This is a genomic window from Bacteroidota bacterium, assembly GCA_016711505.1.
In the GTDB taxonomy this organism is placed as follows: domain Bacteria; phylum Bacteroidota; class Bacteroidia; order AKYH767-A; family 2013-40CM-41-45; genus JADKIH01.
On record JADJSV010000017.1, the window covers coordinates 346,029 to 403,699 of the forward strand.

Here is a 57,671-nt window from a genome sequence, read left to right on the forward strand (position 1 = left end):
ATTTTGAAAGGACTTTCAATGCATTCTTGCCGGAATTTTTGTGGTACACAGAAGCATTAATGAACCAAAGAGCTAAGGAAGAGGCTAACAGAACAAGTTTATAAATTCTCTTCTTTTATTTCAGGCTCATCTTTTGTAAACATTAATCCTATCATCATTGCCAATACAGAAAGTATTACTGTTTGAATAACCAATGACTTATTTGCAAGAGGAATTGATTGCTCGGGAACAATCGCAAGAAACAACAAGATCGTAATTAAACCTCTTGGTGCAACAAATAACAATGGCATGATCTGCAGACCGGAAATTTTTAATGTAATAAATCTGACCAGCAAAATACTTCCAACAATTGCTCCTGCCAGCGGAAAAGTAACCGGATTGAGGATTTCAGAGGGTTTCATCAGAAAGCCGAACAGCATAAAAAATGTTGCTCGCACTAAGAATGTAGCTTCAAATGTTACCTCTTTGAATTTATCAACTTCCAGTTGAAGTTTTTCCGGACGAAACTTTTTAATCCACTTAAACCGTTTCATTTCATCAATGTTGCCAAGAAACAATCCAAAAACGAGGATAAAAATTAAACCCGGAAGATGAAATTCTTTTGAAATGGCATAGATGAGAATTACAAAAAGTATTATCGGTGTAAAAGTAACATGATGTCTGATCCTACTTAATAAAAACGATAGTCCGAGTACAGAAATAAAAGATACGGCTATGATGATCAATATCTGAATTCCAAATAATCCGAACGACTGGCCATTTATATAAGGATTTAAAGCTATAAAATTGAAAAATAATACTCCGAAAATATCAGACAGACTACTTTCGTATACAACAAATTCCCGACTCTCTTTTGATAAACTCCGTACACTTGGAATTGCAATTGCGCTACTGATTACACAAAACGGAATTACATTTACGAGATTGATCTTAAAATCACCCTGATTTAAAAACTGAAACAAATAAGCTAGCCCAAACGCCAGAACAAACATCGGAATGAGAGCTACACCGACAGATTTTTTGATTAATGGAATCTTGGATTTGTTTAATTCCAGCTCCAATGATCCTTCGAGAACAATAAGGATAAGTCCAATTGTACCTAATATCGGCAATGCAGGATTCAAGTCAGGGATAAAAATGTTCAATGAATTTGCCGCAATTCTCAAAATCCCTCCAAGAATAAGCAGCAAAATTACGGAAGGGATTTTTGTGAACGTTGCGCTGACATCAAAAGCATAGGCCAGAAGGAGTAGTACGCAGGCGATTATAATTATTGCAGTAGACATAAATTAATCAATAGTATTATTAGATTTGTGAAGGTAATGTAATCAAACTACAAAGGCACCAAAAGTCAAAGCAACATTATACAATATTGTCAATGCAAAGGAATTATCTTCTCTACTCCCTTTCTATTCTAGCAATCTTTCTTGGTTCATTTTTTCTTTATTCATCATTGTTTTATGCTTTATTGAATTCCGACAATGCTGTTACGGTGTTAATGGTTCACTATTTCAAAATTCCTGCTGATCTTTATTTTTGGGGACAAGATCGGTTAGGAAGCCTGATTCCACTTATTGCACAGATTCCAAATAAAATTTTAGGCCTCTCGCCTCTTCTTTCAGAATCTCTCGTTCATTATGGAATTTTACTCGCAGGGTTTCTGGCCTTTTCGACTTTCATTCGTTCTCAATTTTACAAAGTCATCTTTGCATTAATATGGTTTTTCCCGCCCATGCGATTAATTGATGTAACTCAATTCGCTTTTGGTATTCATTATAGTTTGATCGCTATTATATGCTATCTGATCAACAAATTAACCAACGAAGAAAAAGCTCTTAACAATCTGCGCTATTACATCATTCTAACGATTGCAACATTGCTGATGATCATAACCATCTGGGTCTCTGATATGGCTATTGTTTCTGCAGGAATATTGATTGGAATTAATTTTTACTTCTTCTTTAAAAACAAGAGTTCGCAGGAAAAACGAAATAAAATATCTTTCGCGCTATTTACAATCATCGGAGGAATTACAGGATACATTGTTATACATTATGCTAAAAGCCTGACAGGAATTCAAAATACATATTCAACTTTTGGTGATCTTGAAATGATCAGGAAATCATCTGAAATATTCCTGAAAACTATAAAAGAATTTCTGACTTTTTCTTCCGACGAACCCCTTACAAATATTTACACATATCTGGTTTTGATTTTGATTGGTTCAATTGCATTTTCCTTAAAATATTTCAACTTAAATCGTCAAACTAAAAAATGGCTGGTTTACTTTTTACTGGAATCAATTTTGCTTTTTGGGATAATTATGATTTCGAAGTGGACGTTTTTAAATAGTGTGCCAAGAAGGTATTTCACATGTACCTATATCACATTATCATTTGCAATGATTCTCATACTCGACAATCTTGAATTAAATAAACGCAGATCTCTCTATTTTAAAATTCTTACGCTTATAACAGTTCTAGTTGGAGGGTCAAGTACAATTTATAACATAAAATATTTCGCGCCAAGCTCGCTGATCCCGATGTCAACAGTGTTAAGTGACTTTGAAAAGCTCGGTCGCATTGGTGTGATTTCTGAATACTGGAATTCATATGTTACATCCTGCATTAATCCTGAATTGATAAAAGCAACTCCGCATGATCAGACCTACGCTGTCCGCAATTATAAAATTGTAGAAGAAGTTTTTCAGCAACCAAACATTTACATCATTCGCGATATGTGGATGGATTCTTTTCCGGATACTATGCGGCAGTTTGATCGTACTTTGGTAAAGGCGGGAGACCAGGTAAAGCTAGGGGATTGTTTTGTCTGCAGGTATGAGATCGTTCCATAAGTTTTTTTTTAACACTAAGATCACTTAAATTTAGCACAAGGGCACAGGTATAATGAAGTGGAATGAAGTGGAATGAAGTGGAATGAAGCGGAATGAAGCGGAATGAAGCGGAATGAACTGAATTATTATTGTGTGTTCTTGTGATAATTTTTAGTGATCTTAGTATTGAATTTAAAACTATGACTAAAATTCCACTCTATAAGCAAGTATAGGAATCAACGGGGTCTGATATGAAATCTTTGTCGTTGAAGTTAAAGGATCAAAATATTCACCGGCTACATTTTTATTGCTTGTTGCATTCTGAACATCCAGACTCCAGGTTACAGTACTTTTCTTCCTGTTTCGTTTTACAGAAATTTTTACATCTGTACGGAAATAGTCTTTCGCTTTTAAACTGTATGATTCCGATTCAATATATTTGGTTTCACCGGAGGCAACAGATGCATTGTAATCAATCGGGGTGTTTCTCAATCCACCGGCAACAATAGTCTTAATATTTATACCAACAATTCTATTCCCAAATCCCGGACCGGTTTTAAAATCTTTTCCTCCGGTGAAGGTTGTTGCATATTGACCATTGAAGCGGGTATTAAACCATTTCCCGGAAAGGGTCTGATATTTTGAATCATAGAATGAAGAAGACAAGAGAAAATAAAAATCATTGTGCAGATATTGTTCAATTGTCAGTTCTATACCCTTGTTAACTCCTTTTCCTTTGTTAACTAATGGATCAGTAACAAAACCATATTCATTATTCAACATTGAAAATGTCTTACTCGCATCAGCATTGACCGGAACATTGAATATTGACTGATAATACCCCTCAATTTTTACATGCATATACTTTGTGATTGTTCTGTCATATCCCACAACAAAATGATGCGACTTAGATATTCCTAAGTCATGATTTGGCATTACAATAGTTCCGTCGGAATTGTTTAGCTGCGCAAAGTAAACTCCCAGCGGTTGAACTTGTCCGTGAAGCCCATAGCCAATACTTACTGATTGTTTATCATTCAAATTATATTTTGCTGACGCACGAGGTTCAATCGAGAAGGTATTATTTTCTGTAAAAGCTAAATAATGTAAACCTGTAACAATTGTAAGTCTTTCTAAAGGATGAAAATTCCATTGAGCAAATGATTGCAATGTTATAGCTTCACCATTTTGCTTTATCAATGTTTCAATTGAAGTACCGGATTCGTTTCTCCATGACTGTTCCAGATCGTAAAAATTCATGCTTGCAATTATTCCTGCTTTAATACTGTTCTTTGCATTGATCTTTCTTGTGTAAATTGTATTGAGTGCTACCTTATTCTGATCATAGCTTTCATTTCCTTCAGGAATTTCTGAATATTCAGAATCGAGTATTGATTGTTCGCCACCTCGATCGGTGCCGGAAGTAATCAGAGTAGACTTGAGATAACTTTTATCATCCAACATAATGAAATGGGAAAGTCCAACTGCACCCGTATTATATTTATAATTCCAGCTATAGCGGTCAAAATTTGTTTCCCATTCTGTTGAATCTTTTTTAGCATCAGAAACCTGATTACTCAATCCACCGAAGCCCCATATTGAAAAATTTCCTGATCTCTTAGTTGGCAGAAATACATTGAAAGAAAGATCCTGAAATGTTGTCACCGCATCACCTATCGAAACGCCTAATGCACTTATCATTGCTAATGTTGAATACCGATAGTTGATAAGATACGAGCCATTATAATCTTTTTTGAATGGTCCTTCGATCGCAAAATCAGTTCCTAGCAAACCTGCCTGCAGCGTATATTCAGTCTTCTGATCATTACCCTTACGCAATTTCAAATCGAAGACCCCTGACAATGCATTTCCATATTCTGCAGCAAATGCACCTGTGAGAAAATCCGAATTCGTAAGAACCTGAGAACTAAGAATAGAAATTCCGCCACCCGAAGTTCCTTCTAAACTAAAATGATTCGGATTAGGAATTTCAACTCCTTCCATCCGCCATTGTAAACTATTTGGAGCATTTCCGCGAATTGCAATATTGTTATTCCCATCATCAGTCGATATTACTCCTGCAAATGCAGTTGACATCCGGGCAGGATCATTTACTGCTGCTGCATACTTTTGGGTTTCTTCAACCGAAAATGTTCTTCCGCTTACCATTGTAAATTCATTTAATGGTTTGTCTTTTTGAATTTCAGCAGTGATAACTACTTCTTTTCCCATGACAATATTTTCCTCAAGCGAAACAGAAAGCACAACTTCTTTTCCAGAAGTCACATTTATGTTTGGAAGAATAAATTCTTTATAACCCATAAAAGAGATTTTCAAAGATTGCATTCCAACAGGAACATCTGTTAGTTTAAAATTTCCGTTGAGGTCTGTTGCTGTTCCATTGACCGGTGAAGAATTCATCAATACAACACTTGCTCCGGGAAGAGTTGCCTGGGAGATCTGGTCAGTGATTGTTCCTCTGATGGTTTGAGTAAGTGTTTGAGCTTTCAAAGTAGTTGAACAAAATGTTGCAACAAACTGGAGAAATAAAATGTGTGATATGATTTTCATTTTTAGTTTTTTTTCTATGACTTAGCTATGTTCTAAATGTTCTTTATGCCTGTTTTAAAACATATAGAACAAGGTGAACACAAAGAGTACATTAAATTTAGTTATGATGATTAACGTTTCCTGATCCGGAAATATGAGTCTGGACTGAAGGGTATCCGATATAATTAATATTTCCACTACCGGAAATTCTTGCAATGAGATTGTCAACTACATTTGTTTCAATTTCACCCGAGCCACTGATTGTTGCTTCATTATTCTGACAGATCATAGCATAGCCTTTTATATCGCCCGATCCGCTGATGCGCATTTTTGAATTATCTGAATTACCGCTGAGATATATTTTTCCTGAACCGGAAATAACAGCATCTAAATCTGATACGTTTCCTGAAAAGTTTATTTTACCTGAACCGGAAACATTCAACTTGACATATGAAGAATTAAATCCTGATGAAGTATGAATATCGCCCGAACCTCCAATGTTCAGGTATTCAAGCGAAGGAAGATGTATTTCAATTGTTACATTTTCGTCACTTAGAGATTTTCTTGAATCAACTACCAATGTTCCACCACGAACGTAAGTATTAATCAATGGATGGTAATTTGAATAAGTGGTTACGATAACCGAAAATGCAGAATCCTGAATTAAATTTACCCTTCCTGCTAACTGCAAGTCTACACCGTTAAAATTTGTTATGATCCGCTCCTGACTTCTGACAGGTCCTACACCTTCTACTCCACACCATTCCTTTGTGCAAGATGAAAATGAAAGTGCTAAAATTGAAAATAAAATGATCTTGTTTAATCTATTTTTCATTGTTGTTCTGTATTTATTGGGTTTATATACAGAAGACAATTTAAAAAAGGGTTACCCCTATTGATCATACCATTTTAACACAAGTTCACTAAATTTTTAGCACAAGAACACATTTCCAACTTTAAATCAAATGATCTCGCGCTGAGCTAAGCGATGCAGCATTAACTTTCAACTCTCACTCTAAAAGAATCGCAGAGCAATTTTTCCTCCAACCCACGTTGCGTTTTTGTAATTGCCGGAGGTTGAACTGCTGATCAGATTCGCAGGAACGATCTGTTCAAGTACACTATCAAATGTCGGATCTTGTAAATGATAATAAAAGATATTCAAAGATGGGCCGGCTGCAATAGAGAAATATTTTGTAAATCGTTTCTCAAAAGTTACATTTAATTTTGTCAGGGGATTAAAATAATTTAATTCATTTCCTTTTAAAGGTTGACTCATTGTCAAATCGAAATCTACCTGCCATTTCTTTCCCATATTGACCGCTGAACCTAAACCATAGCCAAAGTACCAGACAGCAAGACTATCATTGCTGAATTTCATTCCTGCTTCTAAAATATTGTAGAATTGACGGACTCCAGTTCGTAAAGCAAGATTTAAAGGGAATGATTCATTGGCCGAAATTTCAAGTTGATGATAACCTTTTCTTACAAAACTCAAAAACCCGACAGGCACTCCGGCTACACTATCAGAAAAATTAAAAACTCCAATCTGAGAACCATGTACTCTTGTTCCAAAATTCAGTAATCCTGAAATCTGCGCACCATAAATATCTCCACTACAAATATTCATTAATCCTGAAACCTGGGCTCCTGTTGATCTGTGTAAAGCTACATTCATCAACCCTGCAGCTTGTACGGCGTGAACATCTTTCAAATTTATATTCATTAATCCCGCACCTTGAAAACCGGAAGCCGGTTTAAGATTGATATTCATCAGACCCGCAAGTTCAAGTCCCTTAACAGTGTCGCCATTGATATTCATCAATCCGGCTAGCTCAGCTCCTTTCACTGTATTAAGGTTTGTGTTGAACAATCCGGCAGCCTGAACTCCTTCAACATGTCCGCCAACAACATTAAATAATCCTGCTAACTGCACATGTTTTACTGAATCGCGATCAATATTGAACAATCCTGCCGCTTCAAGTTTTCGGGTTCCCATTGAATATCCGCCTAATACATTCAGAGAATAATCGTTGACAGTATTTCCACTTAACCGCAAATTACTTCCGATAAAAGGTAAAAATGAGACCTGAAATTTTCTGTAAATAGTATCCTTGATATTTTTTGTATGAATCTCCTCTTCCTTGTTCAAAAACATATTTACAAAAGACATTTGATCAACACGCATCAGGCTATCCTGATCAAAATTGTTGTTTGAAGCAATGCTTTGTTCCGGTAAGTTCTCCGGATAAATTGTTACATTAATATGTGAGGTACCTGCTTGCTTTACGTAATAGATCGTGTCCTTATAATTTGCTTTATTGATATTCAATAAAAGCTCTTCACCAACATCTTTTTTATCAACTTTCAAAGTGAAGTAGCCATAATTATTTGTTATCGCTGAAACGCGGGTCTTCTTTTCAAACACACTTACCTCCTTGATCTGATCTCCGTTTTTTCCGTCAACTATATATCCTGTTATCAAAAAATAAATTGGCTCTTCCTGAGTTTTCTTAGTATTTGTCCTTACCAGAATTATGTGATTGCCTTTTTGTTTATATGCAACCTGGCCTTCAAAGATCTGATTCAAGACCTGGCGGACAGGTTTAGAAACAACATTAATAGAAACAGGTTTCATTCCAGAAACAACTAAAGGGGCATACGAAAAAGTGAACCCGCCTTGTTGCGAAATCATTTTCAGAACGGCCTCCACATTCTCAGTATTTGCATTGATCGTAACTTTCTTTTCCAGGAAAGGAATACTTTTTTGTGAAAAGACAAATGTGCTGTCACAGAAAATTAACAATGAAAAAATTAAAATCTTAAATCTACTTGCAGTCATTTCCTGATAAAATTATCTGTTCATTTGATTTTTTAATCTCAAGTCCTAATGTTTCTGCAATTACAGTTGCAATATCATCGATCGCTTCATTGTCAAATGTGACTGTGATCCTGCACGAATCCAGCTTATGATTCTCAATCGTTAGCTGTGAATCATACACATCATTCAAAACATCAACTACTGTTTTCAATTCTGCATTCTCAAAAACAAATACCCGATCAGCATATGCAGAAATATTTTCTTCAACACTTTCCTTTTTAGAAACTATTTTAGTTTTCACATTATATGTTGCTTCTTCGCCTGCCACGAGATTAAATACCTGTCCTGTGAGCGTAGTAATTTTAACCTCACCGGACACAACAGAAATTATTGCAATACCAGTATTCTCTTTTGCCTGCACATTGAAGCTTGTCCCTACATCTTCTATCTTCAGGTCAGCAGCCTCGATCAGAAAAGGGTTTTTCTCATCGTGTACTACATCAAAAAATGCTTCTCCCTTCAACTTCACAATTCTCTTTCTTGAAAAATGATCTGTAGAATAGGCTAAAGTTGTATTTTTATTCAGTGTAACTGTGCTCCCATCGGGTAATTTCTCTTTTCGGATCACATTATCAGATTTAATTTCAGCAAGTTTATCTTCTGCCGGAAGCGTCAGAAAGAAAGCCAGCATTCCCAATCCGGCAACAATCAGAATGCTTGCAGCAATTCTGATAAAATTAATTCGGGAAGTAGCAGGTTTGATTGAAATTATTTTTCCTTGTTCAGGTTGAATTGATATTGTATTCTTTAATTTCATCCAGGCAGCATCAGTATCTACAGGAATAACATTGCGCAAAGAAGATGAATTATTATAAAGTTTTTCCATCTGCGAAAATTCGATTTCATTTTCAGATGAAAGTTTCCGCCATTCGTTTAACAAAACGAGGTCAGCAGCATCTGCTTCGCCGGCGAGATACTTTGCAATTAAGACTTCTATATTTTCAAATCTGCTATCCACCTATCAACAAATATATAATGAAACGAATAATAACCATACGACCAGATAATCCTTCAATCGCTCACGCATAATTTTCAATGCCTTTCCCATGTGATTCTCGACTGTTTTGACAGAGATGCCTAATTGTTCAGCGATCTCAGAATATTTTAATTCTTCAAAACGACTTAGTTTAAAAACCAATCGACATTGTTCCGGTAAACTTTCAATTGCAACCTGAATCTGACTTTGCAATTCATTGTGAAAAGTAGTCTCTGTTGCAGGTTCTGATTGTTGGGCAAGGGCAGTAACTTCTTCAGCATGCATCTGCCGCACTTTTGAATGCTTGATCTTATTCAGACAAGTATTCCTTACAGATCGAAACAAATAAGACTGAACCGAAGAAGTTATTTCCATTTTTTCGCGTTTTTCCCAAAGCTGAACGAACATTTGCTGAACCACTTCTTCCGATTCATCAAGATCGTTCAAAATGGTATTGGCATAATTGCATAAGCGCTGATAATAGGTCCGGAAAAGCGTTTCCATCGCTTTTTCGTCGCCATTTTGCAAAGCCAGTACAATTTCTGTTTCGTTTGAAAACACCGCTACTCAATTTGGCGGCAATTTACAAATGCTTTGTGGATATAAGACAACTGAAAAAAGAGTTACCCCTATTCTACCTGTTAAAAAATAATTTATTCGCATTTTATCATATTTTTGTATTTCATACCAATAGAAATACTCAATGTCCCAGCCGCAGAAACAAACATTATACATAAAAAACATGGTTTGCCAGAGATGCGTCTCTTCTGTTACGGGTATTTTCAAAAAACTTAACATCCCATTTGAAAAAATATCACTTGGCGAAGTTGACATATTAGACAGACCCGAGGCATCTGTTGTTGAAAAACTAAAAACTGAATTAAATAATACCGGATTTGAACTGATTGAAATGCGGGTGAATAAGATTGTTGAGAATATAAAACAACTTGCAATGGATTACCTGAATATTTCTACTGAGAAATCAGGTAAAAAACTATCAGAATTTATTACAGATAAAATTGCCTACGAATACAGTTACCTGAGCGACCTTTTTTCATCCATTGAAGGCAAAACAATTGAGCAGTTTTTTATAAATCAAAGAATTGAAAAAGTAAAGGAATTGATTGTTTACGATCAACTTTCTCTGACTGAGATCGCTTATCAGACCGGCTTCAGTAGTGTGCATCACTTATCATCGCAATTCAAAAAAGTGACAGGATTGACGCCTTCTCATTTTAAGAAGATCGGAGCAGAGCGCAGGAAGTCTATTGATACCTTGTAGAAAAAAGCAGATTCCAAAAATTATATACATTTTCCCCTTTTTTACATAAAACCCGAAGTGGTCTGTTGCCATACATTTGTATCATTAATTAAACAATTAAAAAAACAAAAGTTATGGAAACATCAATTAAAACAAACGGATGCAGCAACGGTGCTTGCTCAAACGGATCTTGTACTTGTGGAAATGAATGTACATGTGTAGGATGTAATTGCGGCTGTTCAATGGGCGCATGATCAATTCGGAGAGGTTTGAAAAGATCTCTCCGTTATTTCTTTTAAACAAATCAAAAACACATATAAAATTACAACACAAATGACACCAAACACAAAAATCTTCTTCCTGACTGCAAGTGAATTTGAATGGAATCTTTCTGATGAAACAACCATTAGTGCAATGGGATTTAACCGACAATTACCAGGCCCTGAAATGCGTGTAAAAAAAGGCGATGAAGTGATCGTCAATTTTACAAATTATCTGAATGAACCAACAATGATTCACTGGCATGGAATCAGACTTCCGGCATCAATGGATGGAACAGGAGAAGTTCAAAAACCTGTTTTACCCGGTGAGTCCTTTGAATATAAATTCATTGTTCCGGATGCGGGAACTTTCTGGTATCATTCTCATGCAAATGAAACAGTACAGGTAGAAAGAGGAATGTACGGTTCGTTGATCGTTGAAGATGATAACGATCCTACAGTTGATAATGACAGAGTTTTCATGATCGACGACATGAAACTTGATGCGGAGCAGAATCATTTAATGCCTTCAAATTTTTTGAAAAGACTGGCTGAAAGACATGATGGCCGTGAAGGAAATGTGTTATTGTTGAATGGTAAAGAAAATAGCATTATCAATATTCATGGCGGGCAAATGGAAAGATGGCGTTTCATTAATTCATCAAATGCACGTTATTTCAAATTTTCACTTGAAGGAAAAGAATTTAAAGTCATCGGAAGTGATGGGGGGATGATCGAATCGCCTCAAATTATGAATGAAGTTTTGATTGCCCCAGGAGAACGTGTTGACATAGTTGCTGGACCTTTTGAAGCCGGAGATACATTTTCGATCAACGCATTAAAGTACGACAGAATGACTTTTCTGAAAGCGCGTACACATACTTATGCAACTGTAAATGTACTTGAGAACAAACCATCAGTCGCATTTATTCCTGAAAAATTGCGAGACATTCAACCACTTACCTCATCAGAAACTATGGTTAACAGAAAAGTAAAACTCTCTGTTGGATTAAGCGCCAAAAACGGGCTCGACTTTTTGGTAAATAATGATCTTCATGTTAATGACAATCCCGTTTATGTGAACGAACTTCAAGTCTGGGAAGTATCAAATACAAGCAGAATGGATCATCCTTTTCATCTTCACGGATTCTTCTTTCAGGTACTTGAGATCAATGGCAAAGAACCTGCTTTCAAGTCATGGAAGGATACCGTTAACCTGCCTCCTGTTTCAAAGATCAAAATCGCCTGGATGCCGGACAACCGGCCTGGAGTATGGATGTATCACTGCCATATCTTAGAACATCATGCAGCAGGAATGATGGCCAATTTTGAAGTGATAAACAAATCAATGCCGGTTACAAAATCAAAATTATCAGGTACACATCATTGCCACAATTAAAATAAGATATAAATTGCCCATGAAATAATAGTATTCTCTTCATGAGTAATAACCAGGAATTAAATTCTCTCGCAAAACTTTTTCTCAAGTTAGGCTTCACAGCTTTCGGCGGACCTGCTGCACACATTGCAATGATGCGTAGAGAAGTTGTGATTCAAAGAAAATGGATGACAGATCAACAATTTCTGGATCTGATGGGAGCGACTAATTTAATTCCCGGACCGAATAGCACTGAACTTGCAATTCATATAGGTAAAGAAAGAGCCGGATGGAAGGGATTTTTTATTGCCGGACTTTGTTTTATTTTGCCTGCAGTATTTATTACCGGCATATTTGCATGGTTATACAAAACATACGGACAACTTCCACAATTACAACCCTTCTTCTACGGAATAAAACCTGCTATCATTGCAATAATTCTTGCAGCGATTTTTCCATTAGCAAAAAATTCTTTGAAGTCTATGGAATTGGCCTGGATTGGAATTGTAGTCCTCATTTTTCGCTTCTGAAGTTCAATGAAATTTATCTTATGTTCGGAGCAGGTTTCTTTTCAATGGCATTGTTTTCCATAAAGAATAAAAAAGACACTAAGATTAATTCGCTAATTCCATTTACACTTCTGAAAATATCTACACCAACTTTTTTGATTGGAAACTGGAATCTCTTTCTCATCTTTTTAAAGATCGGTGCAATATTATATGGAAGTGGGTATGTACTATTTGCATTTCTCGATACCGAACTTGTTTCAACAGGGATTATTTCACGCCAGCAATTAATTGATGCAATTGCTGTTGGGCAATTCACTCCCGGACCAGTGTTTTCCTCTGTGACTTTTATCGGATATCAGATCAATGGAATTAGCGGTGCCGTTGTTTCTACAGTGGCAATATTTCTTCCGGCATTTATTTTTGTCGCTCTTCTAAATCCTATTGTAAAAAAAATGCGGAACTCAAAATTATTTTCAGTTTTTCTGGATGCTGTGAATATAGCATCAGTAGCCATTATACTTTCTGTATGTTATTTCATGGGTAAAGAAACAATCACTTCCTGGCAAACGATCTCAATTGCAATAATAAGTACTATTGCTACTTTCGGTTTCCCCCGGATAAACAGCGTTTTGATTATTATCGGAAGTTCAATTTCAGGATATATTCTTTCCTTGCTATAATTTTTACATGACAAAAGGCATAGATTATATTATTGCTATATGCTAATTTCGAACCCTGCGTAAATACGGAAGTTAATCCGATTCCTTCACTTTCATTAATCTATATTCATGAGAAATTTAATATCGTTTGCATTGCTACTTTTTGCAGCCGTTTATACGAATGCACAAACACCATTATTCATTCCTGATACTCTCGCCGGAACAAACATAAATTTAAATATTGCCGACAGTTCACATCAGTTTTTTCCGGGAATCAATACTACAACTATAGGGTACAACGGCAGTTATCTTGGCCCAACAATAATTCTTAGCAAAGGACAATCGCTGACAATGAATGTTCACAATGAACTCGCAGATACAACTACAACACACTGGCATGGTTTGCATGTAGCTCCAATGAATGACGGCGGGCCACATACTATGATCATGCCTTCTGATACCTGGAGTCCTGCATTTACAGTTATGGATAATGCTGCCACATACTGGTATCATCCGCACATGCACGGAAAGACGATGGATCAGGTGATGATGGGTGCAGCTGGCTTGATCATTGTTCGCGATTCACTTGAAGCTAGTTTAAGTTTACCGAGAAAATATGGTGTCGACGATTTTCCTCTGGTATTTCAATGGCAACATCTCGACAGCACAACAAAACAAATCATTCTTGACGATGAAGCAGATAATATAACAATGGTAAACGGGCAGATCACTGCACCATTTGTAAATGTTCCTGCACAGATCGTTCGATTAAGAATTCTGAATGCTTCAAGTCATCGCTTCTTTGAATTTGGTTTTGACGATAACAGAACTTTCAATCAGATTACTTCTGATGCAGGACTTTTGAATGCACCCGTTCCACTCACCAGATTAATGTTAGGATCAGGAGAAAGAGCAGAGATCCTGGTGGATTTTTCAGGTCAGCAAGGAAATACATTTTTTATAAAACAATATGGTTCTCAATTACCGGCAGGATATCCCGGTGGACCACCGGATGCTATGGGAATGATGGTACTGGGCCCGCTTGACAATACCGATTTTAATTTGCTTCAACTAAATGTTATTGCACCAACTTCTGATCCTGTATCAACAATACCTGCTACACTCTCATTAAATGTTCCGTATTCTGTTGTAGGTGCCGACAATTTTACCGTTGCATTTACAGGTGTACCAATGATGAGTATGACGAATTTCGCAATGAACGGTGTTCAGTTCGATGAAAACGTCATCAATATGACAACAACACAAAATACAATTATGAAGTGGACGCTATCAAATCAAAGTATGATGCCACATCCATTTCATATTCACGGAAATCATTTCTTTGTACTTGCAGTAAACGGTGCCACTCCGCCTCTGAATATGCAAGGGCGAAAAGATGTTGCAGTAGTTTCACCAATGGGTGGATCGTTAGTGCTCATTACCCAGTATAATGACTTCAATGATCCTATGATGCCATACATGTTCCATTGTCATATTTTAAGTCATGAAGACAATGGTATGATGGGTCAATTTATTGTAAATCCTCCGACCTCTTCAGTAGCTGAAAACGAGTTGAATAATGATAGCCGGATTTTTCCTAATCCTGTAGTTGAGAATTTAAATCTATTTCTTAGTAGTGAAAATTCTACTATTCATCAAATCACAATCCGCAATGAAATAGGTCAAACAATATTTCAAACAAAATCAAGTGAAAATAATTTAACTATACCCGCAGTTGATTTTGGTGCCGGATTATATTTCATCGAGGTAATTGATGAAAAAGGAAATGTCACTACTAAAAAATTCTTCAAGCTGTAACATAGTTCATGAGGATATTTCCATTTTTAAACTGACGTGTATCGCGCAATGAAAGTTTAGGAGAGTTTGTAACACCTTCAAACATCGACCGGCCTTTTCCGAGAACAATTGGATTTATTATGATCTGATATTCGTCGATCAATCCGGCTTCTGTTAACTGCGATACTATACTTCCACTTCCAAGAATGACCATATCGTCGCCAGGCATCGACTTAAGTTTTTTTACTTCATCTACAATGTTTCCATTTATCAGAAGGGTATTTTGCCACTCTGCTTTTTTCATTTTCTTTGAGAAAACAATTTTTTGAAGTTTATTCATTTGGCCGGCAACAATCGGATCGTTTTCCATTGCCAATTTCGATGGCCAATAACCTGCCATCATTTCATATGTTATTCTTCCAAAAACCAAAACGCCACCGCCGGAGGCATTTCCACTTACGAAATCATTCCACTCTTTATCATCTGAATGCTTATGCGCCCAACTTAAATCTCCGTTCTCTCCGCAGAAATAACCGTCGAGAGAAATCTGATTAAAAACCGATAATTTTCTTTTCATGCTTTTTATTAATCTGGATTAAATTCATTCGAACTACAAATCTAAACACTTCCTATTATTGAGTAAATGCCAATTGCGATATTTTAAAGGGTGAATTACGACAACTTTAAAATAACGGCTTTTACAATTTATAAATTTATTCTAGATTTATATACTAAGCCTGGAATTATTCTCAAAATCAAAATGACCTGAAATTATACGACGCCTTCAAAAAATAAATTAAAAACATGTCCGAATGGACATCAATTCTATAAAAGTTCTGATTGTCCGGTATGTCCGATCTGCGAGGATGCAAAAAAACCGGCTACCGGTTTTCTTTCACAAATCAGTGCACCTGCCCGTCGCGCACTGGAGAATAATGGAATTTCTACCCTAAAAAAACTTTCAACTTTCCGCAAATCTGAAATTATTAAACTTCATGGCATGGGCCCAAATGCAATCAGTAAACTTATTCTTGTTTTGAAAGAAAATGGCCTTGAATTTAAACCGGAAAACAGGGCATCCAAAGGGCAGGAATCTTAATGGTACTGTCATTTTTTTGCACTCTTCCAAAATTAGCAGGAATTGACAACAACAATTATTTAATGTAGGCTAGCTTTGTTTGCACCAATACCAATCACTCAGATGACTATGAAAATAATAAAATTCTTCCGCATAATTCTTCTGGCAATTTTCTTGTCAGTTTCTATCAAGTCCTCTTACTCTCAGAGTTTTTCTCCTGTTCTTGATTCACTTCTCGACCGCACATTGGATAGCATGCAAATTGTTTTAGGAAATAAATCATTAAGTGCAGCAATTGAAATGCCTAACAACTTTAATTGGGCACATGCAACCGGAATTTCCAGCGGAAATCCATTAGTCAATGTTCAACCTTCGGATGTTTACTTAATCGGAAGTGTAACTAAAACAATAATTGCCGCCTGTATTCTTCAATTAGTAGATTCGTCAGTATTGAGCCTCGACGACAGTTTATACCAATGGCTTGATACTATTCAGTATGTCAATCCACATATTACAATTCGGCAATTATTAAGACACCAAAGCGGCTTATATGACGTTTTGAATAATCCACAGTGTCAGCCGGCATTACTTGCAGATCAGGATTCTATATGGGCACCAGCAGATCTTATCTCTACTTTTATATTACCTCCAATAAATGTACCCGGATCGGTATGGAGTTATTGCAATACAAATTATTTTTTATTGGGAATGATAATCAAATCTGCTACAGGAAATGAATTCTATACAGTATTAAGAAATAAATTTTATACACCACTTCAATTGAACACATTCACAATTCCGGCATATGAAACTGTGACATCACCGGTAGCACATGTCTGGATCGATCTTAACGCAGATGGAATTGTCGATGATGCGCATAATTTTTATTTCAACTGGTTGTCACTAAATGCAGCTGGCGGAGCGGCTGGTGGGTACTATGCAACTGCCTCTGATCTTTCAAAATGGATGCGCACATACATGCGAGGCGATTTACATTCTACCCAAATGATGACCGAAGCAAAGACAACAATTACTGCACCCGGCATTCCGGGAACATATGGTCTGGGGTTAATGAAAAAAACATTTCTTGGATTGCAAGCCTACGGACATGGTGGCGATCTTTCGTATTCTGCAAGCTCATGGTATTTTCCTGACAGAGACATAAGCATCTCGGTACTGAATAATGACTCTAGAAATAATTCCTGGACACTGGTACCGGTGGTAACTGCATTGCTAAAAACTTACAATGACTGGTTGCCAACAAGTAATATAAATGAAAGTGCTTCTGAAAACATTCAAGTAAATGTTTTCCCAAATCCATTCACAGATCACATTACTTTGTCACTCAGTTCTAAACAAATTTACAAGCATTTAAAATGCGAAATTGTAAATCTTCTTGGCGAGAAAATTTCTGTCACAGAGTTGTCAAATGTCCTCTCTTCTGATCAAACCATACAATTTAAAAATCTGGCTGACCTTCCAACAGGCATCTACATTCTGAACTTTTTAAGTGAGGAGGGAGTATTGAAATCGATCAAACTTGTTAAATAATGTGAAATTTTTTTGAAACTAACTTTTATTCGTTAGTTTCAAAATAAAATACCTTAACCCTCACACCCTGGTGACCACAAATCATGTGTTCTCGTGGTTTAGACTAAATGTTAGAGTTATATTATTTCAATAAAACCTCCGCAGATTCACATGCATAATGTATTCATGGTTCAAAGCAGCAGTGACTGGCAACTTCCTGAAAAGAGTTGCCTGATCAATTTTTCACTGCTTAAAGAAATATATTGCGTCGCGCCATTCAGAAGTTTTTCTATTAAATATGTTTGCAATGGAAATGAAAAATATGTTGTCAATGGAAACAAATATGATGTCAATGGTGGACAATATTTAATTGCAAATCATTTTGCTGAAGGATTTGTTGAGATCGGAGAAGCAGTGAAAGGAATTTGTATCGATGTTGCTCCGGAACTTTTATCTGAAGTAGTTGGCAGTTACAGAAGACCTGATACAAGAATTGCAGATATTACCCTGGATAAATTCTTCAACACAAATGATTTTTTTGAAAATAAATATGATTCAAATCAAACAAATGTTGGGCTAATGTTACGTAAGCTTGAGTCAGATCTTGAAGCGGAGACTCATGAAAAGCCAGTCTTCAGCAGAGAATTTTACTTTGCATTAGCGGAGAGAATTGTTGCTGATCATATTCCTTTATACAAAGAACTCAATTCTACCAAATCTGTAAAACTAACGACGAAAAAAGATCTTTACAGAAGAATACTTTTGAGTAAAGAATATATCGATGCGCATTTTAGAAATGAGATTTCAGTTCTGACACTGGCAAATGTCAGCAAACTTTCTGAATATCATTTTTACAGAAACTTTAAACTAATTTATGGTATCAGTCCGCTTCAATATATTATCCGGAAAAGGTTATTGTTTGGTCTTGAACTAATAAAAATTCACAAAACTACAGTAACTGAGACGGCACTTTTATGTGGATTTTCAGATGTTTTTTCATTCAGTAAAGCTTTCAGAAAACACTTTGGGTATCCGCCTTCTCTGACGGATAAGGCTATCTGATTTTTTTTGAGAGCCTTCCCGGGTCCCGGTAACACAATTTTCATTTCTACATGATTGTAAATTTTATAGCTTTGTAATTAATAAAACACTCGGATTGGTGTTATTTGCTTCCAAAAAATGTCATTGCATTTCGAAACCGAATATCTTTATATTGAACCGCTGACTATTGAAGACAGTATGTTCATTCTTGAATTAGTAAACACTCCGGGTTGGTTGAAATTTATTGGTGACAGAAATGTCCGGAATCAGGAATATGCAATCGCATACATTAACAGGATTCTTTCAAATCCTGATGTTGCGTATTGGACTGTCCGATTAAAAACAAATCAGATTGCAATTGGTGTCATTACTTTGATCAAACGCGATTACCTTCCTAACCATGATATTGGTTTTGCTTTTCTTCCGCAATACTGCGGAAAAGGTTATGCCTTTGAAGCGACCAAGGCCGTCATTGATGAATTGTCAAAAATGTCTTTTCATAGTATTCTTCAGGCTATAACAATCAAAGACAATCATTCCTCGATCAAATTATTGGAAAGAACAGGCTTCATATTCGAACGTATGATTAAAATTGAAAACGATGAACTGGCAGTTTATGAATTCCATCTTCCTTTGAAGTAAAGGTTGGAATGATACAATTTTTATCGTTATTATATTTTCATTGTAATTCAGACACCCTTTTCATTATCTTGATCTCCATTTATGCAATCACCTCATCTTGACAGAAAGATCAATCTGGTTCAGGCAACTGCTCTGAATATGATTGACATGGTTGGCATCGGTCCATTTGTTGTTTTGCCATTGGTCATTCAGATGATTGGTGGGCCTCATTTCATTTTCGCATGGCTTGCAGGTGCTTTTCTTTCATTAGTAGATGGAATGATCTGGGCTGAGTTAGGGGCGGCATATCCAAAAGCAGGAGGAAGTTATAATTTTCTGAAAGAATCATACGGTAAAAAATATGGCCCGTTGATGTCTTTTCTTTACGTCTGGCAAACAATGCTGCAGGCTCCGCTTGTTGCAGCAAGTGGAGCAATTGGTTTTTCTGAAACAGCAACCTACTTATATAGCTTCTCCCCTTTGCAGCAAAAAATTATTTCCGGTTCACTTATCATCTTACTGACAATATTACTATACCGGAAAATTCAGACGATCGGGAAAATTGGTGTCATCATGTGGATCGCTGTTCTCTCTACACTGGCATGGATCATTTTCGGAGGAATCACTCATCATACAATTTCAAATGACTGGATTCCGCCGATGAAAGATTTTTCATTCAGTTTATTCTTTGTTGCTTTGGGACAGGCATCTGTAAAAACAATTTACAGTTATCTGGGCTATTATAATGTCTGCCATCTTGGTGGTGAAATAAAATCGCCTGAAAAAAATATTCCAAAAAGTATTTTCATTTCGATCATTGGAATAGCCGTATTATATCTGGCAATGAATGTAAGTGTTGTAAGTGTAATTCCGTGGCAGGAAGCACAACATTCCAAATTTATTGTAAGTACATTTATGGAAAGGATCTATGGCCATACAGCAGGATTGATTGCAACCGTTCTGGTTTTAATCGTAGCATTATCATCGCTCTTTGCTGTTTTGCTCGGCTATTCCCGCATACCTTATGCAGCTGCTGCAGATGGAAAGTTTTTTAAAGTCTTCGCACGCTTACATCCTACAAAACATTTCCCGCACATTTCACTTCTGACAATCTGTTCACTTGCATTTGTTTTTAGTTTACTCTTCCGTCTTTCCGAAGTGATCAGTGCAATTCTTGCTATGCGGATCATTGTTCAGTTTATCGGCCAGGCTATTGGATTGGTCATGCTGAGAAAAAGAAATGGCAGTAACAAACTTCCCTTCAAAATGCCACTCTATCCTTTACCGGTTATACTTGCAATTATAGTATGGGCAGGTGTATTTCTTTCAACCGGAAGAAACTTTGCCTTTTCGGGACTTGCAGTAATTTCACTTGGGATAATTGCTTATTTCCTTGCAAAAAAATACAAACTGTTTCAGCAATCGGAAATTTAGTCGTAAAAAAAACTAAGCTCACTAAATTTTGTCACAAGAACAGATGTGTACTTGTGCTAAAAATTAGTGAGCTTAGTTTTAAAATTTTAGTTGAATCAGAATTTGTATCCTAAACAAAGTCCGAATCCTCTTACCGCAGGAAAACCTGATTTGTATTCGATCTCAACTTTAGTTGATGTTACTGTTGATTTAAATGAGCCCGGAAAATCAGCATCAGTAGATGCTAATTCACCTTTGATGTCTTCAATGTCATTGCTATCAAAATTACCAACTGCTGAGAATGTTCCTTTTTGTCCACCGAAACCTGCACCGATGATCCACCAGTCAAGCGCGAAATGTTCGCCAAGTTCCCATTGTGCTCCAAACATAACTCCAACAACACTAGTTTTGAAATCGCCACCTGCTACAACTTTTTCATCTACGTTTGTATTTGAATTTGTATAGGTAATGTATACATCATCGAAAGAATATTTCGAATATCTGAAGTATGGTGCTACATAAAATCCTTTCGGAGCTTTTCCGGTAAAGTAGTAACGGTATTCAGGAGTAATTGCAAATCCGCTGAATGAAAGTTTTTTCAGATCTGCTTCCTGTGTTTGATCGTCTGATGTAATGGCAGCAGAAGGAAAACCTCTTGATGGTAAATAAGACAAACCTAATGCAACAGAAGAATGCTCATTTAGAGTTCTTTCATATTGAAGAGAAATATTTCCTAGAAACATTCCAAATGCATTCCATTTTACAATATTTGTCTGAGCGCCTGCAGCGAATGCTGAAAGCATAAAAATACTTAGTAAGATTTTTTTCATGATGGGGTTTTATGTTGGTTGTTTTGACAATTATACATCATTTTTTTAGAGTTTAAAAATTTAAAAGGTCACATTTTAGCTGAATTTCAACTATTTCCATCCTTTTTCAGGCTCGGGGATTGCGAATTAACAAATGTTGACTGAAGTATAAGATAAAGTACCTTTGATAACATTTTAAAAAATATGGAATATAGACGTTTAGGAAAATCAGGATTAAAGGTGAGCGCATTATCATTGGGCTCGTGGCTGACATTTGGAAAACAAATTGATAACAACATTGCCGATGAATTAATGTCCATTGCATACGATAATGGCATTAACTTTTTTGACAATGCTGAAATCTATTCGAAAGGACAATCTGAAATAGTTATGGGCGAAATCCTGAAGAAAAAAAACTGGGACCGGTCATCATATATTGTTTCAAGCAAAATTTTCTGGGGAACGGAAGGAGCAAAATCAAAACCAAACCAAAACGGACTTTCACGTAAACATGTAATTGAAGGTTGTCATGGTGCAATGAAACGGTTACAGGTAGATTATATCGATCTCTTCTTCTGTCATCGCCCAGATAAAGAAACGCCAATTGAAGAAACCGTTTGGGCAATGAATTCTCTCATTCAACAAGGAAAAATTTTGTACTGGGGAACTTCCGAGTGGAATGCAAGTGAAATCATGGAAGCGATTCTGGTTGCGGAAAAAAATCATCTCATCGGACCCACAATGGAGCAACCACAATACAACATGATCCATCGTGAGAAAATGGAAAAAGAATTTCTCCACTTATTCAAACATCATGGAATTGGTACTACGATCTGGTCACCACTTGCGTCAGGATTGTTGACCGGAAAATATTCCGGCGAGAAAAAGGACAACACTCGTCTTGATATTGAAGGTATGGACTGGTTGAAAAAGCAATTACTTGTTGAAGAAAACCTCAAACGAGTTGATGAAACAAAAGTCATCGCCGACAAATTAAACACTACGTTACCTCTACTTGGAATTGCATGGTGTCTGAAAAATCCAAATGTTAGTTCAGTGATTTTAGGTGCATCAAAAACATCGCAGCTTACTGAAAATCTAAAAGCTCTCGAGTTACTTCCATTGATGACACAGGAAATTATGAATGAAGTGGATTCGGTCTGGAAGACTAAGCCTGTGCAGGCGGAGTATTGATTTTTTTGCTAATGTCTACAAATATTAGACCCCGCTGGGGTCTGGGAAGCAGCCTGAATGTTTCTGTTTTTAATTTGCAGACCTGTGTAGTCAATATAATAAGAACAACTGAACATGAAGTGGTCAAATATTTTGTTGGAACTGTTAAAGGGAAAATTATAAGCCACCAGCATCGATCCAACGATCAACTTCACGTTCAAATATTGCAAGTGGCAAACAACCATTGATCAGTACCTCATCATGAAATGCTTTGATGTTGAATTTTGTTCCAAGTTTTTTTTCTGCTTTAGCACGGAGTTCAAGAATTTTCATCTGACCTATCTTGTACGACAAAGCTTGACCGGGAATCGCCATGTATCTTTCTACTTCTGCAGTAATATCGGCTTCACTTTCTGTTTCATTCTCCAAAGAGAAAGCAATTGCTTGTTCTCTGGTCATACCTTTCATGTGCATGCCAACATCTACAACTAAACGAATGGCTCTATGCATCTCTTCGCTTAATGCACCGAAGTACTGATATGGATCGGTATATAATCCTAATTCTTTCCCAAGTGATTCAGTATACAAAGCCCAACCTTCACCATATGCACCATACCAGCCAAAGCGACGGAAATCCGGAAGATCTTTGTTCTCTTGCTGAATGGATGTTTGATAATGATGCCCGGGAATCGCTTCATGCAAAAACAGATCTTCCATCGATACATTATTAAACTTCGTAGGATCAAGTACGGGAACATAAAAAATTCCGGGGCGAGAACCATCAGGAGCTGACTGCTGATACTCTGCACTTGCTGATGCTTCTCTGAATGCTTCCGTCTGGCGAACTTCAAACTTTGCTTTTGGCACCAGATTAAAAAGTTTTTTCAATTGCGGCTGCATTTTTGTTTCTATCGCTCTGTAAGCATTGATTACATCACTGTCCTGCTTGAAAGGCATAAATTGCTTATCAGTATGGATGAAGTGAAAAAACTCTTTTAGTGTCCCTTTGAATCCTGTCTCCGTTTTAACTCTTTCCATTTCACTTCTGATTCTTGCAACTTCACTTTCACCGATAGCATAGATCTCATCAGGAGTTAAATCAGTTGTTGTCCAGAATTTGGCCAGATATGCATACATCTCTTTCCCTCCGGGCACTTCAGAAATTCCTGTCGTTGCACGGCACACAGGCAAATAATCTTTTTTAATGAACGAATGTAGTTTCTCATAGGAAGAAACAACTTCATTCATGATAGCACTTTTATACAACTCTGTCAATCTCGTTTTCTCCTGTTCTGAAAAATCTGCAGGAAAGTTTTTAATCGGTCCTGCAAAAACACTTTGCATCGGATCTTTTACAATTATACCTTCTAATTGCGGTAAAACTTTTTCCATCAAAACTTTCGACTGCACAATACCCTGACTCATTCCGCGCTTCATGTTGCTGATCATCGTATCAACATAAGATGTAAAATCATGGATTCGTCCCAGAAAATCATCATAATCCTTAACTGTTTTGAAAGGTTGATTGCCGGAGCCGGATCCAAGCACAGGAAAAGTTAAATGCATGCTCCAGAATTGATTTACAGGCATCAGATTGTCATTGAATGAAAGGCCCTTCACTTGCATATCCATTTCATATTGCATGACATCATAACTCAGTATCGATTGTCCGGACAATTTTGCTCTGTCTATCTTACTGAATTTTTCACCATAAGTCGTAAAGAAATTTCTAAGTATAGAACGATATGAATCACTGATATCAACAGGCAATGTGTCATTATATCTGTTGTCAGCGATACCCGTCGCTTCCAGCGGAAATAATTTCAATCGCTCTTCATAATATTCATGCAACAAACTATCGAGTTCTGCATTTGAATTTTCCATTTTTGTTTCTTTTGGATTACTGCAAGATATAAATGCAGATATTGCTACTAAAGCAATGAGTATTGTTTTCATCGAAAGGTTGTGTAAAATGTACTACGAAGTAAAAAAAATTAAAGGAAATAAAAGTTAAAAGCTGTTAAAGAAAAAATATATTTTGCACGGCCCTTAAGGGCCGTGCAAAATATATTTTTTATTTATTAGACAGCATTGCGCCATCATACATTTTTTCGCGCATCTCTTTCACCCTCTCATCTTCCAGATATTCATCATAAGTCATCGACTTATCGATAATACCGTTCGGAGTTAATTCGATGATACGATTTGCAACCGTATGCATGAATTCATGATCATGTGATGTGAAAAGTGCTACATGCTTCCAGTCTTTCAGAGCATTGTTAAATGCTGTGATCGATTCAAGGTCGAGGTGATTGGTAGGTTCATCGAGAATCAGGCAATTTGCATTCGTAAGCATCATTCTTGAAACCATGCAACGAACTTTTTCTCCTCCTGACAACACATTAGATTTTTTAAGAGACTCTTCACCGCTGAAAAGCATTTTTCCTAAAAACCCGCGGATATATGTTTCGTCTTTATCTTTTGAATATTGACGTAACCAATCGATCAGATTCAGATCGCTATCAAAAAACTTCGAATTGTCATTTGGTAAATATGAACGGGTGATCGTTGTTCCCCAAGTATAATCGCCACTGTCTTGTTTGTCTTCGCCGTTTAGTATTTCGAAGAAAGTTGAAAGCGCAGTATGGTCTTTCGAAATTACAGCAACCTTATCGCCTTTTTTCAGAGTAAATGTTATATCGTTGAAAAGGATTTGTCCGTCATTTCCTGATTTTGAAAGATGCTCCACAGATAGAATCTGATCGCCGCAATCACGTTCAGCTTTAAATATAATTCCCGGATACTTTCTTGTTGAAGCCTGGATATCATCAATCACTAATTTTTCAAGTAACTTCTTCCTACTTGTTGCCTGACGAGATTTTGATGCATTCGCACTGAATCGTTCAACGAATTCCTGAAGTTCTTTTCGTTTATCTTCGACTTTCTTATTCTGATCTGAGCGTTGACGTAAAGCCAACTGACTTGATTCATACCAGAAAGTATAGTTACCTGTATATAATTTGATCTTATTAAAATCGATGTCTGCAATATGCGTACAAACCGCATCCAGAAAATGTCGATCGTGAGAAACAACTATTACTGTATTCTGAAAATCGGCAAGAAAGTTTTCCAGCCATGAAATTGTATCTACATCAAGATCATTCGTTGGCTCATCCAGTAACAGGATATCCGGATTTCCAAATAGTGCCTGAGCAAGAAGAACTCTGACTTTTTCTTTTCCGCTTAACTCTCCCAGTAACTGCCCATGAACTTCTTCTTTTACACCTAAGCTACTAAGCAAACTTGCAGCATTACTTTCTGCATCCCAACCGTTCATTTCAGCAAATAAATGTTCCAATTCTGCAGCGCGATTTCCATCAGCATCATTGAAATCTTCCTTTGCATAAAGTGCATCTTTTTCATGCATTACTTCCCACAGTTTTTTATTTCCGATCAGGACAGTATCGATCACTTTTTTATCGTCAAATTCAAAGTGATTCTGTTTTAAAACACTCATCCGTTCTCCGGGAGTGATGGAGATCTGTCCTGTAGCCGGGTCTATTTCGCCTGACAAAATCTTTAAAAATGTCGATTTTCCTGCGCCATTGGCGCCAATTACTCCATAGCAATTGCCGGGAGTGAATTTAATGTTGACGTCATCGAATAAAATTCGTTTTCCGTACCGTAATGAGATGTTTGATGCTGCAATCATTGATTTTTCTTCCTTTTAAAAGGGCTGCAAAGGTAGTGAAAATCAAGGGGAAGGACAAGAAAGGCGGTCCACAAATTTGAAAATTAACTTTAAATCGCCAAGAAACCCTGAATTTAAAAATTCACTGTTGCACCAAGTCCGATTCTATCGCTGAGTTCTATTCTTCCTGCCTCACGATACGTAATTCCACCTTCAACCGGATCTTCGCTAAACATCAATGGTGTATCGAAATCAAAATACCTGACTTTATTACTACACAATGAAAAATGCGCGGATGCAGTAAATCCTAATCGCGATTCAAGAAAGCCTCCAACCTGTACATCAATATTATTTGTTTCGCAAAGACGTAAGATCTTTAACGCTTTAAAAATTCCGCCTGACTTTCCGAGTTTAATATTGAAAAGATCGCATGCATTTATTTTTATAAGTCTGGCCGCATCTAAATGATCGCAACAAGATTCATCGGCCATGATGGGAATTTTACTTGCTGATTTTATTTCAGGCAGATCTAAAAAGTTATGTTTTAAAACCGGTTCTTCACAATGCTGAATGTTCATAGAACTTAATTCATTCAGAATAAAAATTGCATCCTCTTTACTCCAGCCTTGATTTGCATCGATTCGAATCGGAATAACGTCACCAACTGCAGCACGTATTGATTTCATTCTGAAAATATCGTCTTCAGGCGATCCGCCCAACTTGACTTTGATAACCGGAAAACCGGCATCAAGAATTTTTCTTGCATCAGCAGCCATTTTTTCTGCTGAATCAATACTTACGGTATAATCTGTGTGAATTTGCTTATCATTTTCCCTCCTAAAAATTTATACAGCGGGACTTTTGCATTTTGCGAAGCAATATCATATAAAGCAATGTCGAATGCACTTTTAATTGAAGAGTTTCCAAAAATTACTTTGTCCATTAAAGCAACTAGCTCTTCGATCTGTAACGCATTTTTTCCAATAAAAACTTCCGTTATGATCTTTCCGACAGCAATACAAGTCTCAGGAGTTTCACCATGAATTGTGCGGAATGGACTGCACTCTCCAAAACCGATGATCCCATTCGATGTGGTTATCTTTACAATAACATTATCGGCATAATCTAATCGTCCAAGAGAAATAATAAAAGGTTCACGCAATTTTACCTTCAGTGGTATAACTTCAATTGAACTTATTATTTCTTCGTGCATGATCAGTAAACAATAATTTTAGAATACTGAATAGTCTCTTTCGAAATTTGTTTAAGTATATATGTGCCTGCAGCAATTCCATTTAAATCAAATTCAATTGTTGTATTTGCAGAATTTGATCTCACATCTATTAATTTCCCTTCAAGACTGATCAACTGAAATTCTGAATTTGGTATTGATGAATGCACATACAACAGATCATGAACGGGATTCGGATACACTGTAAGTGATTCTTTCGAAACATCTGAAATATTACTAAAGATCAAATCATTCACAAAAACAGGAACAAAAACATTTTGTTGTCCGCTTCCTCCAACTTCTGCAAGATGGAATGACAAAAACGCACGAACGGAATCTGTGGTAGGTGACAAATAATGCATTCCGATATTATGTGCTTCTCCGGGTTGAATGGTACTGTTCGTACCACCTGTAGTAAACGATAATTCAGAAGGATGAGTCAACTGAATATTTGAAATATCAATTGGAGTATTTCCATTGTTTACCAGAACATAATTGAAATCTGCAGCTGTATTTGATGGAACAAATCCAAAGATCGCTGTGTCCTGAGTCAGATCATAAGAAAAATTTGTTTGTGCTACAGAAGTAAATACGATCGATCGGATTCGCTCAAGAAATTGAGGATAATCAACGAAAGGATTTCTGTTATGTTGCACTGCTTGAATATCATCCACTCTTGTCCTGTCTCTGTCGGTTACAGGAAATGAATTGTACCAGTTTCTTAAAACTGACTCTTGTGTTGCATCAAGGAAATTAGAATAATTCTGATAGCGTAAAACAAAATAGAACATAGCACGGGCAACAATGCCTTTTTGTTCATCTCTTGGTTCGAAGAATGTATTTGTTCCTGATGAACCGCCATTTGACCAGGTTGGATTTGTTACCTCAGCAAAAGGATTATCACCACGCGCACCATTAGCTGCATCATCAGTTGGAAAAAGATGATGAAGATCTGACTTCATTGGTTCCGCACTTGCAAAAAGCGATTGCGGCCATGTATGTTCAGTATTAAAATTATCATTTGTCTGGCAATCTGTCCGGTCTACATATCCAACAGCAAGTCTTCCCGTGTAAACACATTCCAATGTATTCTGACTTGCACCCTGACCATTCACTCTCTTATTGTCGATAGACATAAACATTTCATCCCGTGCATCATTATAGCCGAGAGAAACATATCCTATTCCCGTGATGTTATGCAGCTGCGTTTTCAAAAGTTCTTCCGAATTATTTTCCGTTGCGGCATAATAACTTTTGGAATACCTGCCCTGTCCGATCAAATCAACACTGACATAACCTCTCAATCCATCATTCTCAATTACCATTTCTGTATTGTGAAGGATATTATGACGAGGAGAAAATTTTATCCAGTTTGTCTGCGAACCTCCGCCGGGAATAGAAAAAGCTGATGTAAGCTGCGATGAAAATGCAGGTTGACCATAGGTTGTATAGAATTTTATTCCCGTTACAGTAATTGCATTCGCTGTAGGGTTTTGAATTGTCAACAACAAGCTATCAGGAGCGTTTTCATACGCTACACCGAAATTCAACTGTGTGAAATTTACTGTCAGACCTTGTCCTTTTAAAAGAGCCGGTAAACAAAATAAGGCTGCAACAAGCAGCCTTACTGATATTTTTTTTGAATGATTCATTGAATGATTTTAACAATACATGTTATTCTTCTGTCACTTCAATCTTATTGATCTCGTCGCCCTGACGAATTGCATCGATTACTTCAAGTCCTTCTACAACTTTTCCAAAGCATGTATGGTTTCTGTCAAGGTGCGCAGTATTTGTACGACTGTGACAAATAAAGAACTGGGATCCGCCCGTATCTCTTCCGGCATGGGCCATACTTAAAACGCCGCGATCATGATATTGATTTCCACCATCTAATTCGCATTTGATTTTATATCCGGGACCACCTGCTCCGGTACCGTCCGGACATCCACCTTGAACTACGAAATTTGGAATCACCCGATGAAATGTTAATCCATCATAATATCCTTTTTTCGCTAAGTCGATAAAATTCTTAACTGTTTTTGGGGCGTCTTTATCATAAAACTCCACCATCATATTGCCTTTGTCTGTGTAAATTGTTGCTTTTGTCATTTTTTTGATCAAATTGGATGCAAAGATAATGATTTGCTCTCTAAAGTCATGCAGACTGTCAGAAAAAAGCTGTTGTATTGCTATCTCTTGTTTCATGTTTAAGGTCGCTTTAAAAAAAAGCATGATCTCTTTCTGCTTTTTACATGTCATTAGGTCAATTTTACCAAAAAGTGAAAAGAAACCGATTCAAATTGACATAAAAATTATAGTTTTATAACCTGAATTCTCTCGTAAAGAAAACCCTCATGAAAAGAAACATACTACTGATTATTTTTTTGTTTTCAACTATATTTTCAAATGCACAGGTAGCTTCGATAAGTCCTTCAAGTGCTTTCAGAGGTCAAACTCTGAACACCACAATTACTCTGGCAAATGGTGTGATGCTGAACAGTTCTCCATCTCAAAGCCTGAATGATATTTATCTGCAGCAAGGAGCAACAATTATTTACACTGATGCCTTTAATATTGCTAACTGGACTACTCTTCCATTTCAACCATACTTCGGTGATGATTTCACAACAGATTTTACGATTCCTGCCGGAGCTCCATTCGGATGGTATGATGTTCACGTAACGACTTATGATAATTCAATGCCATGGCTGGGATCAATTCCTGTAGACAATGTTTTGGTAAATGGCTTTTTAGTTCCGCAGGTAAATTCATGTCCTGTACCTTCAGGTATTTCTGTTTCATCAATTACAAACACGACAGCTGTAGTAAATTGGGTGAGTCCAACGGTTGCTGATACTTTCCGGATCAGATATAAGGCTGCCGGAGCAAATTATTTATACAAAGACGTAGCCGGAGCGGGTGGTTTAACCAGCACTACACTTGCAGCACTGGCACCGGGAACTTCATACGATGTAGATATAAGTACAATTTGTAATGGAGCTATCAGCAGTACATATAGTGTACCTGTTGTTACATTCATTACAGGAACAACAGTTGTTCCTTGCGTCAGACCCAATGCAATTTCAGCGAGTGCTGTAACAAATACTTCAGCGACCATTCAATGGACGAATTATGTTTCTGCCGACACTTTCCGAATTCGTTATGCTGAGTTCAACACTATCAATTATCATTATATTAATTCTACTTCACCAATACCGCATACTGTTTCATTAACGAATTTGAATCCTGCTACCACTTATACTGTTCAGATAAGTTCGATCTGTAGTGGAGTGAGCAGTGGATACAGTGCTCCATATAATTTTACTACAACGTCAACTGCTATTACTTGCGGTCGTCCTTATGGTGTTGCAGCAGGAGCAATAACAAATGTATCTGCAAATATCAGCTGGTCGAATTTTGTTGTAGCAGATACATTCCGCATTCGTTACACTGAATTAGGTTCAGGAAATAATATGTTTGTGAATGTCAACGGAGGGTTACCACATAATTTTACTCTTACAAATCTTGCTCCGGCTACGACATACAACGTTCAGATCAGTTCCATCTGCAATGGAATAAGTTCCGGTTATTGTCCGATATATTCTTTTGTTACATTATCAACACCGATAGCATGTGTAAGACCGTGGGGATTGAATTCATCTAATACTACAAATACAAGCATTACTCTTAGCTGGTCACCATATGTTACTGCTGATACCTTCCGCATTCGTTATGCTGAATTCGGTACAATTAATTATCATTATCTGAATGTTAATGGTTCGGGAGGAAGCAGTGTTGTGATCAACAATCTTGATGCAAATAATCTTTATGCGTTCCAGGTAAGTTCAATATGCAGTGGGATAAGTTCAGGATATAGTGCATCAGGATTATTTGCAACTTTAAATATTCCGGTTTCATGTGCACGACCGCATCATCCATCAGTTTCAAATATTACAAATGTTTCAGCACTGATCAGTTGGACCAATCTTGTTAGTGCCGATACATTCCGGATCCGATATGCTGTTCAGGGAACAATAAATTACCAATATTTTAATCAGCCGGGTACATCAGGGAATTCTGCAACTATTTCCGGATTATACCCAAATACAACCTATACCTACTCTATTAGTTCTATCTGTACAGGTGCATCATCGGGTTATTGCAGTGCCAATACTTTTACAACTTCATCTGTACCTATTGCTTGTGCAATTCCATCCGGATTGGCAACATCAAATATCACTAACAACTCTGCAGATGTAAGCTGGACACAGTATGTTTCAGCAGATACATTCCTGATCCGGTATTCTGTGAATGGAACTACAAATTATCTCTGGAAAAAAATTCCGGGCACAGGTGGAAATGGAACAACATTAACCGGACTTGCAGCAAATACCACTTATCAGTGGCAAGTGAGATCCGTTTGTATAGCAAGTCCTTTATCCAGCTATTCTGCACCTGAAGTTTTCGGTACACCTTTGCGTATGCGTAAACCGGATGTTTCAGAAAACCTGATCAGTGTGTATCCTAATCCGGCAATTGATAAAGTTTCTGTAAGTATTGAAAGAGCAATTCAGGAAGAACAAAAGTCATTAGTTATGATCTATGATCTATCAGGACGAAAAATGCTTGAGAAAGAAATCAATATCGTTACTGGAAAAAATCTTTATGAGATCGATATTGAATTTTTGACTGCGGGGATTTATGTGATGAAAATTGGGGAAGAGAAAGTTCTTTTGAATAAACAATGATGCATTGTGATAGAAAGAATTTTAACACTAAGATCACTAAGTGTTTATCACAAGAGCACATTTGTGTGATGTGCTCTTGTGACAAATTTTAGTGATCTTAGTGTTAAAATTTTTATTCAATTTAGTTATTCGTTATTAATTACTTTTCTGAATTTATCTTCCCCCGGAATTCGTTCCATCTCTGTTCCAAATGGCATTTTCAGATAGTAAATGATCGCCTTGTCATAATTGGCAATTGTATTGACATCATAAATACCTGAATTCTCAGGATTGTCGACATAATCTTGTTCTTCTGTTCCTGACAAAAACCTCCAGCCACTGTCGTCCTCTTCTTCCGGTTCTTCGCGATACATGTAGCCTACAGGCAATCCATCGACAGTGATCTTATCAGATGCAAGACAATAACCCATCTTTGCAACAAGATCTTCATTTGCGCCTGCGCTTAGTTTATATTTTTTTTCAGCCATTTGATTCTATTAAAAATTATTTCACACGTTTCACTTCAACCAGCCAATCAAAAGGATATGGTTCGCCTAACCATGATGGTGGGTTATCAAATTCTGTTGACCAGTCGTATTCCACACGATCAATTTTTTCAACAGCGAACTTATCTGTATTGAAAAACGAAAACAACTCGGTGAATGAATAATGTTTTGTCAGAATGTCGTTGATCTTAAAAACACCTTGCATGATGTGCTTGCCATCACTATTGTCTAAATGCGTCAACTCATCTTTTGGAATCTCTCTTGGTTTTGTGTTTTCTTTCTGATACCATTCAATCATTCGTTGTGATGACAATGAAGAAGATTCCAACGATGGCAAAACAAATACTGCAACGCCATTTAGCTTTAATGAATTCAGGACATTCTGAAGTATCCGATAATTTCTTGTATTATTTCCGGAAATAGCAACGTTACAACAAAAGGCAAAGTCAGCTTTAACAGGATCAATTTTCTTGCTTGCCAGATCTGCTTGTTTGAACACAACATTTTCATGAGAAACAAGTTTCATTGCTTTGTTCAGACACTCTTGTGAAACGTCCATTGCAATCACTTTTTTAAAATAAGGTGTGATCAACGGCAAAGCATAACCAATTCCGCAACCGAAATCAATTGCAACATTATTCTTGTTTGCATTTTTTTTAAGGTAGTATTCGATCTTTTTGCCTTTATCATTTCTGAATACACTGAAGATCTCGTCTTCATATTTGTCAGCAACCGTATTCCATTGAAGTTTGTCGTTCATGATCATTATTTTTTTGAAACTTGAGAGTGTGGTGTTCTATATCAAAGAAAAACAAATTTATCAGGATGGAAACGGGGAGGGTGATTAAATTATAAACAGTTCAAAGGGAAAAGGTGATTTCAGGGAGTTATGAAAAAATAAAACACTAAGTCCACTAAGTTTTTGTCACAAGAACACATAATGATTATTATCGTAACCTGTGCTCTTGTGCTAAAAACTTAGTGGACTTAGTGTTTTATTTTTAAGCATTGCAAATTAATTCACCTTGCAAACAGGATTATGACGAACCGGGAAATTACATGAGTTAGCTATAAAACAAAATTCATTTGCTTTCTCATGAAGTGCATTTGCTTTTTCAATCATACTTGAATCACTTACTACCACAACGGGATTTAAAGTTACTTCTGTAAATTTTCCTTTCCCTCCTTCTCCAAGAGTCAATACACCATGTGCATTGTCAGTATAGTCAGTAACGATCACACCAGCATCAGCACAGAGGTGCAAAAACCAAAGCATGTGACAAGATGAAAGAGAGGCCAGAAGAAAATCTTCCGGATTATGCTTACTGCCGTCTCCGCGGAATGGCGTATCAGAAGAACATTGCAGATCGGGTTTCCCTTTGATTGCAAGAATATGGCTACGTTCATAAGCTGTGTAGCCAGTTGTGCCTGAGCCATTGTTACCGGTCCAGGTGATTGTTAAATTGTAATTGTGAGTTGCCATTTGTATGCAGTAATTATCAAATCACTGTTTCAATCCAGCAGTATACTCCTGCCAGTTTTTTGTCTTGTAAATGTCGTCTCCATAGAAATGTGCGATCTGATTCAGGAAACCTGCATTGATATACAGTGGAATATTGTCAATGACTTCATTTGCTTCATTCATTACAACCAAAGTTGGCATTGTGAGTGAACCACGGCATAACGTCATTGCGAGAGTATGATAAGGCATTTCATTCGTTGCCGGATTGGTCATTGCAAGTCCTTTGTAGTAGAGAGAATCTTTTAATGTAGGATCGAAATCAATCAGGTCAAATTTTGATTTCAGATAATCAACATTTATGGAATCAATAAAAGATGAGCGCTTCATGACCTTACATGTGTTGCACCATTCAGTATTTACGAATACCAGTTTTTTCTTTCCTGCATCAGGATTTTGAACAAATGTTTCTTTAGCTGATTTCCATTTTATCTGCTCGAGTTTTTTTTCAGTTGTGCTATCGAAAAAAGATTTTTCATACGAAATTCTGAAATCGTCATAATTGGAATTACGAAAAGCATTCTCCAGAGTAAAAATTAATATCGGTTGGATCTTTGCTGTTTCAAGATATCCGCTTGCAACCATACTCAACAAGAATTCATTTTTTTCTTTATCGAATCCGTTAAGAAACAAAGTAGTTGGGTACATCAGTTTTCCCTGCAACAGTTTCACTGCAAGCGGATGACTTGTGCGTGGCTTGTCTGATGTAGGAAGATATTTTTGTCCGAGATATTCAACCGTATCTTTTCCTTCTGCATCAAATTTTACAGGATAGAAATAGGCATTAATATAAGAAGCAAGATTTGGATCAGCATAGGTAGTCTTCATCATGTGCTTACACCAGCCACACCAATCGGTATAAAAGTCCATGATGATTGGCTTCGGTTGAACTTTGTTCTTTTCCATTGCTTCAGCAATAGTCAACCATTTTACCAGGCTTCCTTCTTTATCAGGTTGTTGGGCGCTTAAGGAAAATGTGACAAAAAACAGTAAAAGGAGGGCTTTTTGCTTCATTGGATAAAGATAAAACATAATGCACGAATTTACCGGCACAGAAAAGGTTTTGTCGATGATTTATCTGAAATTTAAGGGAATTTCAGCTGCTTTTTTAGCGTATTTTTGGCCTTTTCTATTTTCAGATTACACTTTTATGCGTTTTTCGGCTAAATTCGACCTTAATTTCCAGACAATTAAACAAGATTTCAAATTAAATGAAGGTTATCCGGAAATTGAAAAATCTTGATTTTTTGTGAAAAAACACATGTCATTTACCTTGACTTAATAGTCAATTGACCATTGGTTCTGTTCACTTTACCAATTTAAAATGACTTCCCGTCGTGTTTGGGCTAATTTGCTTACACGATGAAACAATTATTATCAATTACAGCTCTTGCAATGTTACTGGTTACCGGAACATTTGCTCAAAGTACCTTCGAACGTACTTATAACTACGGAATGGGAACTTCTGTCTGTTCGCTTCCGAATGGCGAATTCATAACATCAACAAATTATCCGATGTATGGAATAGCAAAAATGGATGCGAATGGAAATATACTTTCATTCACCGGCATTCAGAATTCCACAATCAATTCAATGCGTATCACAAATGATGGCAACCTGATCTATACAGGAATGCAGATCGGCGATGGTTTTGCAATTGTTGCAAAAACTGATATGAGTGGAAATAATATCTGGACAAAATCTTTTGCTGCGGATGGATTTTCAGCATACACTGCAGGGGTTATTGCTCAGGCAGACAATACATATCTTATTAATATGGCAAGTAACGGTGGAACTACAAGTTCGCCGTATGAAATTTTCAAACTGGATGATTCAGGAACTGAATTATGGAGAAATTTTCCCGGCGATGGATATGCTGCCACTCATTCACTCATGAATACTAACAATCTGGTTCTTGATGCTTATACAACAAGTGTTGCTGATGAGTTTGGAATCATAACTCTTGCAGGTATTGATAATGCTACCGGCATCACACAATGGACAAGAACTTTCTATGATCCATCATTGCTGATTGATAATACATATCCCGGTTATTCACTTGCAGCAAACGGTGCTTGCCTTTCAAGTATGAATGATATCTACATGGTTGGATCAAAATCTTTGATGACTGAACCACTAGTTGGAACTCCATTTCAATTTATCATGAAAACAGATGATCTTGGAAATGTGATCTGGTCGAAAACTTTTTCTGAAGGGTCATTCAATCAGATAATTGAAACTTCTGATGGATGTTTTGTTGTAACCGGTAAATCTGCTACAAGCACAGGAATATTGATGATGAAATTCGACTCAAACGGAAATAGTCTGTGGTCGCAAACATTTAACCAATTCACTACATCAACAGGAATGGATTTTCACGAAACGGGTGATCAGGGATTTATCATAAGCGGTTTCGCTTACGAAGATGCAAGTCATCAATACTACACCTATGTTATCAAAACGGATGCTTTAGGAAATGTTGGTAATGTATCCACTATAATTTCGAAAACGAATTCAGCATTTAAGAATGCAACATTTGCACCAACGGTTTTACATGAAAGATCAACGATCACCATTCCTGCAGAATCAATTTCTTCAGGAAACAAAGCAATGATTGTTGATGTAACAGGAAGGATCCTTCGTCAGTTCAGAATCGATTCCGAAACTACTACAATCGAAAGAGGAACACTTGCATCAGGTGCTTATTCATTACTGATCACAAATCAGGATGGTTCAAGTGCAAACTTCAAATTTATTGTAGAATAATTATCTTGAAAAAATAACTGCTAATCAAAAGCAGATTTTAAAAATAGTATTTTGAATAGTTAATCATCGTCGCAAGGGCAGGATCGAAAGGTTCTGCTTTTTGCGTTAAAATAAAACACTAAGACCACTAAATTTTTAGCACAAGAACACAATGCTACATTTTTCATTAGTGCTCTTGTGACAAATTTTAGTGAACTTAGTGTTGAATTTTTTACAAATCCGCATCAAAAGTATTCCCATGATCCAGATCTCCAAAGTTGTAGCCATTATAAAACCATGTTCTTCTTTGTTCTGATGTACCATGAGTGAAAGCATCGGGAACAATAGTACCACGGGTTTGTTTTTGAATATTATCATCACCAACAGCGCTCGCAGCATTCAATGCTTCTTCAATGTCGCCGGGCTCTACAATTCCGGCTTCCTTATCGGCATAATGCGCCCAAACACCTGCATAATAATCTGCCTGAAGTTCAAGCTTAACAGAATACTTATTGTATTCACTTTCCGAAAGTCGTTCGCGCAAACGTTGCATTTTTTCCGATGTTCCCAAAAGATATTGAACATGGTGTCCAACTTCATGTGCGATTACATATGCCATAGCAAAATCACCGGAAGCATTGAAACGATTTTTTAATTCCTCATAAAAACTCAAGTCAATGTATAACTTCTGATCAGCCGGACAATAGAAAGGACCCGATTCAGCACCTGCATTTCCACATCCCGACTGTACCTGACCTCTGAATAAAACCAATGAAGGCTTTTCGTATTGCATACCTTTATCAGCAAAAACTTTTTCCCACACCACTTCTGTCTCAGCAAGTACTACGGAAACAAATTGCGCCATTGTATCTTCAGCAGCACTCTGCTCAGCAGTTAACTCCTGATTGGATTGCATTGAATTCAAGTTTGGCAATTGCGAGGGATCGCCTCCTAAAAAAGAATACAACAAATAAACCACAAGACCGACTAATCCGCCTCCGGTTGCAATTCCACCTGCTGACATCCCGCGTCTATCGTCGACATTTGAACTTCCACTTCTACCTCTCCAAAGCATAGTATTTATTTTTCTTTAAAGATATTTAAAAAAATTATTAGCGCGAAATTCTATTTATAAAAGAAAAGTGGCCTGATGAAAAATTCAGCGGCAGCAATGTGGCTTTTTCATACGCATATTTAAACCCCGGGGGCGCGCGATCAAAACGGCCCTTGATAAATGATTACAATAAAATAGAATTTACAGAATGAATTACAGTTGCTTACGCCCGGCAAGGGTAATCCCCCAATTTTCCCCGCTTGCCAGGCTATCCACCACTGGCGGACAGCTTTTTTAAATAAACAAATGACAAAATTTCAATTCAAATTCGTAACCGCGTAAATGATGGGACTTTTATGCAACAAACTCAATGGTATTGAAAATTTATTCGTAGCTAACAAAACCTTATCTTTGGGAATGAAGTGGAATGAAGTGGAATGAAATGGAATGAAGTGGAATGAAGTGAAGTGGAATGAAGTGAAGTGAAGTGAAAAATAATTTTTATACATTATTAGTTAATTAAAAAAACGTGTCAACATTCAGTAAAATAATTTCCATTCGTTGGGCAGATCTGGATCCGAATTTTCATCTTCGACATAGTGTGTATTATGATCTGGGATCACAATTCCGGGTTGAACTTTTAGACGAAGCCGGCCTTTCGATGCAAACAATGAAGGAACAAGGTTTCGGTCCGATTCTCTTTCGCGAAGAATGTATTTTTAAACGTGAGATTCTGATGGCTGATGAAATCACACTGACGGCGAAAATTCTAAAAATGCGTCAAGACGGTTCGAGGTGGACAATCCTACATGAATTTCTTAAGTCTGACAATACGCTTTGTGCTCAACTCACTCTAGATGGAGCATGGATGGATACTGTCAATCGCAGAATTGCAAACCCTACTCCGCAAATTGCTTTTGATGTTTTAAACCAATTTCCAAAAGCTCCGGGTTTTGAGCTGTTATAGTTTTTGGAAAATAAGTTTTACTCAATCAATAATTTCCCTGTAAACGATTCTCTTGTTATTGAATCAGTAATTTTTATAAAGTACAGCCCACTTGAAAAATTATTCATAACTATCGTGAAAGGTTTATTCTGTTCTGATATTTTATAAAGACATTTTCCTGTCACTGTTAAAATTTCAACTTCCAATTTAAAATTATCTTGTGAATTTATTTGTAATTGCCCTGAAGAATTTATCGGATTAGGATAAACACTGATTGCTTTTGCGAAATCGAAGTCATTTGTCGATGGACAAATTTCAAAGTCAACAACAACATCATCTGATGTACTACAACCATTTGAATCAATTGTAGTAACCGAATATTGAATAGTTGTAACTGTGGACGATGAAACCAGATAAGTTTGCGTCGGCGTTCCATCCTGCCATTCGTAATTTATAAATCCGGGGCCTGCGTCTAATTGCAAAATCTGATTTGTACAAATAACAGTGTCTTCAAACAGGTCAACTTGTACGGGAGAAAATATATTTACATTTATATAATCTGTATCTGAACAAACTCCATTTGAAAATGCAAGCGAATAAATTCCTGATGATGTTACTGAAAGTGTTGTATCGATGGATCCATTACTCCAGATCCACTGTAATATCCCCGGCGAATTCAGAACTACCGGATTAGTATTACACTGATAAATATCAGGACCAAGATCAAAAAATGGCAGCGAAATAAATGAAACTTGAATCGTATCAAACATACTGCACGAATTAGAATCAATTGCTTCGACAAAATAATTGCCACTTATACCGACGGTATCAGAATTTTCAAATGATCCGGTACTCCATCTGTACGCTGAATAATTTGTTCCGGCATTAAGGATAAATTCCGTTCCTGCACATAGAAGTGTGTCGGTACCAAGATCAGGCTTTACTGTTGCAATAACATTTAAAGAAATCGTATCGGAAAAATATTGATTCCCACCTTGAGTCAATTCTGCCCAATAGGAATTTGAAACTGTTGCGTAAATAGTTTGCGAAGTATCACCGGTATTCCACAAATAAGAATAGCCAACCGGCAAGGTAAGCGCTGTAGAATCTCCTGAGCAAATCGTGTTTGTTGAAGATGAAATGAGGGGCATTGACTGTGAATTTCCAAGACTGTCAGTTTTGATAACAAATGCTTTTGGACCTGCGCCATAGCTGTGTGTCGTTCCGGAAATTAAAAATCCGCCATCATCCGTCAATAACATATTAGAAAAAAATTCATCACCACTTTCGCCGAAATATCTTGTCCAGACCAAATTCCCCGACCAATCGTATTTTCTGATCATGATCTGCTGACCAAAATTTGTCTGTAATCGATCACCGGCTAAAATAAATGAACTGTCTGCCAATTGCCTTAATGCAATTTGTGACGACATTCCCGATGGCATCGACAGAGTCCATGATACACCTGCTATCGTATCATAATGCGTAATTTCATTTGCACTCGCCAGAATAAATCCACCACCAATTGCAGTGTCCATCGTTTGATACAATTCATTGAAATTATAATTTGAATAATTTCCTGATGCATCAAAAATCCGAAGATCAGAAGAATAATATTGTATAGTATCATAACAACCTATAAGGTGCGGACCAACTGCAGAAATTTCATTCGCTGAAAGAAACTGAAATGATTGTTTGGAAGGGTTTGATATATTTGATGATATGTCGCGCGACCATTGATAATTATTCAGGCTATCGATCTTGAAATAATATTCCGGATCATAACACATCTCACTGTTATTCCAAAAGCTATACAACATTCCATTATCAGGAGTATGATAAACTCCATGCGCCTGTGATCCACCAACAGCACCATATTCTCCTGTATGAAAAACTATGTTTCCAATTGAATCAGTCTGCTCTCTATACCCTGTAAAAATAGCCGAGTCTCTTCCGACAAAAAAATATTTGAACTGGTTGTCAACAGCAAGACAAATAGGTTTCAACCTGTATTTCTGAATTGAAAACCGATTGAACTCATTTCCATTTTCATCAATTCGGATTATTACAGGTAAATAATTATTGGCACAAAGGAAAGCGTAGTTTCCATCAGGTGTTTTTACGATATGCTGTCCTGATAAATTTTTCGTAGCATCAACATCAGAAAAAATTCTGAAAAAAGTTGACTGGGCAAAAATATTCAGGGAGCAAGTCAGGGCTGCCAGAATAAAAAATAAACTCTTCATTGTACATGTGGAATACAATGCAATGTATATAAATTTTAATTTTGACAAAACCTCTTTTGAAAAAGTTTAAATCTGTCGATGTACACAAAAACATTGTCAAAATAATCAGAAACATTTTTTTAATTTGGCAAAACCTTTCACTGACTAACTTGTCCAATGAAGATGAAGAAAATTCTCCTTATATCACTATTCATTGTTTTCAGCCAAATTTCAAAGGCTCAATTGTACTTTCCCCCTACAACCGGAAATTCATGGGACACACTTTCGCCCTCTTCATTAGGTTGGTGCCAGGACAAAATCGATACGCTTTTAAACTTTCTGGACTCAAAAAATACGAAAGCGTTCATCGTTTTAAAAGATGGCAAGATCGTCATTGAACATTACTTTGACACTTTTACGGTAGACAGTTTATGGTACTGGGCTTCTGCAGGAAAATCTCTGACATCTTTCTTAGTAGGCATGGCTAAACAAGACGGCTTCCTTAATTTAAGTGACAGCACATCGCAATATCTCGGGAGTGGCTGGACAATTTGTCCTCCGGCTAAAGAAGGAATGATCACCGTTCTTGATCAGCTTCGAATGACTTCCGGTTTGAATGATCTGGTGCCCGATAATTATTGCACTGATGATACATGCCTCGAATATCTTGCAGATGCCGGAACACGTTGGGCTTATCACAATGCGCCTTACACTTTACTGGATGGAGTAATTGAAAACAGTACCGGGCAGGCATTGAATCTTTACTTATTGAATAAAGTGAAAACTCCAACAGGAATAACGGGGAATTATTATCCTTCCGGCTACAACAGTCTGTTCATAAGCGTTCCAAGAAGTATGGCTCGTTTTGGATTGCTGATGTTGAATCACGGCAACTGGGATGGGAATCAGATCATGACTGATACAACTTATTACAATGAAATGATCAACACATCACAGAACCTGAATCCCTCATACGGGTATTTGTGGTGGCTGAATGGAAAACCGTCTTATCTCGTACCCGGACTTCAGATTCCTTTTCCAGGACCGCTGATGCCGCATGCACCATTAGACATGTATTCGGCATTAGGTAAGAATGGTCAGTTTATTAATATCGTACCGAGTCAGAATTTAGTTCTGGTAAGAATGGGAGATGCCCCCGGTGTTGGTGAAGTTCCGTTTTTGTTCAATGATTCTATTTGGGAGCGAATGCAGGATGTGATGTGTGGGACAACTGATATAAATTCAAATGCAGATAGAATTAGTATGAGTGAAATTTATCCGAATCCGACTTCAGGAAATTTATTTATTCAGTCTGATTTAAATTCTAATTACAGAATTTTGAATTTGTTAGGTGTTGAAGTTTTGAATGGAGAATTTTCAAAGGGTGAAAATAAATTGGATTTGACACGGTTGAACAATGGGATTTATTTTATTCAATCAGGAAGAGAATCTCAGAAAATATTATTATTGAAATAAACTTTACATCTATGAATTGCTTTTAAGCGCACAACTATATAAATTATTTCCCGCAGAATGCGCAGAACACGCAGAAAATCCGCAGAAATTCCTTTGGAATAATAAGTAATATGTAATCGTTTAATTTAGAAATGAAGTTTATTTTTGGTCTTGCGCCAAATCACATTTCAATTTCGATCTCGCAGAGATATCTGCGGATTTTCTGCGTGTTCTGCGCATTCTGCGGGAAATATTTTTCTGTAAATAATTACAATAGATCACTTCTCCGCTGTCATAAATTTACAATCCCTAAACACCCCATTCGAATTTTTTATTTCCAACTGATATGCATAACTCGATCTGGCAATACCTGATGCTGCCAGATCAAGTTTGATTTCATGATCACCTGCATTCAGGTTTTTTATTTCTATTGATTTGATAATTTTTCCCTGCAGATCGTACAGGTCAAATTTCACATCTGAGGTATTGATCAATTTAAATGGAACTGTTGTAAAATTGTCGAATGGATTTGGAAAATTCTGTCCGAGTGAAAATTGTTTGGCGGTTTCACGTTCAATATTCCCGACATGTGTTGCAACTCCACTTCCCTGAATTGTGACTTCAAGAAATGAATCATAGCCTCCGCTACCATTTGGAGTAAGTGTGGCCAGCTGATATGCATATCCATTTGCAAATACACCGTCATTGATGATTGGAACCGGATCAACACCATTTGTATAAATTGCCGGATTGGCAGAATAGATCGCCTGTTTTGCAGCTTCATCAAATGTTAACTGAGAAATTGCAGCATAAGACGAACTCACATAAACCTGAAAATGGATATGACATACACGACCCGGATACCAACCCGGAAGAATGGTGATGAAATTAACTTCGCCATTCGCATCTGTGATCTGATACCCTCTGAAATCCGTGAGTCCTGTTTGTGCACCATAACCTGAATAAACTCCATCCTTATCGCATTGCCAGATATTTACCCGCAGGTTTTCCATAGGTAAACAATTGTTTTCTCCGATGATCCTGAGTTTTAAATTCATTGTTACACCGGGTTTGCCTTCGGTGATATCCTGACGGAAGTAAAAATTATTTGCTGTAAGATCAAGAGGAAATGGTCCTGCAGTTTCTGACGGAATCAATACACATCCTCCCGAATTCACCGTTTCCGATGGGGAAGAAAAAACCTTTCCAAAAGGTATTAAGGCCGCAGCACCAGCTAAACCCGTAATTTTTAGAAATTCGCGTCTGTCGTTTTTCATGAAAAATCAGATTTTGTTACCAACATAAATCAATTAGGTATACTAAAGGTAAGTGTTCCTCCTATATGTTTTTCAAATAAAAAAAACCGGCAGAAGATTCTGAGATCTCCCTACCGGTTTCATGTGGTGGCTTTTCAATAAAACGCTAATTTTCCCTAATTGTCTTCGTCTTACTGATTCAAAAATAGTCATTGACTATTCACTGACACAATTTTAAGACAGGAATAATATTAAAAAAAGTTTTTTTTGATTTTGAAATGTGAAATGTTTTTTTTAAATGTGGATGAACCGGCCGGCTAATCTTCAAAAACACAAAAGCCCCCGGTACTTCGGAGGCCTTTGTGCATGAAAAAAACTTCTATTCTATTCTATTACTAACCTTATCGTTTTAACTTCTACTCCATCTGACTTAACAGAAAGGAAGTACATGCCTTTTGCAAATGTACTCAGATCCAGTTCATGCAAATTATTTCCTGTCTCCAGGTTCACATTTTCAATCAGCATGATCTTACCAACAAGATCTTCAATTTCAATCATGCAATCTGTATTAGATTCTGAATCGAAACTTAAGGTTAATTTTCCTGTCGTTGGATTTGGATATGCGCTGAAATCCGCTAAAGATTGAATCTCAGAATTTCCCTGACGACAGAATAAACTTACACTGACATTGTACAGAGCATGACTACTTGCACCGCAAGCATTGATCGCATTTGCACGAACGACAGCCGAAGAAGATATTGCTGTATTAAAATTGACTGTTGCGCTCAATCCTGATGGTGCAGGAATGATCGTAGCTCCACCTGTTACTAACCATGCATACGATGTAGCACCTGCAACAGGTAGTATAGTATAAACTACCGATGAGTTAGTTTTACATACAGCAGATGGTCCTGAAATAACCGGAGCCGGAGGCCGCGATGTTACAGTATAACAACGGGCAGGTCCGCTTCCGCAAGAGTTGAGAGCTGAAACACAAATGTTCGCTGAGGCCGATGTAAACGTCGGACCAAAGATCACATTTACTGATAATCCTGTGCTGCTTCCTACTATTGTAACTCCTGCTGGAACTGTCCACTGATATGATGTTGCGCCTGCAACTGCAACAATAGAATAAGTTGCCGTTGTATTGCACAAATTATTTCCCGGACCACTGATACTACCAGGCTGAACCGGAGTTGATCTTACAACAAACGATTTCACATAAGAACCACAAGCGTTCACCGCTGCTACAGTAACTGTTCCTGTTGTCCATGACGGACCGAAGTTGATCACTTGTGTCGTTGTCGTCGGACTTAGTGTATTTGTTCCAAGTGTTGCATCACCACTCACTGTCCATACATACGATGTTGCTCCTGTAACAACAGGCATTGAATACGTGCCTGAAGAATTTGCACATACATATGATGGTCCCGTCACAGCATAACCATGAGTCGGAATACCGGTGATCAGAATACCTTTCACAGCACTGTTGCCGAAACAATTGAATGCATATACCTGAACAGAGCCCTGAGTGAATCCTGCCGGAATACTTACTGTAATTGTATTCGTTCCCTGACCACTGATAATTGTTGCACCACCTGTGAGTGTCCAGTTATATCCAAGGGCATTCAATGCGCTTGTTGTATAAGTAACAATCGTTGGTCCGCAAACAATAACAGGTCCTGAAATACTTATCGGTACACCTGCATAAGTTGTGATCACCGGAATATTCATGCAACTAGGTGCACTGATTCCGCAAGGAGTAACTGCAGAGACACAAATGAATCCGCCTGCATATGTTGGTCCGAACGAAACAGAAATTGATGTTGTCGTTGAACTGCCTGTCGCTCCAGTCGGTAATGTCCAGATGTATGATGTTGCTCCCGGTACCGGTGTAATTGAATAAACAATTCCGGTTGTATTTCTACATGCACCCTTCGGACCCGTGATCGGTCCCGGAGTTGGTGGTGTTGTTCCTTGTGTATTTACAATTCCCGAAGCAGTTCCTGTACATCCATGTGAATCTGTAATGATACATGTATACGTGCCTGCTGCAAGATTCGTAATTGTCTGAGTAGTTTGTCCACCCGGACTCCATACATAAGTATAAGGAGGGAATCCGCCAGTTGGATTTACAGTAGCAGTTCCTGTTGCACCAAGACAATTTGTTGGTGTTGTTGTAACTGTTCCTTCCACTTTCGGAGGCTGAGTGATTGTAATTACAATCGTCTGAACACATCCGTTTGCATCTACTACTGTGATCTGATGAGTACCGGCTGTAAGAATTACAAAACCTGTTCCCTGATATGGACCTGTTCCACCGGTAGCAGAAATAAATACTTCAGATGTTCCACCATAACAATTGATCGGTGTTGCATTGTAATTAATCACAATTGGTGATGGCTGAGTAACTGTTACAGTTACCGAACCTGAACAACCGTTAGCATCTGTTACAGTGTAAGTATACGTACCTGCACCAACATTAAATGTTCCGGTTCCAACGTATGGTGGTGTTCCACCTGTTGCTGAAACTGTTACACTTCCATTTGTTCCGCCGAAGCAAGGGACATTGATTGTTGTCGCAGTTACATTGATTGTATTTACAACATTCGGAATGATGACCTGACAACAGATCACATCACCGCATGCATTGGTAATACAAACATTGTAGATTCCAGGAGGTGCCGTAATACAAGGACCACCATTTTCTACACCTTGAGGAAGGTTAGTCCAGTTGTATGACACAACAGGACAACGGAAACATTCTACCTGAAGGCATGCACTACCTAATCCGGTTGCACAATTTACCGGAGTAATTGTTGGCAGGACAGCAGGAACACGGAAACCATAATGTGTCAACTGACCATTGCATGAAACGACTGTAAATGTTATCGAATCACATGCTGTGAGGTTTTCTCTTATAAATGATGGCGAATGATTATCCCAGTACCACGTGAAGTTTCCACAATTGTTTTCTTCAAATACCGGTGTTACTGCTAATCCGCAATTAGTGAAATTGAAATGTACTAACGGTGGAGTTACAACGGCATCAGTAAGTGTATAACAGCAAGTGACCTGTTGTCCTGCACCATTTGTGATTGTTACACAATACGTACCAGCAGCTAAATTGGAGATACATTGTGTTGTAGCTTCATTCGACCACTGATAAGTAAATGGTCCTTCACCGAAACATACATTCACACACAAACTACCGTTTGCCTGACAACAAGTCGGCTGAACGACATTTGTAAATGATATTCCCGGAGCAGTAAGGTATACTGTAACTGAACATCCTCTGCTATCAGTAATTGTGACATAAAGAGATGTACATGGATTACTCAGTGTAATACACTCAGTAGTTCCGCCGCCTAACCATTCATATGTATATGGTCCGCATCCGCCTTGTGCTATAACACACACTCCTGTACCACAATTTGAATATGTGACTAAACCTGTCAGAGGTGGAACTGTTGATGGCACAACTACAGTTTGCTGAACCAGATTTCCACATCCATCCTGGATGAACATAATATATGTTCCTGCCTGAAGATTACAGAAGATCGTTGAATCCTGTGTTTGTGCTACACTGTATGATAACATCGGATTACAAGGATGAATGAATGTGTAACTGTACCACAGACAACAACCGTTAAACGTTGCATTGATACAACCCATACCTCCGCATCCTGCAGGTTCAATACTCACTACTGTTATAGTTGGCAAAGGTGTAGCTGGATCGTCACAATTACAATCATTGTCAACAACAACTGTATCGTGAACGATAGTAATACAACCAACTGAATCTGTAATTTCTAAAATATAATTTCCGGCAACAAGGTTTGAAATGTCTTGCGTTGTTGCTCCTGTATTCCAGCTGTATGTAAATGGCGGATAACCTCCTGCAACTTCTACATCTATTCCTCCATGCAGATTATCGCATGTGATGTCATACACTGTATCTGTTACGTGAATGATCTGCGCTGAATCTCCCGGTGGAAGATAAATATTACAACACACTCTGTTTCCACATGAATCTGTTATACAAAGTGTATAAATTCCTGAAGGAACATTGTTATAACAAGGCAGATTGTTTGGAACACCTGCAATAATTGGCGCCCACTCGTATGATACAACCGGACAAGCAAAACATTCCGTTGCTACACAAATAGAACCAACTCCTGTATGACAATCAACAGGAATTAAAGCAGGTAATATTCCCGGAACTCTAAAGCCGTGATAGTATTCTGTTCCATCACACATCACAATAGTGAGTGTAAGTGAATCACATGAATGTGCCTGTTCGAAGAATGGCTCTGTACTTCCATTTTGCCAATGATATGTAAACGGACAACCATTACTTTCCATGTATGCATTTACAACAGATCCACAATTCAATACATCGAAATGTACTGTTGGAGGAATAACCGGTGCAGCATTCAAAGTATAACAACATGTCACTTGTTGACCAAGTGCATTTGTAATTGTTACACAATATGTACCCGGCGCTAATCCCTGGATACATTCTGTTGTTGCTTCATTCGACCACTGATAAGAAAGCGGACCTTGTCCGAAGCAAGCTGTTACACAAATGCTTCCATTATTCTGACAACAAGTTGGCTGAACGGCATTAAATGAAATACCAGGTGCTGTTAAATAAACAGTGATAGAACATCCTCTGCTATCTGTAATTGTAACATACAATGATGTACAAGGATTGTTGAGTGGAATACACTCAGATGTAGCTCCACCTAACCATTCATAAGTATATGGACCACAACCGCCTTGTGCTATCACACAAACTCCTGTTCCGCAATTTGTATAATTAATGAGTGCAGTCAATGGTGGTGCTGATGACGGAACAACAACCGTTTGCTGAACCATATTTCCACAACCATCCATTACAAAGAGTGTATACGTTCCTGCATTCAGATTACAGAAGATCGTTGAATCTTTTGTTTGCGGTACGCTATAAGAAAGTGCAGGATTACAAGGATGAATGTATGTGTAACTAAACCACAGACAACAGCCTGTAAATGTTGCATGAATACAACCATCGCCACGACAATTATCAGGTTCAACACTCACAACAGTTATTGTTGGTAAAGGTGTTGCAGGATCGTCACAGTTACAATCATTGTCAACAACAACTGTATCGTGAACGATAGTTATACAACCAACTGAATCTGTAATTTCCAGAACATAATTTCCGGCAACAAGATTAGTGATGTCCTGAGTAGTTGCTCCTGTATTCCAGCTGTATGTAAATGGCGGATAACCTCCCGCAACTTCTACATCAATTCCGCCGGTCAGATTATCACAACCAATATCATAAACGGTATCCGTTACATGAACGATCTGTGCGGAGTCTCCCGGTGGAAGATAAATCGTACAACATACTCTGTTACCACAAGAATCAGTTACGCATAACGTATAAATTCCTGATGGAACATTGTTGTAGCATGGTAAATTATTTGGTGTACCCGCAATGATCGGTGCCCATTCGTAAGATACAACAGGACATTTGAAACATTCTGTCGCAACACATATAGAACCGACTCCTGTATGACAATCAACAGGAATCAATGCAGGTAATATTCCCGGAACTTTAAATCCATGGTAATACTCTGTTCCGTCACACATCACAATTGTGAGCGTAAGTGAATCACAAGAGTGCGCTCCTTCGAAGAATGGTTCCGTACTACCATTTTGCCAATGATAAGTAAACGGACAACCATTGCTTTCCATGTAAGCATTTACTACGGATCCGCAATTCAGCACATCGAAATGTACATCAGGTGGAATAACCGGCGCTGCATTCAATGTGTAACAACAAGTGACTTGTTGCCCAAGTGCATTTGTGATCGTCACACAATATGTTCCCGGAGCAAGTCCCTGGATACATTCTGTCGTTGCTTCATTCGACCACTGATAAGAAAGTGGTCCTTGTCCGAAGCAAGCTGTTACACAAATGCTTCCATTGTTCTGACAACAAGTTGGCTGAACGGCATTAAATGAAATGCCAGGTGCAGTTAAATAAACAGTGATTGAACATCCTCTGCTATCTGTAATTGTAACATAAAGACTTGTACAAGGATTGTTCAGAGTAATACACTCAGTCGTTGCGCCACCTAACCAATCATAAGTATATGGACCACATCCGCCTTGTGCTATCACACAAACTCCTGATCCGCAATTTGAATAGTTGACCAGTGCTGTAAGTGGTGGTGCTGATGACGGAACAACAACGGTTTGCTGAACCATATTTCCACAGCCATCACTTACAAAGATTGTATATGTTCCTGCAGCGAGATTACAGAAGATTGTTGTATCTCTTGTCTGAGGTATACTATAAGAAAGTGCAGGATTACAAGGATGGATATAAGTATAACTATACCACAGACAACAGCCTGTAAAGGTTGCATGAATACAACCATCGCCGCGACAATTATCAGGATCAACACTAACGATATTGATCGTTGGAAGAATTGGTTCCGGAAGTGAATCACAATTACAATCGTTATCGACAACTACTGTATCATGAACGTATGTTATACATCCGATCGAATCCGTGATTGCAAGAGTATAGTTTCCGGCAACAAGATTGCGGATGTCCTGAGTTGTTGCGCCCGTATTCCAACTGTATGTAAACGGCGGATAACCTCCTGCTACTTCTACATCAATTCCTCCAAACAAACTATCACAGGTAATGTCATAGACCGTATCTGTAATATGGATTACCTGAGCCGAATCTCCCGGCGGCAAATAGATCGTACAACACATCCTGTTTCCACATGAATCTTCTATACAAACTGTATAAATTCCCGATGGAACATTATTGTAACATGCTAAATTATTTGGTGTACCTGCAATGATTGGTGCCCATTCGTAAGATACGATCGGACATTTGAAACATTCTGTAGCAACACAAATAGAACCAACTCCTGTATGACAATTAACAGGTGTAATAGATGGTATTACTCCCGGAACTTTGAATCCGAAATAGTACTCTGTACTATCACACATTATTACCGTCAGCGTGAGTGAATCACATGAGTGTGCCTGTTCGAAGAATGGTTCTGTACTTCCATTTTGCCAATGGAATGTATATGGACAACCATTTGCATTGATATAAGCATTAACGATCGCACCACAATTCAATACATCGAAATGTACATCAGGAGGAATTACTGTTCCATCCGTTAATGTATAACAACAAGTAACCTGCTGACCATTTGCATTTGTGATCGTAACACAATATGTGCCGGCTGGTACACCAGTGATACATTGTGTTGTCGCACCATTACTCCAGGAATATAAATATGGTCCTTGTCCGAAACAAACATTCGCACACAAACTTCCGTTTGCAAGACAACATGTTGGCTGAACTATATTATCGAATGTAACTGTTGGTGGCGAAACTGTCATTGTTACTGAACAGCCATTTGCGTCTGTAATTGTTACTACGAGATCCACGCAAGGAGTGAAGTTAGTGATGCATCGTGTTGTTTCTCCATTCGACCATAAGTATGTATATGGTCCGCATCCACCTTCTGCACCGACACAAATTTGTGCGCCGCAATTCGAATACGTAACGAATGCAAGTAATGGCGGAACCAGCGATGGTACAACGACCGTCTGCGTCGCAGTATTTCCACAAGGATCTTTTACAATTATTGTATACGTTCCGGCAGGAAGATTACAGAAGATCGTTGAATCTAATGTTGGTCCAACTGTATCTATCAGTAATGGATTACATAAACTCTGATAGATATAACCATATCTCAGACAACAACCTGTAAACGTCAGATTGATACATCCACTTCCATTACAACTATCCGGTGTGACACTCACAACAGTAATAGTTGGTGGCGGCGGTGCCGGAATATTATTACAGCCACAATCGGTTTCTACTCTTACTGTATCATAAACGATCGTTTCACATCCTGTTGAATCTTCAATGATCACATTGTAAGCTCCTGCTGCAAGATTTCTTACCTCAGCAGTTGTTTCACCTGTACTCCATAAATATGAATACGGCGGAACTCCACCTTCAACGAAAACTTTCATTCCACCATAGATACTATCGCAGTTGATATGATACACTGTATCTGTAACAACAATTACTGTAGAATCAAATGGAACCGTAACACAACATGAATCGATACAACCACAACAGCTGATCACTTTCACGCAATATGTTCCCGGTGCTGCATTCTCAATGAATGGCCCTGTATGTCCATTGTCCCAGACGTACTGGAAGTTCTGACAAGCGCCATTATTTACAATGTTAACTCCGACTGTATAATGACAATTCACAACAGTCGATGTACACGCAACAACAAATGTCTGCGGCGTGAAACATACGTTATCAATTCCTACTACCTCACCTACTCCTCCTGATACTTCAGTTACAAAAATTACTTCCGTAACATTTGAAGCAACTGATTGCCAGTCTGCAATTGTTGCAGGAGCAATTGGTGTCCATGTACCTCCGGCATTTGGTAATGGGAATGTATCAATGCTAGTACATGCAACAACTTTTTTCCACGGACTATTTTCATTGATGATCTGAGTTGATGTATACAAAAATCCTCTGTTGGTGACACTGTTCCAGATCTTAAATTGAGGTTGTATGTTCGGCGAACCGGAGACACCATCATTTATAACTTTGAAATCGTACGAGAATTTTCCACAACACCATTTACCGTCAAATACGGTATCGCCTATGACGGCCGATGCCCCCGGCTGATCTGTTGCCTGAATATAAATATCACCGGCATATTGTCCGACAACATTATTTGTAATAACGTTTACGTTCGGCTCAAGAATATATGGTGCAAAATTATTTGTTAGTCCATTAGTGAAATCCTGACATGTTGTGTCAACACATTCCGACACATCTACAATTGGAGTACAACAATCCTGGAATGTAATTTTCAATGTATCCGATGTATCCGAACATCCCCATGAATTACTTGCAATCAATCTGAACATTCCACCCGGAGGTAAAACTGTTAGGTTCTGACTTGCACTATAGAATACGAATGTCGGACCGACAAGCATTTCCCAGGTGTAAGAAGCAAATCCAAATGGTCCCGGAATTATTACCGACGGACATTCATTACAGAATTCATAACAACCCGAAGGCACGCATGAAAGATCCGGTAATGGATGTATGGTAAGAATATTTGAAACTGCAGAACAACCAAACTGATTCGTTGCTGTAACATAATAATCACCTTGCATTGCTGCTGTGATCGATGTTCCTATTTGTCCTGTGCTCCATGTATAGACTACCAATGGCGCCGGAACAGGAGTTGCATTGAACGTGAATAATTGTCCTTCACATAACACTCCACCCGGATTAGAAGTAATGAATGGAGTTACAGGCGAAGGATTTACAATTACTGTGATCGTATCAGTTTTTGTACAACCATAACTATTCGTAACAACAACAGAGTACAATCCTGCATCTGTCAATTGCATATTCGGTACAATGAATGGATTAGTATTTCCTGTTACTGCAGGACCATTCCACAAATATGTTGCACCACCTTCAGGCGGAGTTTGTAATTGCAACTGATCGCCTTCACACATCACTGTATCGCCTGTAATATTTGCAACAGGTTTAGGATTTACTGTTACAGTTACCGGTGCTATTGCAGGAAACGCACAACCGGTTGCCGTCTGAACGATGACTGAATAAGTTCCGGATACTGTAACATACAATCCGGGTTGTGTATTTGCGGGAGCAGTTAATGCAGGTGTTGGTGACTTAGACCACAGATATGTTGCACCTGTCGGAGATACAGTCAATAAAACTGAATCGCCTTCACAGAATGTCAATGGGCCTGATGCAACAATTGTTGCTGATGAAGGAATCGGATCAATGTTAACAGTGTACGATGCTGATGCTGTACATCCGTTAGCACCTGTTACTGTTACCTGATAAGTTTGTAAACCTGTTCCAACAGGAACGATATTCAGATTTGGTGCATTTGTTCCAACAGGAATATTTCCCGGCATTTTTGTCCAGGCAAAATTAATTCCTGCTGCGCCTGTTTTTATATCGAGTGCTTCACCCTGACAATAATTTGTTTGTCCGGTGATGACTACTGTCGGTGATTTTAATACTGTGACCTGAACAGGACCGGCTGTATATGGACAACCTTGATTATCGGTTCCTGTTACTTTATAGAAGCCTGATGTTTTTACATAAACCGGATTATCAGGGACCGGTGCAGGACTTATAAATTGCCATACATACGGACCAAGTCCTGATGCTGTTAGTTTTACTGAGTCACAAGTACCCGGCGTAACTGTAATTGATCCTGCATTTGGTACGAGTACACTTACACTTTGCGATGCAGTACTTGAACATCCGTAAATATCAGTTACTGTTAATGTAGCTGTGAATGGTCCCGGTGCATTTGCATAGATCAGACTTGATGGATTTAAATTATCTGATGCTCCATTTCCATTATTAAATAATCGTGATGCTTCATTCGCAATATTCACTGAAAGATCTGTGAACAATGCCGGTGAGCCCTGACAAACAGGAGAGGAAACACTGAAGTTTGCTGAGATCGGTACGGGAACAACAATGGTTGTTGTCACCGAACATGTAGCCAGTGTAACCGGATCAAATGCTGAAAGTGTGATGACGTGTGTACCCGGAGTTAATGTGATCGGTCCAGGGAATGCAGTAGTTGCAATCGTTGTTGATGTCGTAACATCAAACCAATTCCAGTTATAGCTCGCTGCACTTCCTACAAATAAAGATGTATTTGCAAAAACAGCTTGCATTACTCCTGATCCATTACATGCAAACGATGTTGTATAACTAAGATCAAATGGAATTGTAACTATTCTGCTGTATGGGAATGTATCAATGCAGATTCCTCCTGATGAATTTGTTCCTGTACCAATTCCCCAGACTGTTACTTTATAAAGTCCCGGAATTGGATAGGTATGTGAAACCGGAGAAATATTTCCTGCTGTTCCGCCATCACCGAAGTCCCATTCGTATAATGTGGCATTTCCTGTTTTTGTAAATGTTGTAGATAAACATACCGGTGGTGTTGAAGTAAAATTAATTGTATCTGTAATTGTACATCCCGGTGGTGGTGGTGGACATGGTACTGCTGTTACTGTTATTGCATTCGATGTTTTAGTACAACCAAATGCATTAGTCACAACAACAGAGAATGTTGTTGGACCGGAAACACTTTGCGTTATCGATGGAGTAACACCTGATGGTGTCCATGCAAAAGAATATCCTGCCTGATTCACTGCTGCCATCGTTACTGTTGCAGGGAAAGAACAAACTGTATACGGCCCCGTAATGATTGCAAGCGGTAATGGATTGATAGTAACACTTGATGTGATTGATTTCGTACATCCATTAGCATCAACAACAGTTAATGAAAGCGGATAAGTTCCTGTTGAACCATATGTCACAACAGGATTTGCAACTGTTGCTGATCCCGGACTTCCGCCTGAGAATGACCAGTTGTAATTTACACCGCCTGTTCCTGTGAATGTAAGCGGCGCACCGATACACGATGGTGATGGCAATCCGATTCCAGGAGTTGGCAATGGATTAACAGTAACAACGAATCGTAAGATTGTATCGATACAAGTTGATTGCAAATGTAGTCTCACAGTATCAACTCCCGGAGTATTCCATTTTATAGTTAAAGCGTTCGGAGTATTTCCTGTAATGTTTCCAAGCACCGGTGCCGATAACGACCAGTCATAACTTCCACCAAGAAATAATGGTTCTGCGAAAGTGTACGAAACCGTTGATCCAAGACAAACGCTTGCTGGTCCGGTGATGATTGGAATTATTGGTACTGTATCTACTGTAATAGTAGTATATGCTGTATCAGAACATCCGGCAGCATTCGTCACATACAACTGAATGTTGAATGTTCCTGATGATGCATAAGTATGAGTAGGATTTTGTAGTGGCGATGTGAATGCATCTCCAAAACTCCAGTTCCAGATCGGTCCCGGACTTGTTGTTGTGAAACTTACAAGATCACCCAGGCATGGATTCAATGGAGCATAGCTGATGCTTGGTACCGGTGGCAATGGAATTAAATTCACAGGAAGCATGACTGAATCTTCATAGCATCTTGAGATCTTTAATTTCACAACCGGCGGTGTTGCTGCACTCACCCAATTGATCGTAACAAAATTCAATCCGTTTGCCGTGATAATATTTCCTGCTGATGCCGGAACGATTGACCACGTATATGTTCCATTGCTGATCAATGGTGGCGGAATTGAATAAGTGATCGTACTCTTCACACAAGCGATCGGTGCGCTTGATGTGATGACAGGCAATGGGAAATTCGGCCAAGTCACTACATTATAATTTGCAGTTGAACTTGAAACACATCCCGGTGCGGCAGTCATTGTCTGATAAACAGAAAGTGTTCCTCCGCCTGGTCCCCATGTTACGGAAACACTGCTTCCGTTGATCGGTGGATTCAAAACTCCGCCTGTTACATTCCAGGTGTATGTTACACCACTCATGTTTGGAGCAGTACTATAGAAGTATGGTTGTCCGGCACAAACTGTATCCGGTCCGGTGATGACATTCGGTGTCAGCACTTGCACAACTTCTACAGTTGTCATTGCTGAATCATTGCAATAAACTCCCGGTGGTGCGTATGCAGTTAACTGATATACTCCTGCACCTGCATTCCATGTATAAGCATTGAAGGCAGCTGTGTTTGCAAAAGGAATTACTGTTGCAGTCGGAGTTACTAATTGCCATGATGTTCCCGGAGCAATTGTATTGTTTGTAAGATTCATTCCGTTGAATGGTGCGCTTACAACTCCCGGACAAACTTTCGCAGGACCTGAAATTCCGAATACCGGTTTTACATTTATGGTGATCAGACCTATTCCACCACAACCCGGATCTTCATTGCAACTTCCATCAGGTAAATTACATCCTGAACCTGTGAGTACATTCTGATAATTTATCTGCAGTTGTACAATTCCGAAAAATCCGGGAGCCCATTGAATGGTCACGCAACATGTTCCGTTGCCTGTGACAGTTCCAGCATTGGCAGGAAGTAATTCCCAGCTATGAGAATTTCCGGGAATACATTGTACGCAATATGTCGATGAACTTCCTGCACAAACAACAGTGTCACCAGCGATCGGCAATGTTGCCGGAACGATGTCGACTGTTTTGATTGTTGCAATGTTACATGTTGATGGCGGTGTACATCCTGAAACGCTCAATGAAATTGTTCCATTCGGACCTGCGCCCCAGATCACTGTTGCAGAATCGCTGGTTGATGCAGGTGGTGCAGGATAAAATGCTCCGCCGCTCACACCCCAGGTATAGGATGTACAATTTGCACTTGTATGATAAGTCACAGTATCACCCGGACAAACGACAGAGATGCAAAAGATATCCGGTCCGGTTGCTGAATCTACAACGACTGTGAATGCAGTATCATGTCCGACTCCGCAATCATCAAAAACAGTAAGAGTATCGTAGTATGTTCCCGGCGGATAAT

34 protein-coding genes and 3 pseudogenes (2 of these 37 cut by a window edge) are annotated in these 57,671 nt (G+C 38.0%); 16 read left to right on the forward strand and 21 right to left on the reverse strand.

Annotated elements, in window-relative coordinates:
- A protein-coding gene (locus tag IPL24_15090) for an NAD(P)H-dependent oxidoreductase (GenBank protein ID MBK8364933.1) crosses the window boundary here: on the forward strand, positions 1-104 show its final stretch. It extends 472 nt beyond the left edge of the window; 104 of the gene's 576 nt are visible here — the last part of the coding sequence; its start codon lies beyond the left edge, outside the window; its stop codon occupies positions 102-104.
- Here IPL24_15090 and IPL24_15095 read toward each other — a convergent pair.
- Complete coding sequence (locus IPL24_15095; GenBank protein ID MBK8364934.1) at positions 99-1,286, reverse strand: sodium:proton antiporter; 1,188 nt, start codon at positions 1,284-1,286, stop codon at positions 99-101. The genes IPL24_15090 and IPL24_15095 overlap by 6 nt on opposite strands.
- A 92-nt stretch (positions 1,287-1,378) precedes the next feature.
- Here IPL24_15095 and IPL24_15100 point away from each other — a divergent pair, with 92 nt between their 5' ends.
- On the forward strand, positions 1,379-2,854 hold the full coding sequence (locus IPL24_15100; GenBank protein ID MBK8364935.1) for a hypothetical protein: 1,476 nt from the start codon (positions 1,379-1,381) through the stop codon (positions 2,852-2,854).
- Positions 2,855-3,037: 183 nt separating this feature from the next.
- Here the strand turns inward: IPL24_15100 and IPL24_15105 are convergent, their stop codons facing one another.
- From IPL24_15105 to IPL24_15125, 5 genes are all read right to left on the reverse strand, one after another.
- Positions 3,038-5,404 carry a TonB-dependent receptor gene (locus tag IPL24_15105; GenBank protein MBK8364936.1) on the reverse strand — a complete coding sequence of 789 codons (2,367 nt, stop codon included), beginning with the start codon at positions 5,402-5,404 and terminating at the stop codon, positions 3,038-3,040.
- A 97-nt stretch (positions 5,405-5,501) separates the two neighbouring features.
- A complete protein-coding gene (locus IPL24_15110; protein ID MBK8364937.1) occupies positions 5,502-6,218 on the reverse strand; it encodes a DUF2807 domain-containing protein in 717 nt (238 codons plus the stop codon).
- Positions 6,219-6,398: 180 nt separating this feature from the next.
- A complete protein-coding gene (locus IPL24_15115; GenBank protein MBK8364938.1) occupies positions 6,399-8,225 on the reverse strand; it encodes an STN domain-containing protein in 1,827 nt (608 codons plus the stop codon).
- Positions 8,212-9,222: a FecR domain-containing protein gene (locus IPL24_15120; GenBank protein MBK8364939.1), complete on the reverse strand. Its 1,011-nt coding sequence runs from the start codon at positions 9,220-9,222 to the stop codon at positions 8,212-8,214. Before IPL24_15120 ends, IPL24_15115 begins: the two co-directional genes overlap by 14 nt.
- 3 nt (positions 9,223-9,225) lie before the next feature.
- Positions 9,226-9,801: an RNA polymerase sigma-70 factor gene (locus IPL24_15125; protein ID MBK8364940.1), complete on the reverse strand. Its 576-nt coding sequence runs from the start codon at positions 9,799-9,801 to the stop codon at positions 9,226-9,228.
- Positions 9,802-9,943: 142 nt separating this feature from the next.
- Here IPL24_15125 and IPL24_15130 point away from each other — a divergent pair, with 142 nt between their 5' ends.
- The 4 genes and pseudogenes from IPL24_15130 (at position 9,944) to IPL24_15145 (ending at position 15,125) form a co-directional block, all read left to right on the forward strand.
- Positions 9,944-10,522, forward strand: a complete 579-nt coding sequence (locus tag IPL24_15130) for a helix-turn-helix transcriptional regulator (protein MBK8364941.1) — start codon at positions 9,944-9,946, stop codon at positions 10,520-10,522.
- A 312-nt stretch (positions 10,523-10,834) separates the two neighbouring features.
- Complete coding sequence (locus tag IPL24_15135; protein ID MBK8364942.1) at positions 10,835-12,160, forward strand: multicopper oxidase family protein; 1,326 nt, start codon at positions 10,835-10,837, stop codon at positions 12,158-12,160.
- Positions 12,161-12,201: 41 nt separating this feature from the next.
- Positions 12,202-13,328 (forward strand): annotated as a pseudogene (chrA, locus tag IPL24_15140) (chromate efflux transporter).
- Between the two features lie 108 nt (positions 13,329-13,436).
- Entirely contained in the window at positions 13,437-15,125 is a 1,689-nt protein-coding gene (locus IPL24_15145; protein MBK8364943.1) for a multicopper oxidase domain-containing protein, read from the forward strand.
- Here the strand turns inward: IPL24_15145 and IPL24_15150 are convergent.
- Complete coding sequence (locus IPL24_15150; protein ID MBK8364944.1) at positions 15,115-15,681, reverse strand: dihydrofolate reductase; 567 nt, start codon at positions 15,679-15,681, stop codon at positions 15,115-15,117. The genes IPL24_15145 and IPL24_15150 overlap by 11 nt on opposite strands.
- 201 nt (positions 15,682-15,882) lie before the next feature.
- Here IPL24_15150 and IPL24_15155 point away from each other — a divergent pair.
- From IPL24_15155 to IPL24_15175, 5 genes and pseudogenes are all read left to right on the forward strand, one after another.
- Positions 15,883-16,203 (forward strand): annotated as a pseudogene (locus IPL24_15155) (hypothetical protein).
- A 108-nt stretch (positions 16,204-16,311) separates the two neighbouring features.
- Positions 16,312-17,733, forward strand: coding sequence for a serine hydrolase (locus tag IPL24_15160; GenBank protein MBK8364945.1), 1,422 nt, complete (start codon positions 16,312-16,314; stop codon positions 17,731-17,733).
- 150 nt (positions 17,734-17,883) lie between these two features.
- Positions 17,884-18,774 (forward strand): helix-turn-helix transcriptional regulator, encoded by an 891-nt coding sequence (locus IPL24_15165; GenBank protein MBK8364946.1) that lies wholly within the window; start codon positions 17,884-17,886, stop codon positions 18,772-18,774.
- Positions 18,775-18,891: 117 nt separating this feature from the next.
- The gene (locus IPL24_15170) at positions 18,892-19,395 is read left to right on the forward strand and encodes a GNAT family N-acetyltransferase (GenBank protein ID MBK8364947.1); all 504 of its coding nucleotides are present in this window, start codon (positions 18,892-18,894) and stop codon (positions 19,393-19,395) included.
- An 81-nt stretch (positions 19,396-19,476) separates the two neighbouring features.
- Entirely contained in the window at positions 19,477-20,808 is a 1,332-nt protein-coding gene (locus tag IPL24_15175) for an APC family permease (protein MBK8364948.1), read from the forward strand.
- A 95-nt stretch (positions 20,809-20,903) separates the two neighbouring features.
- On the opposite strand, the gene IPL24_15180 is transcribed toward IPL24_15175, so the two are convergent.
- Positions 20,904-21,617: a DUF3575 domain-containing protein gene (locus tag IPL24_15180; GenBank protein ID MBK8364949.1), complete on the reverse strand. Its 714-nt coding sequence runs from the start codon at positions 21,615-21,617 to the stop codon at positions 20,904-20,906.
- A gap of 183 nt (positions 21,618-21,800) precedes the next feature.
- Between IPL24_15180 and IPL24_15185 the strand changes: the two genes are divergently transcribed.
- The gene (locus IPL24_15185) at positions 21,801-22,790 is read left to right on the forward strand and encodes an aldo/keto reductase (GenBank protein ID MBK8364950.1); all 990 of its coding nucleotides are present in this window, start codon (positions 21,801-21,803) and stop codon (positions 22,788-22,790) included.
- 156 nt (positions 22,791-22,946) lie between these two features.
- Here IPL24_15185 and IPL24_15190 read toward each other — a convergent pair whose 3' ends face one another.
- The 5 genes and pseudogenes from IPL24_15190 to IPL24_15210 form a co-directional block, all read right to left on the reverse strand.
- The gene (locus tag IPL24_15190; protein ID MBK8364951.1) at positions 22,947-24,725 is read right to left on the reverse strand and encodes a DUF885 domain-containing protein; all 1,779 of its coding nucleotides are present in this window, start codon (positions 24,723-24,725) and stop codon (positions 22,947-22,949) included.
- 118 nt (positions 24,726-24,843) lie between these two features.
- Positions 24,844-26,481 carry an ATP-binding cassette domain-containing protein gene (locus IPL24_15195; GenBank protein MBK8364952.1) on the reverse strand — a complete coding sequence of 546 codons (1,638 nt, stop codon included), beginning with the start codon at positions 26,479-26,481 and terminating at the stop codon, positions 24,844-24,846.
- A gap of 113 nt (positions 26,482-26,594) precedes the next feature.
- A pseudogene (locus IPL24_15200) lies at positions 26,595-27,673 on the reverse strand (dipeptide epimerase).
- A 2-nt stretch (positions 27,674-27,675) separates the two neighbouring features.
- A complete protein-coding gene (locus IPL24_15205; GenBank protein ID MBK8364953.1) occupies positions 27,676-29,343 on the reverse strand; it encodes an endonuclease in 1,668 nt (555 codons plus the stop codon).
- A 22-nt stretch (positions 29,344-29,365) separates the two neighbouring features.
- A complete protein-coding gene (locus tag IPL24_15210) occupies positions 29,366-29,803 on the reverse strand; it encodes a peptidylprolyl isomerase (GenBank protein ID MBK8364954.1) in 438 nt (145 codons plus the stop codon).
- Between the two features lie 245 nt (positions 29,804-30,048).
- On the opposite strand from IPL24_15210, the gene IPL24_15215 reads away from it, so the two are divergent.
- Positions 30,049-32,442 carry a fibronectin type III domain-containing protein gene (locus IPL24_15215; protein MBK8364955.1) on the forward strand — a complete coding sequence of 798 codons (2,394 nt, stop codon included), beginning with the start codon at positions 30,049-30,051 and terminating at the stop codon, positions 32,440-32,442.
- Between the two features lie 125 nt (positions 32,443-32,567).
- On the opposite strand, the gene IPL24_15220 is transcribed toward IPL24_15215, so the two are convergent.
- The 4 genes from IPL24_15220 to IPL24_15235 form a co-directional block, all read right to left on the reverse strand.
- Positions 32,568-32,909, reverse strand: a complete 342-nt coding sequence (locus IPL24_15220) for a DUF2185 domain-containing protein (GenBank protein ID MBK8364956.1) — start codon at positions 32,907-32,909, stop codon at positions 32,568-32,570.
- Between the two features lie 16 nt (positions 32,910-32,925).
- Positions 32,926-33,687, reverse strand: a complete 762-nt coding sequence (locus IPL24_15225; GenBank protein MBK8364957.1) for a class I SAM-dependent methyltransferase — start codon at positions 33,685-33,687, stop codon at positions 32,926-32,928.
- Between the two features lie 255 nt (positions 33,688-33,942).
- Positions 33,943-34,410, reverse strand: a complete 468-nt coding sequence (locus IPL24_15230) for an OsmC family protein (GenBank protein ID MBK8364958.1) — start codon at positions 34,408-34,410, stop codon at positions 33,943-33,945.
- A 21-nt stretch (positions 34,411-34,431) separates the two neighbouring features.
- The gene (locus IPL24_15235) at positions 34,432-35,460 is read right to left on the reverse strand and encodes a DUF255 domain-containing protein (GenBank protein ID MBK8364959.1); all 1,029 of its coding nucleotides are present in this window, start codon (positions 35,458-35,460) and stop codon (positions 34,432-34,434) included.
- A 348-nt stretch (positions 35,461-35,808) separates the two neighbouring features.
- On the opposite strand from IPL24_15235, the gene IPL24_15240 reads away from it, so the two are divergent.
- On the forward strand, positions 35,809-37,212 hold the full coding sequence (locus IPL24_15240) for a hypothetical protein (GenBank protein ID MBK8364960.1): 1,404 nt from the start codon (positions 35,809-35,811) through the stop codon (positions 37,210-37,212).
- A gap of 211 nt (positions 37,213-37,423) precedes the next feature.
- On the opposite strand, the gene IPL24_15245 is transcribed toward IPL24_15240, so the two are convergent.
- Positions 37,424-38,266 (reverse strand): neutral zinc metallopeptidase, encoded by an 843-nt coding sequence (locus IPL24_15245; GenBank protein MBK8364961.1) that lies wholly within the window; start codon positions 38,264-38,266, stop codon positions 37,424-37,426.
- Positions 38,267-38,774: 508 nt separating this feature from the next.
- Between IPL24_15245 and IPL24_15250 the strand changes: the two genes are divergently transcribed.
- Positions 38,775-39,212 carry a thioesterase family protein gene (locus IPL24_15250; GenBank protein MBK8364962.1) on the forward strand — a complete coding sequence of 146 codons (438 nt, stop codon included), beginning with the start codon at positions 38,775-38,777 and terminating at the stop codon, positions 39,210-39,212.
- Positions 39,213-39,229: 17 nt separating this feature from the next.
- Here IPL24_15250 and IPL24_15255 read toward each other — a convergent pair whose 3' ends face one another.
- A complete protein-coding gene (locus IPL24_15255) occupies positions 39,230-41,485 on the reverse strand; it encodes a T9SS type A sorting domain-containing protein (protein ID MBK8364963.1) in 2,256 nt (751 codons plus the stop codon).
- Between the two features lie 114 nt (positions 41,486-41,599).
- Between IPL24_15255 and IPL24_15260 the strand changes: the two genes are divergently transcribed.
- Positions 41,600-42,892 carry a serine hydrolase gene (locus tag IPL24_15260; GenBank protein MBK8364964.1) on the forward strand — a complete coding sequence of 431 codons (1,293 nt, stop codon included), beginning with the start codon at positions 41,600-41,602 and terminating at the stop codon, positions 42,890-42,892.
- Between the two features lie 257 nt (positions 42,893-43,149).
- Here the strand turns inward: IPL24_15260 and IPL24_15265 are convergent, their stop codons facing one another.
- Both IPL24_15265 and IPL24_15270 read right to left on the reverse strand, forming a co-directional pair.
- Complete coding sequence (locus IPL24_15265) at positions 43,150-44,148, reverse strand: T9SS type A sorting domain-containing protein (protein ID MBK8364965.1); 999 nt, start codon at positions 44,146-44,148, stop codon at positions 43,150-43,152.
- Between the two features lie 363 nt (positions 44,149-44,511).
- Positions 44,512-57,671, reverse strand: partial view of a PKD domain-containing protein gene (locus IPL24_15270; GenBank protein ID MBK8364966.1) — the 3' portion only. The gene runs 865 nt beyond the window's last position; only the last 13,160 of its 14,025 coding nucleotides appear in the window; the start codon falls outside the window, past its right edge; it ends in the stop codon at positions 44,512-44,514.

What these genes read in the sequence shown, in the direction of transcription:
- IPL24_15115 (MBK8364938.1), bottom strand. Translation starts at nt 8,225, where the DNA reads ATGACTGCAAGTAGATTTAAGATTTTAATTTTTTCATTGTTAATTTTC.
- IPL24_15195 (MBK8364952.1), bottom strand. Translation starts at nt 26,481, where the DNA reads ATGATTGCAGCATCAAACATCTCATTACGGTACGGAAAACGAATTTTA.
- IPL24_15225 (MBK8364957.1), bottom strand. Translation starts at nt 33,687, where the DNA reads ATGAACGACAAACTTCAATGGAATACGGTTGCTGACAAATATGAAGAC.
- IPL24_15230 (MBK8364958.1), bottom strand. Translation starts at nt 34,410, where the DNA reads ATGGCAACTCACAATTACAATTTAACAATCACCTGGACCGGTAACAAT.
- IPL24_15235 (MBK8364959.1), bottom strand. Translation starts at nt 35,460, where the DNA reads ATGAAGCAAAAAGCCCTCCTTTTACTGTTTTTTGTCACATTTTCCTTA.
- IPL24_15175 (MBK8364948.1), top strand. Translation starts at nt 19,477, where the DNA reads ATGCAATCACCTCATCTTGACAGAAAGATCAATCTGGTTCAGGCAACT.
- IPL24_15180 (MBK8364949.1), bottom strand. Translation starts at nt 21,617, where the DNA reads ATGAAAAAAATCTTACTAAGTATTTTTATGCTTTCAGCATTCGCTGCA.
- IPL24_15150 (MBK8364944.1), bottom strand. Translation starts at nt 15,681, where the DNA reads ATGAAAAGAAAATTATCGGTTTTTAATCAGATTTCTCTCGACGGTTAT.
- IPL24_15240 (MBK8364960.1), top strand. Translation starts at nt 35,809, where the DNA reads ATGAAACAATTATTATCAATTACAGCTCTTGCAATGTTACTGGTTACC.
- IPL24_15185 (MBK8364950.1), top strand. Translation starts at nt 21,801, where the DNA reads ATGGAATATAGACGTTTAGGAAAATCAGGATTAAAGGTGAGCGCATTA.
- IPL24_15100 (MBK8364935.1), top strand. Translation starts at nt 1,379, where the DNA reads ATGCAAAGGAATTATCTTCTCTACTCCCTTTCTATTCTAGCAATCTTT.
- IPL24_15135 (MBK8364942.1), top strand. Translation starts at nt 10,835, where the DNA reads ATGACACCAAACACAAAAATCTTCTTCCTGACTGCAAGTGAATTTGAA.
- IPL24_15265 (MBK8364965.1), bottom strand. Translation starts at nt 44,148, where the DNA reads ATGAAAAACGACAGACGCGAATTTCTAAAAATTACGGGTTTAGCTGGT.
- IPL24_15190 (MBK8364951.1), bottom strand. Translation starts at nt 24,725, where the DNA reads ATGAAAACAATACTCATTGCTTTAGTAGCAATATCTGCATTTATATCT.
- IPL24_15245 (MBK8364961.1), bottom strand. Translation starts at nt 38,266, where the DNA reads ATGCTTTGGAGAGGTAGAAGTGGAAGTTCAAATGTCGACGATAGACGC.
- IPL24_15095 (MBK8364934.1), bottom strand. Translation starts at nt 1,286, where the DNA reads ATGTCTACTGCAATAATTATAATCGCCTGCGTACTACTCCTTCTGGCC.
- IPL24_15260 (MBK8364964.1), top strand. Translation starts at nt 41,600, where the DNA reads ATGAAGAAAATTCTCCTTATATCACTATTCATTGTTTTCAGCCAAATT.
- IPL24_15145 (MBK8364943.1), top strand. Translation starts at nt 13,437, where the DNA reads ATGAGAAATTTAATATCGTTTGCATTGCTACTTTTTGCAGCCGTTTAT.
- IPL24_15210 (MBK8364954.1), bottom strand. Translation starts at nt 29,803, where the DNA reads ATGACAAAAGCAACAATTTACACAGACAAAGGCAATATGATGGTGGAG.
- IPL24_15165 (MBK8364946.1), top strand. Translation starts at nt 17,884, where the DNA reads ATGCATAATGTATTCATGGTTCAAAGCAGCAGTGACTGGCAACTTCCT.
- IPL24_15170 (MBK8364947.1), top strand. Translation starts at nt 18,892, where the DNA reads ATGTCATTGCATTTCGAAACCGAATATCTTTATATTGAACCGCTGACT.
- IPL24_15220 (MBK8364956.1), bottom strand. Translation starts at nt 32,909, where the DNA reads ATGGCTGAAAAAAAATATAAACTAAGCGCAGGCGCAAATGAAGATCTT.
- IPL24_15160 (MBK8364945.1), top strand. Translation starts at nt 16,312, where the DNA reads ATGAAAATAATAAAATTCTTCCGCATAATTCTTCTGGCAATTTTCTTG.
- IPL24_15130 (MBK8364941.1), top strand. Translation starts at nt 9,944, where the DNA reads ATGTCCCAGCCGCAGAAACAAACATTATACATAAAAAACATGGTTTGC.
- IPL24_15215 (MBK8364955.1), top strand. Translation starts at nt 30,049, where the DNA reads ATGAAAAGAAACATACTACTGATTATTTTTTTGTTTTCAACTATATTT.
- IPL24_15205 (MBK8364953.1), bottom strand. Translation starts at nt 29,343, where the DNA reads ATGAATCATTCAAAAAAAATATCAGTAAGGCTGCTTGTTGCAGCCTTA.
- IPL24_15105 (MBK8364936.1), bottom strand. Translation starts at nt 5,404, where the DNA reads ATGAAAATCATATCACACATTTTATTTCTCCAGTTTGTTGCAACATTT.
- IPL24_15110 (MBK8364937.1), bottom strand. Translation starts at nt 6,218, where the DNA reads ATGAAAAATAGATTAAACAAGATCATTTTATTTTCAATTTTAGCACTT.